Below are 55217 nucleotides of genomic sequence, written 5' to 3'. Positions count from 1 at the left end.
CCTTCTCCGCCATCCGATCCAGGATACCGTTGGCGGTGGAGGGCTTTACCTTCAAAAAGTCCGTCACCTGGCACTGGGGCGCCTGGCCGCCGTGGCGGAACAGATACAGCAGCACATGGGTCTGGACCGGAGTGACCTCGTACCGGCTGAGCCGGGCCTCCATCCCGGCCCGGGCCAGGTGGGCACACCGCCCCAGCGTGGGTCCCAGGGCGTTGGCATAAAACATGGAGACACCTCCCGTTTTTATTTAGTGTGCTAAATATTAGCACGCTAAATACTAGCACAGTGCAGCGCCCTTGTCAACGCGGAATCAGGCGGAACTTTTTGAACGATTTATGAACGAATTTTGACGAATTCTGCCGTTCTGTAAACAAATTGTGAAGCTTCACTCCAGCCTGTTGACTTTCCGTGGGCAGGCGGCTATGATGAATTCAACAAGCAGGAAGCTTGTGAACACACACACCATTTTCCCTCTCCTTTCTCTATATCATACAGGAAAGCGGGCAGTCCCAACGGGCTGCCCGCTTTCCTGTTTTTCCGGCCTCCGCGGATCGCTTGCCTCCTCCAAATTTATCGAAAAACAATAAATAATCGTTGACAAACAATAACATCCCGTGGTAGGATACAGCCAAAAGGAGGAGTGGCCATGGAGGGTTCCCACGTGCAGAAGATCGCCCGGGTGCTGAATGTCCTGGTAATCGCCGCCCTGGTGTGCAACATCATCATCTTATATCTGGTTCCGGTGGCCGTGGTGTCCCTGGAGCTGTCAGAGGGGTCCGGCCTGCTGGAGGGTGTCGCGGCCTATCTGCGGGACTTTCTCCATCCCGGACAGGACGACATCCTGACCGCCACCGCGGCTGCCAGCTTCCTGGCCTGGTTCTGGTGCTGGAAGAGTACCCGCGCTCTGGTGCTGACGCTGTTTCTGCTGGTGGCCGGTGTGTGCACGGCTCTGATCCTCTGGCAGGGGCGGCGGGTGCTGCGCACCATTCTGCGGGGCGCGCCCTTCTCGGCGGAAAACGCTGTCAGCCTGCGGCGGGCCGCGGTGTGTTCCTTCGTCGTCTCCGGCGCGGCTCTGGCGCGGCTGGTGTTCAGCGTGTGGTATTTCCGCTCGCCCCAGCCCCTGCTGTCCTACAACGCCCTGTTCGTCCCCATCTTCGCCATGGCGGGGCTTCTGTGCCTGGTCATGTCCGCCCTGTTCCGCCAGGCGGCGGAGATGAAGGCAGAAAACGACCTGACGATCTGAGGAGGTGGGCGGAATGATACGAACGCCTGCGCAGAAGATCGCCGACGCCCTGATCTGCCTGTCCATTCTGGCGCTGATCACAGAGGCCTTTCTGCTGCCCTGGATCAACGCGTTTGCCTACTTCCAGGCCAATGTGGCCGGTGGGCCCACGCTGGAGCATCTGATGGCGGTTTTTGCCTATGATTTTGACGACGGCCTGGGGAATCTCCTCCGGATCTCTCTGGAGAGCTGGGGCCATGCCCACTCCGCTGTCCTGGCCCTGTTTTTATGGCTGGTGTCCATCTGCGGCGCCGTCATTTTGATCCAGGGCATCCGTATCCTGGCCACGGTGGCGGACGGCACGCCCTTCTCTCCGAAAAACGCGGTTTCTCTCCGCCGCGCGGGCCAGGCCTGCTTTGTCATCGCCGCCGGAGCCCTGGGCCGGACCATGTTTACCCTCTTCCGGGAGGGTTCCGCCGCTCTGGCCTCCTATACCGCCCTGCTGGTCCCCCTGTTCGCCATGGCGGGGCTTCTGTGCCTGGTCATGTCCGCCCTGTTCCGCCAGGCGGCGGAGATCAAGGCGGAGAATGACCTGACGATTTGAGGTGAGTCTATGGCGATCGTAGTGAATTTGGACGTGATGATGGCCAGACGGAAGATGTCCCTGAGCCAGCTGTCGGAAAAGGTAGACATCACTCTGGCCAATCTGTCGATTCTGAAAAACAACAAGGCCAAGGCGGTGCGCTTTTCCACCCTGGAGGCCATCTGCGCCGCCCTGGACTGCCAGCCGGGGGACATCCTGGAATACGTGCCGGATCAGGGAAGCTAAATCCCTCTCCGCGCTTCCCTTCCCCTGCCTCTGGCGCCACAAACTATGTCCGCCTGCGGCGGACCCGATCATAAGGAGAATTGCATATGTCTGTTCCTGAAAACGCCCTCCCCGCGGGAGGGCCGGCGAAGCCTACCCAAAATCCCGGAAAACCCTACGCCGCCGACCGGCGGGACCGGCGGGCGCTGCTCCTGACGCCGGTTTGGTGTTTCCTGTTGGTGGACAGTTTCTTTTGGCACTGGCCCTGGGGCCTGGGGCTGACCGCCGCGGGCTTTCTGTGGTACGCCCTGGCGCTGGGCTATCTGGGCCGGGCGTGCCTGCGGCGGCGGGAGGACCGGGTGCTGCTGGTGATGAACCTGGCGCTGCTGGCCTCCTTTGCCCTGACCTCCAACAGCTGGTTCCGGTGGTGGAACCTGCTGGCGCTGCTGGTCCTGGTGCCGGTGCACCTGATGTCCCTGTCCGGGGCGGGACGCCTGCCCTGGCAGCAGCCGGTCATGCTGTGGGAGCGGCTGTGTCTGCTTTTGGTGGGCCTGTTCGGTCAGTTGGGCGCCTTGGGCGCGGTGCTGACCGCCTCCTCCGCCCCCCGGCGCCGGACCTGGGCGGCGGTGCTGGGCGCCGTGGGAGCCCTGGTGCTGCTGGCGGTGCTGGTGCCGGTGCTGGCCTCCGCCGACGCCCTCTTCGCCGCCGCCACGGCGGAGGTGCGGATCTTCCTCCGGGAGCACTTCACCTCCACGGTGTGGAAGCTGGTCTGGGCGCTGATCCTGACGCCCTTCGTATTCAGCCTGCTGTACTTCCTGCGGCGCCCCACTCCCCTGTCCCGGTCCGCGGAGCGGACGGGCCGGACCGTGGACGGTCTGGGCTTCGCCGTGGTGCTGGCGGCGGTGGCCGCCCTCTACGCCCTGTTCCTGGCGGTCCAGTCCGCCGGGCTCTTCGGCGGGGAGGCATACCTCGCCAGCCGGGGCCTTTCCTATGCCGAGTGGGCCCGCAGCGGCTTTTTCCAGATGGTGGGCGTCACGGCGGTGAACCTGACGGTGCTGCTGGTCTGCCTGACCTTCTCCCGCCGCGGCGGCGGCAGTTACGCGGCGGTGCGGCTGCTGGGGGCGGTGCTGACGGCGGAAAGCTTTTTGCTGCTGGCCTCCGCCGCCTGGCGGATGACGCTGTACGTGGAGGCCTACGGCCTGTCCTTCAAGCGCTGCATGACCTACTGGGGCATGGGGATGATGGCCCTGTTTTTCCTGGCGGCGGCGGTCAAGCTGGCGCGGCCGGACTTCGGCTTCTTCCGGGCGGCGGCGCCGGTGGCCCTGGCCGGGTGGCTGGTGATCAACTGCGTGCCGGTGGACTACCTGGTGGCAAAGGACCAGGTGGACCGCTGCCTCTCCGGCGAGAGCCAGACCATCGATGTGGAGTACCTGCTGTACAGCCTGTCCTACGACACCCTGTCCCAGCTGGAGCGGCTGGACGGGGACCTGATCTGCCAGACCTGGACGGACTGGGGGGACAGCTACGGGCAGACCCGATTGTCCACCCTGCTGGATGAGCGCCGGGCGGAGGCCCGGCGGGACTGCGCCGACTGGCGCAGCTGGGACCTGTCGGCGTGTCTGGCGGCCATGGGAGGGGACTGAGATGAGGCGAAAAATGGTCGGGATCTCTCTCCTTTTGCTGGTCCTTCTGGCGGCAGTTTTCGTTTCGCTGACGGTCCTTTTCTCCGGCGGCTATGAGCGGATCATCGGCCTCAACTGGGATCCGGACCTGCCCCGCAGCAGCGGCTGCCTTTACGAGACAGACAGCGGCACCAGCCCCCATGGGGACGGTTTGCGGTACCACGTGCTGGAATACGCCCCCGGCAGCGGACTGGCGGCGGCCCTGGAGGAACAGACGGAGGAATGCGCCCCGGCGGAGTGCGGAGCGGCGTTCATCTGGGACGGTCTGTCCGTTCCCGCGGACTGGCGGCCGGACCCGGCGCAGTGCTGCTGCTTCACCAAGGCCCACCCCTCGGACAGCCGCAATGAGCTGTGGCTGCTGCTCTCGGCCGACGGCACCTGGCTGTACGCGGCGGAGTCGTTCCTCTGAGCATCCCCGAAAAAGAAGCGGCGGCGGACACCTTTCGGTGTCCGCCGCTGTTTTTTCACGCTGTTCACCGGGACCGCTCACGGCGCCTTCCGCCGCAGGCCACATAGGGGGCAGTCCAGCCGCCGCTTCTCCTGACCGTCCACGGCGCCGCCTTCTCTCAGTCCCGCAGGCTGGTAGGGTAGATCCCCCGGGCATGGAGTTTTTTCAGTTCCTCCGCCACCAGGGCCCGGTCCTCCTGATAGGTCATGCCGAACCACTTGTCGGCGGAGTGGAGCACGGAGACCTCCAGAGCCCCCTTCTCCAGCTGCTCGCCCACCATCAGCGGCAGCAGGCACTCAGCCTTGATGTTGTCCCCGGCCTCGTGGCGCAGGAAGTTCTCAAAGTAGTCCTTCAGCGCCGGGAAAATGCTGGGGGCAAAGCCCCAGAAGTTCATGGACACCACCGTGTCCGGCGCCAGGGAGCGGTCCTCCGCCAGGTCCTTCAGGGACCCGTCGGGATACAGCTGGATCTTCAGCGCCTCCCGGATGGCGCGCAGCTTCCCGTCCTCCACGGCGCAGACGCCCCGGGACACGGTGCCGTGGAGGCTGGCGGTGTTCTTGAGGAGGTAGCCCACCATGGTGGCCCTGCCGCTTTCAGGCAGCTTCACCAGCTCGTCATATATGGTGCGGAAGGCGTCCACACCGTAATAGTCGTCGGCGTTGATGACGCAGCAGGGCTCATGGACCACGCCGGCGGCGCACAGCAGGGCGTGGACCGTGCCGAAGGGCTTGGTCCGCTCCGCCGGGATGTGATAGAAGTCCGGCACCGAGGTAAAGTCCTGGAAGGCGTAGGCCACCTCCACCGGCGAACCGTCGGCGGCGGTGCGGCGGGCCAGAGCGTCGCCGCACAGGCGGCGGACCATCTCCTCCATCTCCGGCTTGATGATGAACACCACTTTATTGAACCCGGCCCGGAGGGCGTCGTAGATGGAGTACTCCATCAGGATCTCCCCGTTGGGGCCGATGCCGTCCACCTGCTTGCTTCCGCCGTACCGGGAGCCCAGGCCCGCGGCCATGATCACCAAAGAGACTTTCATGGGATCCTCTCCTGCATTTCATTAAAATTGGATTTACGCAACCATGCGCAAATCCCGTATAACTCTACCATACCCTATTTGCCGGACTTTTGCAACCGCTCTTGACTTTTTTCTCCCGCTGTCTATAATACGAGAACGAGAATCATTTTCAAATTGAGGAGGGTGCGCCATGCCCTACACCACCAGACAGCGCCAGGCCATTTTGCAGTGCCTCCAGCGGCGGGGGGACGCCTCCGTCACCGCCGGGGAGCTGGCGGAGGACCTGCGCTCCGCCGGGTGTCCCGTGGGCCTCGCCACCGTCTACCGCCAGCTGGAGCGGCTGGAGGCGGCGGGCATCGTCCACAAGATCAACACCGAGGACGGCGCCTTTTACCAGTTCTGCGGCCGGGACGGCCACGGTCACCGGGACTGCTTTCTGCTCAGATGCGAGCGCTGCGGCCGCATCCGCCATGTGGACTGCGTCCAGCTCCAGGGGCTCTACGACCACCTGGAGCGGGAGCACCACTTCCGCATCAACCCCCGGGGCACGCTGCTCTCGGGGATCTGTGACCAGTGCGCCAAAGAGGAGGAAACGCGTGGAGAGCAATGAACTGATCGTCTGCCGGGACGTGTCTCTGGGCTATGAGGGTCAGAGCGTCCTGACTCATCTGGACCTGACGGTCCGGGCCGGGGACTACCTTTGCATCGTGGGGGACAACGGCTCCGGCAAGTCCACCCTGCTGCGGGGCCTGCTGGGCCTGATCGCCCCCCAGTCGGGCCAGATCCTCCGCTCGCCGGAGCTGGAGCGGGGGGCCATCGGATACCTGCCCCAGCAGACCCGGGCCCAGCGGGACTTCCCCGCCACGGTGTACGAGGTGGTCCTCTCCGGCTGCCTCAACCGCAAGGGGATGCGATTCTTCTACTCCGCCGCCCAGAAGTCCCAGGCGTTGATGAACATGGGCAAGCTGGGTATCCTGGAGCTCAAGGACAAGTGCTACCGGGACCTCTCCGGCGGCCAGCAGCAGCGGGCCCTGCTGGCCCGGGCCCTGTGCGCCGCCGGGCGGCTGCTGATCCTGGACGAGCCGGTGACGGGTCTGGACCCCGCCGCCGCCCAGGACCTGTATAAGCTGCTGTCCTACCTCAACCGCAAAGAGGGCATGGCGGTGGTCATGGTGACCCACGACCTCAAGGCCGCGCTGAAGGGCGCCCGCCGGGTGCTGCACATCGGCCACGACAGCGTCTTTCTGGGGACGGCGGCGGAGTATCTGGCCTCGCCCCAGGGGCGGCGGTTCCGGGAGGAGGACGTATGAATATTCTGGAAATGCTGACCTGGCCCTTCATGCAGCGGGCCCTGATCGCCGGCGTGCTGGTGAGCCTGTGCGCGGCGCTGCTGGGGGTGTCCCTGGTCCTCAAGCGCTACTCCATGATCGGCGACGGCCTCAGCCACGTGTCCTTCGGCGCATTGGCCATCGCCGTGGCGCTGGGGGTGACGCCCCTGTACTTCTCCATTCCGGTGGTGATCCTGGCAGCCTTCTTCCTGCTGCGCATGGCCAGCCATCCCCGGTGGAACAGCGACGCCGCCGTGGCGGTCATGAGCGCCTCGGCCCTGGCGGTGGGCGTCATCGTCATCTCCCGCACCACCGGCATGACCACCGACGTGGACAACTACATGTTCGGCAGCGTCCTGGCCATGACGGACCTGGACGTGCTGCTGGCGGCGGGGCTGAGCCTGGCGGTGCTGGTGCTGTTCGTGCTCTTTTACCACAAGCTCTTCGCCGTCACTTTCGACGAGAGCTTCTCCCGGGCCACGGGGCTGAAGGTGGACCGGTACAACACCCTTCTCGCGGTGCTGACGGCGCTGACCATCGTGCTGGGGATGCGGATGATGGGCGCCATGCTGATCTCTTCCCTGGTGATCTTCCCGGCCCTGACGGCCATGCGGCTGTTCAAGAGCTTCCGGGGCGTCATGATCTGCGCCGGGACCACCGCGGTGGTGTGCTTCTGCGCGGGGCTCACCGCCTCCTGGGTCTGGTCCACACCGGTGGGCGCGTCCGTGGTGGCGGCCAACCTCACGGTGTTCCTGCTCTCCTGCGGCGCCGCCTTTGCGCGCAGCCGCTGAGGGCGGCGGAGGGGGCGAAACCGGCGGTCCTGTCCTCCGTTCCGGCCTCCATTCCCGCCCCGCGGCGGACCGAGCCCGCTTTTCGGCCCGCCGCGGGGTTTTTCGCCCGGTTTTTTCCTGTAAATGCAGAGGAATATGAAAGAAAAGTCTTGCGCTTTGATGCCTCCTGTGCTATGATGCATATGTTAGAAGTGTAAGGTATGTGGAGTGGGCCGCCGGTCCGCTCTTTTTCTTGACTTTTTTCGGTCTGTCAAAATCTGCATATTCTGCGGAAGAAGGGAGTCCTTCCATGAAAAAAATCACGGAACTGACCGCCGAACTGGCGGCCCCCGCCATCGCCGAGCAGGGCTGCACCCTCTGGGACGTGGAGTACGTCAAGGAGGCCGGCACCTGGTATCTGCGCATCCTCCTGGACAAGGAGGGCGGCGTGGACATCCTGGACTGCGAGGCCGTCTCCCGAAAGGTCAGCGACCTGCTGGACGAGGCCGACCCCATCGAGGGCAGCTACACCCTGGAGGTGGGCTCCGCCGGAGCCGAGCGGGCCCTCAAGCGCCCCGGCGACTTCCAGCGGTATCTGGGCAGCCCGGTGCTGGTGAAGCTGTACCGGAACCTGGAGGGCCGCAAGGAGTTCCCCGGCGTGCTGAAGGCCTATGACGAGGCCAGCGGCGACGTGACCATCACCTTCGGGAACCGGGAGCTGACCTTCCCCAAAAAGGACATCGCCCTGGTCCGCCTGCGGGTGGAATTCTAAGACCCCAACCGTCCAAAAAGACGTATATTTTATAACTAAGGAGAATCAGCGATGAAAGGCAAAAAGCAAAAGGAACCCGTGGGCTTCAACCCTGCGGAGATCTTTGCCGCTCTGGCTCTGCTGGAAAAGGAGCGGGGCATCCCCCAGTCCTTCATGATGGAGAAGATCATCCAGGCCCTGACCACCGCCTACAAGCGGGACCACGTGGACGTGGAGAACGTGATCGTGGACGTGGATGAGGCCCACCAGGACCTGAAGATGTTCGTCCAGAAGAACGTGGTGGACGAGGAGGACTACGTGGACCCGGCCAACGAGATGACCGTGGAGGAGGCCAAGAAGCTCTCCGCCAAGTATGAGATCGGCGACATCGTCAACATCCCCGTGGACACCGTGGAGTTCGGCCGCATCGCCGCCGGCAACGGCAAGCAGGTCATCATCCAGGGTCTGCGGGAGGCCGAGCGGGGCATGGTGTACGACGAGTTCAACTCCAAGCAGCACGAGATCCTCACCGGTGTGGTGACCCGCATCGATCCCCGCACCGGCAGCGTCTCCCTGCGCATCGGCACCGGCGCCGAGTCCACCGAGGCGCTGCTGATGTCCGGCGAGCAGGTCCCCGGCGAGGAGCTCACCGAGGGCATGCACGTGAAGGTCTACGTGGTGGAGGTCCGCCGCAGCACCCGGGGTCCCCAGGTGCTGATCTCCCGGACGCACCCGGGCCTTGTCAAGCGTCTGTTCGAGCTGGAGGTGCCGGAGATCTACGACGGCACCGTGGAGGTCAAGTCCATCGCCCGGGAGGCCGGCAGTCGCACCAAGATGGCCGTGTGGTCCAACGACGAGAACGTGGATCCCATCGGCGCCTGCGTGGGCCCCAAGGGCCAGCGGGTGGCCGCCATCGTGGAGGAGCTGCGGGGCGAGAAGATCGACATCATCAAGTGGAGCGAGGACCCCGCCCAGTTTATCGCCGCCGCCCTGGCGCCCGCCGACGTGGTGGACGTGTGGATGGCCGACGAGGGCAAGGCCTGCCGCTGTGTGGTGCCGGACGATCAGCTGTCCCTGGCCATCGGCAAGGAGGGTCAGAACGCCCGCCTGGCCGCCCGCCTGACCGGCTACAAGATCGACATCAAGCCCGAGAGCTACCGCGACAGCGACGAGGCGGCCGAGGCCGCCGGAGAGGACGCGGCTGAAACCGCGCCCGCGGAGGAATAATATCAAAAAATCAACCAGAAAGGCGGCCTGACGGATGCCGAAAGTGAAAAAGATCCCCCAGCGGCAGTGTGTGGGCTGCCGGGAAATGAAAGACAAGAAGTCCCTGCTGCGGGTGGTGAAGTCCCCGGAGGGGACGGTCTCCCTGGACTTCGGGGGAAAGAAGCCCGGCCGCGGCGCCTATGTGTGCCACGATGTGGAGTGCCTGCGGCGGGCCCGGAAGTCCCGGGCCCTGGAGCGGGCCTTTGAGACGGCCATCCCGGCGGAGGTTTACGACGCCATGGAGGCGGAACTGCGAGGTGCGGATGAACAGCAATGACCGGATCCTCTCTCTGCTGGGCCTGAGCCTCCGGGGCGGAAATCTGGCGGTGGGCGAGGAGCCGGTGGACGCGGCCGCCCGGGCCAAGGACGCCCGGCTGCTGCTGCTGGCCGCCGACAGCGCCGACAATACCCGCCGCCGCTGCGAGCACATGGCCCTGGCAGGCAGCTGCCTGTGGGTCCGCCTGCCCTGCACCAAGGAGCAGATGGGCCGGGCCCTGGGGCGGAATTCCGTGGCCCTGGCAGCGGTGACCGATATCGGCCTGGCCTCCGCCCTGGCGAAGCTCCTGGCGGAGCTGGACGTCGCCCAGTACGGCGACACTGCGGCGCGGATGGCCGAGAAGGCCCGCCGGGCGGCGGAGCGGAAGGCCGAGCAGGCCGCCCATGAGAAAAATCTCCGCAAGGGGCGGCGAAAGCCCCCGGAGCCGGCTCCCCGGCCTCCGGAACCGGAGGCGCCCCGGAGTCCCGAGGCCCCCGGCCGTGCGCCGTCTCACAGACGGCCCGCCGGAGAACGTCCGCCGGACCGGCGGAGCGCCCAGGACCGTTCCCCCGGCCGGAAAGCCCGTGACGGGCAGACCCCGGACCGCCGCCCCTATGATCGGCGCGGCTCCGCAGACCAGGCCGGCCGCCAGATCCATGGCCGGCGGAGTGCGGAACAGCGGACCCCAGGCGGAGCCGCCGGACGCGGGGACGCCCCGGCATCCAAGCGGTATTCCCGTCCCAGCAGGGACAAACGCCCCAAGCCGAAGGGACAGGCGCGTCCCTATGCCAACAGCCGCCCGGTGAAAAAGGGCAAGGGCTCCTTCCGCAAGAAGGAGGGCTGACGGGCCGCGCCGCTGCCCCGGCGCAGGTCCGGGGCGGCAACTGCAAATAAATTTCCCAGCCCTCGGGTTGGAGCAAGACGAGGTGTTTTGATTGGGTATTGAAAAATACAGAGTGCATGAGGTGGCCAAGGACTTCGGCCTTCCCACCAAGACCATTACGGAGATCCTGACGAAGTACGCCCAGGCCCCCAAGAACCATATGCAGGTTCTCACGGACCACGAGCTGTCCCTGATCTTCGACTATCTGACCCAGCACAACCAGGTGTCCAGCATCCAGGCGATCTTCGCGGACACCTTCAAGGAAAAAGAGAAGGAGGCCCCCAAGGCCCCCAAGGCCCCCTCCGCCGAGAAGGCTGCTGCCCCCGTGCAGGACAGCAGCGCCGCCAAGCCCGCCCCCAAGCAGGCCGGCGCCGCGCCCGCGCAAAACGGCGGCAAGCCCCAGGCGGCCCCCCAGGGCGGCCAGCAGGCGGCGCAGCAGCCCCAGCAGCCCATGTCCCGGGTGCCCCAGAAGAAGATCGTGGACACCCGCAAGGGCGGCGATGTGAACCTGGCCAAGTATGACCAGCGGCTGGAGGAACTGGCTCCCGAGCGGGCCAACCGGATGCAGCAGCGCAGCGGCAAGGAGAAGATCCGCACCAACAGCCAGCGCCGGGGCGGCATGACCTTCTCCAACAAGCGCCGCCAGGACGAGGCCGAGAAGATGCGCCGCCTCCAGCTGGAGATCGCCAAGAAGGCCCCTGTGAAGGTCATGATCCCCGACGAGATCAGCGTGGGCGAGCTGGCCAGCCGCATGAAAAAGACCGGCGCCGAGGTGGTCAAGTGCCTGATGAAGAACGGCGTCATGGCCTCCCTCAGTCAGATCATCGACTTCGACACCGCCGCCATCATCGCCGAAGAGATGGGCTGCAAGGTGGAGAAGGAGATCACCGTCACCATCGAAGAGCGTCTGATCGACGACCACGAGGATAAGCCGGAGGACCTGGTGCCCCGGGCCCCCGTGGTGGTGGTCATGGGCCACGTCGACCACGGCAAGACCTCTTTGCTGGACACCATCCGCAACACCTCCGTGGCGGCCGGCGAGGCCGGCGGCATCACCCAGCACATCGGCGCCTACCAGGTCCAGGTGAACGGCAAGCCCATCACCTTCCTGGACACTCCGGGCCACGAGGCCTTCACCTCCATGCGTGCCCGCGGCGCCATGATCACCGACATCGCCATCTTGATGGTGGCGGCGGACGACGGCATCATGCCCCAGACCATCGAGTCCATCAACCACGCCAAGGCCGCCAATATCCCCATCATCGTGGCCATCAACAAGATCGACAAGGAAAACGCCAACCCCGACCGGGTGCTCCAGCAGCTGACCGAGCACGGCCTGGTGCCCGAGGACTGGGGCGGCGAGACCATCTGCTGCAAGGTCTCCGCCAAGAAGAACATCGGCATCGACAACCTGCTGGAGATGGTGACCCTCACCGCCGAGATGGCGGAGCTGAAGGCCAACCCCAACCGCGCTGGTCAGGGCACCGTCATCGAGGCCCGGCTTGACAAGGGCCGTGGTCCCGTGGCTACCCTCCTGGTCCAGAACGGCACCCTCAAGCAGGGCGACATCATCATCGCCGGCACCGCCGTGGGCCGCGTGCGCACCATGCTGGACTACAAGGGCAACCGCCTGACCGAGGCCGGTCCCTCCGTGCCCGTGGAGATCGCGGGCCTCAGCGAGGCCCCCGAGGCCGGCAGTCCCTTCTTCGCCGTGGCCGACGAGCGCATGGCCCGGGAGCTGGTGGAGCAGCGCAAGGCCGAGGCCCGGGCCAAGGCCGCCGCGCCGGTGCAGAAGGTCTCCCTGGAGAACCTGTTCGACCAGATCCAGGCCGGCGAGCGCAAGGAGCTGGCATTGATCGTCAAGGCCGACGTCCAGGGCAGCGTGGAGGCCGTGAAGGCCTCTCTGGAGAAGCTCAGCAACGACGAGGTCAACGTGAAGGTGATCCACGGCGGCGTGGGCGCCATCAACGAGTCCGACGTGATGCTGGCCGCCTCCTCCAACGCCATCATCGTGGGCTTCAACGTCCGGCCCGACGCTGCCGCCCGTGACGGCGCCATCCGCCAGAACGTGGATATGCGGATGTACCGGGTCATCTACGACTGCATCGACGAGATCACCGCCGCCATGAAGGGCATGCTGGCGCCCAAGTACCGGGAGGTGGTCCTGGGCCACGCGGAGGTCCGCCAGACCTACCGGGTGTCCAGCGTGGGCACCGTGGCCGGCTGCTACGTCCAGGACGGCAAGATCGTCCGTGCCTGCTCCGTGCGGGTGGTCCGGGACGGCATCGTGATCCACGAGGGCAGCCTCGCCTCCCTGAAGCGCTTCAAGGACGACGCCAAGGAGGTGGCCGAGAACTACGAGTGCGGCCTCACCGTGGAGAAGTTCAACGACATCAAGGAAGGCGACATCATCGAGGCCTTCACCATGGATGAGATTCCCAGATAAACAGGGGCATTTCCAACCCAATCACTGCGCACGATAGGGGCGGCGACCGCGTCGCCGCCCCTGTGTTTTTCCCCGGCGGGCCGGGAGGACGTACGGGCTTCCCGCGGGGGATCCGCCCCCATTTTCTTTTGTCGTGACAAAAGAAAACGGTCGCGGCCGGTCAAAAGAAAACCGCTAGGTGCCAAACCTTGCACCTGTAGTGCAAGGTTTGGAAAATACAGGGGTCGTGCGAATCGGTCCGGCGAAGATCGATGGCCCCGTCGTCCCTGTGTTTTACCATGGCACTTGAAGAGCCTGGTCCCCGCATAACAACTGCGGCGGAGAGACGTGGGTAGTCAACGAATCGACCAGCGTCTCTTTCCGCTGCCGCTCACCTGGTGCCAGCGGAGCACCTGGCGGCGGGCCGATATGGAATCGGCCCCTACGGAAGGCCCGGAAGACCCGGCATCGCCGTGCCCCGCGCCCCGGGCGGTGGTAGGGCGGGACCCGCGTGTCCCGCCGTCTCTGCCCGCACCCGCCGGGGCAGCACCTAGCGAAGCGGAAGGCGCGGAACGAGAAGCCGGGGCAAATGCGATTTTGCACCCCATCTGCCCGCCGCACGGTCTGTACGGCCCAAGGGTCTTTCGACCACCGGAGCAAGGCGCAAGGCAGACAGGGCTGTCGACACCCGCCGCACCGATTTACACGACCTCCACATTTGCCAAATCTTGCGCTCTCCGCGCGAGGTTTGGCACCCAGTGCCTTTTCTTTTGGACCGTGCACGGCCCGTTTGTCTCCGGCCCAAGAGCCGCCGCAAGCGGCGGTTGGCCTCCGACACGCGCCTGCGGACGCAGTCTTTTCGGCAAGACGAAAAGAAAATGGGGGGTGCATCCTCCGGGAACCTCCCGGCCTCCCCCACCGGTCCCGGTGGACATCCCCAACCCCTTCCACACCAAGGAGGTATCTTTTATGCCTAGCAATCGCATCGGCCGCATCAATGAAGAGATCCAGCGGGAGCTGGCGGACCAGCTGCGCCGCCTGAAGGACCCCCGGGTGGCCCAGGTGGGCATGGTCTCCATCACCCGGGTGGACACCACCGGCGACCTGCGCTACGCCCGGGTCTATATCTCCGTTCTGGACAAGACCCAGGAGAAGGACGTGCTCAAGGGCCTCAAGTCCGCCGCGGGCTTTTTGCGGCGGGAGCTGGGCCGGGCCTTGCAGCTGCGCTACACCCCGGAGCTCCAGTTCATCCCCGACGACTCCATCCTCCACGGCGCCCACATCCTGGAGGTGCTGCGGCAGGTGGAGGAGAAGGACGCGGCCCAGCAGGACGGCGCTCCCGCAGAGGAGGAGTGAGCCATGCTGACCGTGGAACAGACCGCGGCACTGCTGCGGACCTATGACAATGTGCTGATCCTGACCCACGTGCGCCCTGACGGGGACACCGTGGGCTGCGCGGCGGCGCTGTGCGCCGGGCTGCGGGCCCAGGGCAAGACCGCATACCTGCTGCCCAATCCGGAGCTGACCCGCACCACCGCCCCCTACTTCGCCCCCTACGCCGCGCCGGAGGGCTTTGAGCCCGCCTTCGTGGTCTCCACCGACGTGGCCACCGTCAGCCTGCTGCCAGAGAATGCCAAAGCCTATCTGGGGCGCATCGACCTGGCCATCGACCACCACCCCTCCTTCGAGCACTTCGGCAAAGCCAACATCGTCCGGCCCGAGGCCGCCGCCTGCGGCGAGCTGATCTACGACATCCTGGCCCGGCTGGGCCCCGTGACGGCGGAGATGGCGCTGCCCCTCTACGTGGCCGTGTCCACGGACACCGGCTGCTTTGCCTACGCCAACACCACCGCCTGCACCCACGCCGTGGCGGCGGCGCTGCTGCGGACCGGCATCGACTACCGGACCGTCAACAAGGTGTTCTTCCGCACCAAGAGCCGCAAGCGGATGCAGCTGGAGGGCGCCATGCTGAGCGGCTGCGAGTTCTATGACAACGACCGGGTGGCGCTGCTGTCCGTGCCCATGTCCCTGATGGAGCGGCTGGGTGCCGACGAGACCGACGCCGAGGACCTCAGCGCCCTGGGCGGCCAGATGGAGGGCGTGGACTGCGCCGTGACCATGCGGGAGCTGCGGCCGGACGTGTGGAAGATGTCCGTGCGCACCGGCGCGCGGGTCAACGCCACGGAGGTCTGCCGTCTGCTGGGCGGAGGCGGCCACGCCGCCGCCGCGGGCTGCACCGTGGAGGCCCCCTGGCCCCAGGCCAAGGCGGCCATTCTGGACGCCATCGCCCGGACCGTCCCCGACTATCAGGGCTGACACAGATCGGCCCGGAACAAGGCAGGTATCCCAATGCCCAACGGAATCCTCATCATTGACAAACCCGCCGGCTGGACCAGCATGGACGTGTGCGCCAAGGTCCGGGGCATCCTCCGCGAGAAGCGGGTGGGCCACGGCGGAACCCTGGACCCCATGGCCACCGGCGTGCTGCCGGTGTTCGTGGGGCAGGCCACCCGGGGCGTGGAGTTCGCGGAGAACGGCCGCAAAGAGTATGTGGCGGGTCTGCGCTTAGGGCTCGTCACCGACACCCAGGACACCACCGGCACCGCCCTGGAGACCCATCCGGTCACCGTCACGGCGGAGCAGGTCCGGCAGGTGCTGGAGCGGTTCCGGGGACCTCAGCAGCAGATTCCGCCCATGTACTCCGCCATCAAGATCGGCGGGCAGAAGCTCTACGACCTGGCCCGGAAGGGGCAGGAGGTGGAGCGCAAGCCCCGGTCCGTCACCTTTTACGAACTGGAGCTGCTGGAGCAGGTGAGCGAGACGGACTTCGTGCTGCGGTGCCTGTGCTCCAAGGGGACGTACATCCGGACATTGTGCCACGACATCGGCCAGGCCCTGGGCTGCGGCGGTGCCATGTACTCCCTGCGCCGCACCATGGCCGCCGCCTTCACGGCGGACCAGGCGGTGACGCTGGAGGACGTCCAGTCTCGGGGGGAAGAGCTGCTGCTGCCCACGGACAGCCTCTTTTCCGACCATCCCATACTGCTGCTGAAATCGGACAAGCTGGAAAAGCGGGTCCGCTGCGGCAATCCCATCACCCTGCCTGGCACCGCCGACGGCACCTACCGTGTCTACGGTCAGGGCCGGCAGTTCCTGTGCCTTTCCCGGGCGGAGGGCGGCGTCCTCACGTCCATCAAAAACTTTTTCGGAGCATAAGCATGAAAGAGAGAGTCATTGCCCTGGGCTTCTTTGACGGAGTCCACCTGGGCCACGCCGCTCTGCTGCGGCGCACCGCGGAGGAGGCCGCCCGCCGGGGCTGCACCCCGGCGGTGTTCACCTTCGACCGCCCGCCCAAGGAGGTGGTCACCGGCGTCCCCTGCCCCCTGATCAACTCGCCGGAGGACCGGCGGGACCTGATCCGGCGGCTGTACGGCATCCGGGACGTGCTGATGGTACCCTTTGATCAGGAGATGATGACCACCCCCTGGGAGCCCTACATCACGGAGATCCTGGTGGGACGGTATCACGCCGTCCACCTGGTGGCGGGCCACGACCACCACTTCGGCCACAAGAACGGGGGCAACCCGGAGCGGCTGGTGGAAAAGTGCCGGGAGCTGGGCCTTGGCTGCGACATCATCCCCAAGGTGGAGGTGGCGGGCATCACCGTCAGCTCCACCTACATCCGCCGTCTGGTGGAGCTGGGGCAGATCGACCGTGCCAACCGCTTCCTGGGCCACCCCCACACCCTGACGGGTATCGTCCGCCACGGCCGCGGCATCGGCTCCGCCCGGCTGTTCCCCACCGCCAACCTCACCATCCCGCCCCACGTGCTGGTGCCCAGCCACGGCGTCTACGTGACCCGGGCGTACCTGCCCGGCGGGGAGAGCTACGCCGCCGTCACCAACGTGGGCACCCGACCCACGGTGAACAACGGCACCGACGTGACGGTGGAGGCCTGCCTGCTGGATTTCGAGGGAGATCTGTACGGCCAGACCGTCCGCCTGGAGTTTTTCCAGCACCTGCGCGACGAGATGCGCTTCGACTCCCTGGACGCCCTGAAGGCCCGGATCGCCGCCGACGCGGAGACCACCCGGCGCTATTTTGAACACGCATAAAGCCGCAGGAGGCCGGTCCTTTCGGACCGGCCTCCTGTTTTTTGGTCTGTTCAGATCAGGGCCACCGTCAGCCACGCCAGGCCGATGCCGCCCGCGCCCAGCAGCGTGTACACCGCCGGGTTCAGCCGCCACAGGCGGCTGAACTTCCCGTGCTCGCCGCCCGCGTAGTTCCGGGCCACCCGCTTGGCCTCCTCCACCAGCTCCCGGGCGCTGACGCCCTCGCCGGCGGCGTCGTTGCGCACAATGAAGATCGCCTGTTCAAAATACCGCTGGTCCGGGGAGTCCAGCACCACGACCCGTCTGGAAATACCTTTCACCATCCGCTCTCAAGCCTCCTGTTTGCTCACAGTTTTGATGATTCCAGTTTGCCGCGGCGGCAGGAGAATTATACCGCTGTCACACCTTTTTTACAGCGCCCTCCTTCGCCCGGTACAGCACCTGGATGCCGCAGTCGTCCTGGAGGCCCTCCCGGCGGACGCTTTCGCTGAGGATCAGCCCAGCCAATACCTGGGGGTCCTCCCCTTCCCAGCCGGCCAGCAGGTCCATGAGCCACTCGTCCCGGCCCGGGTCCGCCACGCCGTCGCTGATGAGCACCGCAAAGCCGCCGGGCTCCAGTGTCGCCCGGGTCACGTCCGGCACCGCCGGTGATCCCCGCAGTCCCGCCGGCAGGGTGCCGCCGGTGACCCGACGGACCACGCCGCCCTTTTTCAGGTAGCTGGGGGCGGCGCCGTACTTGTAGAACACCGCCTCCCCGGTCTCCGGGCGGCAGGTGAGCAGGTCGATGGTGGTGAAGCTGCCGGTGTCCGCCCCCCGGAGGGCCATGGCGGAGTTGAGGGTCTTGAGGGCCGCCTCCGGCTCAATGCCCGCCTCCAGGAACTGCTCCACCAGGCGGCAGGTCAGGGCCGACTCCTTCCGGGCGGCCTCGCCGCTGCCCATGCCGTCGGCCAGCAGCAGGCACAAAAGGCCCGTCCCCGTGCGGAAGGACACCACCGTGTCCCCGCACACCAGCTCCCCCTCCTTGGGCCGCAGGGCCGCGCCGATACGGCAGGCGGCCTCCGCCTCGCCGGAGACAGGTACCTCCCCCAGTCCCGCGGCGGTGGCGGTCAGCAGCTCGCTGAGCTGGGCGTACTGGCCCCGGGCGCTGCGGCGGGTCTCCTCCAGCTGCCGCCGGTACTGCCGCCGCAGCAGAAAGGCCGTCAGCTCCCCGTTGACGGCGGTGAGAAAGTCCGGCAGGTGGACGCAGCGGTCGGCAAAGTAGCCGGGGAAGTCCTTGGGCAGGGCCCGTCCCCGCTCCAGAAGGAAGGGCGTGGCGTCGTTGAGGGCGTTGAAGGTGCCGGTGTACTCCCGCTGCCAGCACAGCTCGCACAGGGCACAGCCACGGCACACCTTCTCCGCCGCCCGGTCGAAGATGATGGCGGGGTTTTCCTCCGTGGAGACCGGGGTCCCCCGGCCCATGCTGTCGTACAGGTCCCGCAGCACCGCCGCCGTCCGGGTCAGCTGCTGCTTCATCCGCTCCAGAGGGGCCGGTCCCCCCTCCGCCGCCTCAGGCCGCTTGACCCGCTTGCCGCCGAACACCCGGCCCGGCAGCAGCAAAAAGAGCGCCGTGCCCACGGCGGACTCCAGCAGCAGCGGCACGGCCAGGGCGTCGTGCACCGGCAGCAGCGCCGCCAGCACCGCTCCCAGAAAGGCCAGGGCCGCCCCGCCCCGGCGATGTCCGGTCCGGCTGCCCGCCGCCATGCCCGCCAGGCCATAGGCCGCGCCGAAGAGGACGCTGCCGCCGCCGGAGAGGAAGTCCGCGGTGAGCCCTGCGCCCAGGCCCGCCGCCGCGCCGGCCAGGGTGCCCCGCTGGTAGGCGGTATACAGCAGCAGGGCGCACAGCAGCGCCCGGCCCACGGAGAGCCCCACCAGCTCCAGGTCCGTCAGGGCCAGCACCACGGACCCGGCCAGAAACAGCAGGCTGTCCGGCTCCAGCCGCTCCCGCCCCGGCCACAGCAGGGGCTGGTCGTACCACGCCGAAAGCCCCACCAGCACCGCTGCCGCCACGCAGGGGCTCAGGTCCTCCAGCGGCGCCAGGGACTGGAGCACATAGATGCCGCTGACCGACAAGAACAGCCCCGCCGCCGTCAGGGGCAAAAACCACTTTGTCTCCAGCAGCCTCAGGTCCCGGAAGGCGGTGGCGGCGGAGAGGATCAGCACCCCCGCCGCCAGGAACGGCAGCGCCTGGGCGAAGTCCATGAACAGTGCCGCCCCCACCACGCAGCCCACCAGTGCCGCGCCGCCCATGGATCCCGGCCCTGACGCAGCCACACAGCCCAGGGCGAAGGGGGCGTAGCCCCCCGGCGTCTGGCTGGCGCTCAGAGCCGCCGCCAGGAAAAACCGGATGCCCCAGGACAGCAGTCTGGCCGACTGCTCCCCCTCCAACTTGATCTGACCGTGCCGCACAGCAAATTCCTCCTGCCTTCGCCGCGTCACCGCGGCCTCCTTGGTTGTTTTCCATCATTTTACAGCCCTCGCCGGTAAAATCTCGTCGGGAAAGGAGGAAGGCCGGAATTTTTGCCAAAAGGGGCCGCAGGGATTCCTGTAGGTTTGTCAAACATATTGGACGGCGAACTCTAAGGGGGAACACCAGTTGAGGGGCCTCATGGGGAAGTTGTTGGAGCGGCGGTTGTGAACGGCGAGCTGCTTTGCGAAGTCATCCAGGGAATAAAAGCTGTGGCAGGAATAGAAGCGTTTCTGGTCCTCACGGTGGCTGCGCTCCACCTTGCCGTTGTGGCGTGGGGTATAGGGACGGATGAGCTTGTGGCGGATGCCAAGCTCGGCGGCAGTTTTCTCAAATAGGGAAGGGCTGTCTTGTCTACCTGTGAGGAAGCGGTTGGTAAACTCTGGGCCATTGTCGGTCTGGACGCATTCCACCCGGATGCCCCGGCGGGCATACCAGCGGACCAGCTTTCTTAGAAAATCAGCGGAGGAAAAGGTGGACTGCTCGGGATAGGCGGCCAGGAAGCGCAGACGGGTAAACTCGTCAATAGCGGTGTACTGGAACAGGCGCAGCTCCGGGTCGGCGACGCAGCGGCGGGGCACCACCTTCACATCCACCTGGACACGCTGGCCGGGATAGGTCATCTGCTGGTAGGGCTTTGGCTTGTATGCTTTCTTCTTCTCGGCCGCAGGAAACAACCCCAGCTTGCGCATGACACGGAACAGGCTCTCCGGGCGGCGGGTATAGCCCCGCTGCCGCAACCGGTGCCACAGCTCCACCATGCCAAGGTTGGGATTCCTGCGGCGCAGGTCCCGGATCAGCTTCAGCTCCGCCTGTGTGTGCTGGTTGGGATGGTGGTGGGGCCGCCGGGACTGGCAGGCCAGGGATCCCGGTGTACCATCCCAGCGGTTCTTCCAGAAGTAGATGTACGACCGGCTTTTGTTGTACTTCCGGCTGGCTTTAGCTACTCCATATTTCTCCGCGTACTTCATCAGGGATTGCCTGTATGCCATGTCCTGTGTTATACTCTTGCTCATGAAGGATATGGCCCCCTCTCGTTCAGTTGTTGTCTGCAACTCCAACTTTAACCGATGAGGCCTTATCCTTCATCCTTTTTTATTCACTTGTCCAATATGTATTGTAGTCCTACATTGCCAAAAGGGGCCGCAGGGATTCCCCTGTGGACTTTTTTTGCGGGATATGGTATAGTATATGGGCATTTCAGCGGAAAAGGAGGGACGCTTTTGCGGATTGGAAATGTTGAGATCGACTCCCGGCTGGTCCTGGCGCCCATGGCTGGCGTCACGGACACGGCCTTCCGCCAGATCTGTTCGGAGCTGGGAGCGGGCTACACCGTCACAGAGCTGATCTCCTCCAAAGCCCTGTGCTACCGCGATAAAAAGACCTTCTCCCTGCTGACCCAATTTCCCGGGGAGCACCCCGCCGCCGTGCAGATCTTCGGCAGCGACCCGGTGTGCATGGCAGAGGCCGCCCAGATCGCCCTGGAGGCCACCGGGGCCGACATCATCGACCTGAACATGGGCTGCCCCATGGGCAAGATCGTGAACAACGGCGACGGCGCCGCGCTGATGAAGGACCCGGAGAAGGCCGCCCGCATCGCTGAGGCGGTGGTGAAGGCGGTGTCCGTCCCCGTCACCGCCAAGTTCCGCCGGGGCTGGGATATGGGCAGCTGCAACTGCGTGGAGTTCGCCCGGGGTCTGGAGCAGGCCGGCGTCAGCGCCGTGGCGGTCCACGGCCGGACCCGGGCCCAGGTGTACAGCGGGCAGGCGGACTGGACCTGCATCCGGCAGGTAAAGGAGGCGGTGTCCATCCCGGTCATGGCCAACGGCGACATCTGGAAGCCGGAGGACGCCGTGCGCATCCTGCAGCACACCAAGGCGGATATGGCCATGATCGGCCGGGGGTGCTTCGGCAACCCCTGGCTGTTCCAGCAGGCGAAAGCGGCCCTGGAGGGGCTGCCCATCCCGCCGCTGCCGCCCCTTGCGGAGCGGTGCGACACCGCCGTGCGCCAGTTTGAGCTGGCGGCCCGGTACAAGGGCGAGCGGGTGGCGGTGCTGGAGGCCCGTCGCCACTACTGCTGGTATCTCAAGGGCGTGCCCCACTCCAATTACTACAAGGAACAGATCGTGCAGATGAGCACCCTGGAGGATGTGTACCGGGTGACCAAGGGCATCAAGAGGGATCTGACATGACGGATACGACACAAGAACAACGGCTGGTGGATGCCGCCCGGCAGGGGGACGAGGGGGCCTTCGAGTCCCTGGTGCGCCTGTATGAGAAGCGGGTGTTCGCCCTGGCCGTGCGGATGTGCGGCAACCAGGAGGACGCCGCCGAGGCCGCCCAGGAGGCCTTTCTCGCCGCCTGGCAGGGGCTGCGGTTCTTCCGGGGAGACTCCAGCTTCTCCACCTGGCTGTACCGGCTGACGTCCAACGCCTGCGTGGACCTTCTGCGGCGGGAGGGCCGCCACCGCGCCGCGGCGGGCCCCTCCCTGGACGACGAGGAGCTGGGCTGCGACGTGCCAGACGCCGCCCCCTCCCCCCAGGAGGAGGCGGAGCGCCGGGAGCTGCGCGCCCAGATCGAGGAGGGCCTCCGTGCGCTGTCGCCGGAGCACCGGCAGGTGCTGGTCCTGCGGGAGATGCACCAGCTCAGCTACGACGAGATCGCGGACACGCTGGATCTGGACGTGGGCACCGTGAAATCCCGGATCAGCCGGGGCCGGAAGCAGCTGCGAAACTTTTTGCTGCGCAGCGGGAACTTTTTGGCGGCGCCTCCGTCCAAAGAGACAGGAAAGGAGGGCTGCCAATGAAATACTGTGAGGACTACGCGGCCCTGCTGGACCCGTATATCGACGGAGAGCTGCCGCCGGAGGACACCGCCCGCGTCCGGGAGCACCTGACGGTGTGCGGCGGCTGCCGGGCCTACGTCCAGACGGCGCTGCTGCTGCGGGAGAATTTCCCGGAGATCGAAGAGACCGAAGTCCCCGATGGCTTTGCCGCGTCCGTGATGGGCGCCATCCGCTCCGGCGCAGCGCCGCGCAAAAAGCGCCGGACCCCCTGGGTCAAGGTGCTGGCGCCCCTGGCCGCCTGCTGCGCCATTGTGATCTTGGTAAAAAGCCTGCCCATGGACACAGCCACGGCAGACACCGCCTCCGCCGGTATCGTGGCAGAGGAAACTGTCCCGGAGACCGCACAGACCCGGGACGACACGGCCGCCGCCCGGAACTCCGAGCCGGAGGCAGCGGAGACAGAGGAAACCCCCGTGGCCGAGGCCAGCACTCCCGCCGCAGAAACCGCCGGAGAACCGCCGGAGATAGGGACGAAGACGGGGACGGCCGCAGACGCGGTCCAGCCCCACGCCTACACCGCCCAGACCAACGGGCAGGAGGACGCCGGAGCCATCGCCGAAGAGGACACCGGGGCCATTGCCCAGGAGGGTACTGAGGCCGTCACTGAGGGCGCCGGAGCGGCTGCGGAAGACGAGGCGGGCACAGAGAACGCCGGAGCCGCCGCCGAGGATGCCGCTCAGCCGGAGACGCCAAGCGAAAACAGCGTCGCTGCCGCCACCACCAGCGCGGCGGACAGCTGGGTGGAAAACGGCAACGTGGTGTTTTCCTTCACGGTATTTCTGTCGAAAGATACCGTGGCAGACGCTCTGGACGGTTACGAGGGCAAGCCTTATTCCAACGCCAATTTCCCTGACAAGGGCGTGATCGGAACAGGCTACGCCATGACGGTGGAGGAGGCGGAGCACATCCTCTACGACGTGCTGGACACGCCCCTTGGACCGGCGGAGAATCCGGAACGCACCACGGAACTCTGCTGTATCGTGGTGACGGAGGAGGAAATTTCCTCTTCCTCCATAGGCAAATAGTCCAAAAAAGCGGAAGCCGATGGCTTCCGCTTTTTCTTGCCTTTCCCTTGGACATATGATATACTGCTTTCCGACAGGTGCCATCTCCCTGTCCAAGCGCCCCGGCGGGGCGTTCGTTCGGCGGTTTCCCGGTCTGTCGGGCCCGTCGTTCTCTAAACAAAAAAATGGAGGCGGCGCGGGCCTGAATTCCCGCGTGTTTTCCTGCCCGCCGGCAGTCAACAGGCCTCCCACACTTCACAAGGAGGTCTTTTTTCATGTCCAACTCCCGCTTTACCGTCCGCCAGCTGACCACCGCCGCCGTCATCGCCGCCGTATACACGGTGCTGACCACCCTGCTGCCCATCCCCCAGTACGGGGCCATCCAGCTGCGGGTGGCCGAGGCCATGACCGTGCTGCCCTTCTTCTTCCCGGAGGCCATCCCCGGCCTGGCCGTGGGGTGCTTCCTCTCCAACGTACTGATGTCCCCCATCCCCCTGGACTGGATCTTCGGCACCGCCGCCACGCTGCTGGCGGCCCTGTGGACCCGCCGGATGCCCAACCTGGCACTGGCGCCGCTGCCGCCAGTGCTCTGCAACGCCGTCATCGTGGGCGCGGAGATCGCCTGGTTCTCCGTCCAGGACGGCGCGGCCTTCCTGCCGGCCTTTGGCTTCAACGCCCTGACCGTGGGCGCAGGCGAGGCCATCGCCTGCTACGTGCTGGGCTCTTTGCTGCTGCGGGTCCTGCCCAGGATCCCCGTCCTGCGCAAGCGGATGACCCTCCGCCATGAGGCGGCCTAAACGGCAAAAAAAGTCCCGCTCCGGTCGGAGCGGGACTTTTTCGTCTGCCGGGTCTTACTTCGCGGTGAACTCGTCCTTGCCGGCGCCGCACAGGGGGCACACCCAGTCAGCGGGCACGTCCTCCCACTTGGTGCCGGGGGCCACGCCGTTGTCGGGGTCGCCGGCGGCCTCGTCGTAGATATAACCGCAAAGATCGCACTCATACTGCTTCATGATCATTTACCTCCTGTTTTCCGCCTCTTCGGCGGTTCCTCTATTCTGCCCCGCTCCGCGGGGGGTGGTTTCTGTTAGGAAGCATACCACGGTGCCGTGTCAAAAGATGTTGTTTTTGCAACGAAACAGAATTTTTTCTTGTTCAGCGCAGCTTTTTCCGCAGCTTCTCCTTGATCTCCGGGGACAGCACCTTCCCGGCGGCCCGCACCGGCAGGGGCGGCAGCCGGAAAAAGCGCTTGCGGACCTGCTCGAAAGGCTCTGTTGCATAGGCGGCGAAGAAGGCCGCCCGCTCGGCGGGACGCCCGATGGGAGAGGCCAGCCGTGGATTGCCCGCCACGGCCCGCTCCGGCGGGAACACCTGCTTGCCCAGCAGCAGCTGGTCGAAGAGATGGCTGCCGTGGGGGGTGTTGACCATGAGGAGGCTGACGCCCTTCTCCTGCTGCTCCGGCAGCTCGTCGTCCCGCAGGCCCCAGAAGTCGCCCAAGGTCAGGTCGCCCACCCGGGCCATGGTGGTATAGGGGCAGGCGTAGCAGCTGGGCCGCAGGAACAGCGCCCGGCCAAAGGCTCGGCCGTACTCCGTGGAAAAGAGGGGCGCCGTGTCCACGGTGCCGTCGTCATAGACAGTGGTGAAGTGGCTGTCCTTCCAGCCGGTGACCTTGTTGCGGAAGCGCACCGCCTGGAGATCCTTGCGCCGGCGGCGCTCGATGGACCGGGCCATGTCCTCCCACACGCCGGGGGAGGGCACGCCGTGGCACACCAGGTCGCAGGTGGTGAGGTTCTCCGGCCGTCCGCCCAGGAAGCGGTACAGGCCCTCCACCTGACAGGGGGTACCGGAGAAGAGCACCTGCCGGGTCTCCAGGGCGATCTTGATCTCCCGGAAGGTCTGGCCCAGATCGCCCAGGTCGCTCTGGACGTACTTGGCCCCCCGCAGGCGCCACAGGTCCTCCTTGCGGAAGCAGGCGATGTGGCGCAGGTGCTGGTGGGCGTCAAAGGCGGCGCCGAACACCACGCCGCCCCCCTCCAGCACATACTCCGCCACCAGGGAGAACACGCCGCCGGAGGTGGAGTCCTTTCGGATGGCGTCGTCCTTGTTCCAGGCGGCGAACACCGCCGGGACGCCGCTGCGCTCCTTGGGGTTCAGGATGGGGCACACGGCGGTGCAGCGGCCGCAGCGGACGCAGCGCTCCGGGTCCACGGCCGGATAGGCAAAGCCCTCCTTGTCCCGCTTCATGGCGATGGCGTCTTTGGGGCAGACAGCAGCGCAGGCGGAGCAGCCGGTACAGCGGGTGCGGTCGGCCAGGACGGGACCGGCGGAGGCCGGCGGCTCCACGTGGGCGGGCGCCTCCTCCCGGGGGGCACCGGTCATGGCGGCCCACAGGTAGTCCAGGGAGGCCTGGCGCTCCGCCTCCAGCCGCTCCCCGGCGGCGGCCCAATCCACGGGGTCGCCGGGGCCGGCAGAGGTGCCGGTGCCGATGATCCGGTCCTGGAGGCCCAGGCGGCTCAAAAGGCTGAAGGTCCGGGAGCTCTCCGGCGCCGCCAGCTCCGCCGGGGACACGGCGGTGAAGAAGGGAACCTGGAACTGGAGGGAGAACACCGTGCCGTGGAAGGAATTGGTGCACACGGCGGCGGCGTTGGCAAAGAGGCTCAGGAATTCCGCCGGGCCCGCGTCCAGCACGCAGCGGGCCTTGGGGTGGACCTTCTGGCGGATGCCGCACAGCTGCACCACCGGCAGCCCGGTCTCGGCCGCCAGGCGCCGGATGTAGGGCTCCAGGGCGCCGGGGCGGCTGATGCAGTAGCAAAGGAGGTAGCCGCCCTTTGGCAGGGCGTTCCGGCCGGTGAACAGCGTGTCCGAGGCCATGGCCTTCCACTGCTCCGCCGTCAGCAGCAGCGTGGGATCCAGCACCACCTCCACCTCCCGGCCCGTCAGGTCCCGGACGATCCGCCGGCCCTGCCGCTCCCGGACGGAGAGGTGGGAGAACTGCTCCAGATAGCCCCGCAGCTCCTCCTCCATCTCCTCCGGGATCCGGGGGATGCCGAAGGAGGGGGCGTAGGCGATCTTCCGCCGGTCCGTGAAGGCGCCGAAGAACACCGGATCGAAATGTCCGTCCGGGAAGATCTTCGGGTTCCAGATCTGGTCGCTGCCGGAGAGGATCAGGTCGTAGGGCAGCTCCGCGGACCGCAGCTCCTCCAGGCTCTCAAAGCGGTGGGGGGAGATGCGCAGGTGCTGGCGGGCAAAGGCCTCGAACCGGCCATACCGGGCCTTGAGCGGCCCGTAGTGCAGGGCGGTATGGGCGTCGTGGGCGGCGCTGCCCAGGCCTTTGGGGGCCTGGAAGAGCGCGTTGTTCTGATTGACGTAGTAGTCGATGATCTCGCACTGGCCCCCCAGGGCCTCCACCGCCCGCTCCGTGGCGCAGGCCTGGAGCAGAGCGCCGTAATGGTGGATATGGTAAAAGGTCACAAGTCCGATCTTCAAACCGCAGGCTTCCTTTCTCTCACATCTGGTCCAGAATGGCATCCGGGTCCCGGGGTACCAGCAGGTCGTCCTCGTGGACCCACTGCTCCACGTCCACCACGTCGAACTCCGTGGGAGTCCGGCGGATCACCACCCGGGCCAGGCCCGCATTGATGACCAGGCGGCGGCACATGGGGCAGGAGGTGGCGTCGGAGAGCAGCTCTCCGGTGCGGGCGTCCCGGCCCACCAGATACAGCGTGCCGCCCACCATGTCCCGCCGGGCGGCGGAGATGATGGCGTTGGCCTCGGCGTGGACGCTGCGGCACAGCTCGTACCGCTCGCCCCGGGGCACCTTCTGGGCCTCCCGGGAGCAGTAGCCCATATCCACGCAGTTGGCCCGGCCCCGGGGAGCGCCGTTGTAGCCGGTGGCAATGATCTCATCGTTCTTCACAATGATGGCGCCGTACACCCGCCGCAGGCAGGTAGCCCGCTCCAGAACGGTCTGGGCGATGTCCAGGTAGTAGTTCTCCTTGCTGATGCGGTTCATAGGCTTCCCCTCCGTCGTGATGATCTGCCGGTCCGCCCGGCGGCCATTTTGTCAGGATTTATTGTAACATGGCCCCGGCCCCCAATGCAAGCAGACAGCCCTCCCAACGGGAGGGCTGTCGGGGAAATTTTCCCGCTTTTTCTCAAGGTTTCACGCCCGCCCGGACGGCGATCATCTCCGCCGCCACGGAAATGGCGATCTCCGCCGGGGTCTCCGCCCCGATGGCAAGGCCGATGGGGGCGTGGACGCAGGCGTATTCCGCCTCGGTAAAGCCGGCGGCGAGCAGCTTGTCCCGGCAAAGTGCCAGCTTCTTCCGGGAGCCGATGCACCCGATGTACCGGGCGCCGCTGCGCAGAACCTGAGTGAGCACCTCGTAGTCCGCCTGGTGGCCCCGGGTCATGATGACCACGCAGTCGTCCGGCGTCACCGTGACGTGCCTGGACAGCTCCAGGAAGCTGCCGCAGAGGGTCTGCTCCGCGCCGGGAAACAGGGCCGGGTCGGCAAACTCCGGCCGGTCGTCGTACACCACCGGGCGGAAGTCCAGCCCCGCCAGCACCGGCACCAGGGCCTGGGACACATGGCCGCCGCCGAAGATATAGGTCCGTCCGGCCTTCACCACCGGCACCGCGAACCACTGCCCGTCATAGACCGCCCGGGGACCCAGCAGGTCCGGCAAATTCTCCGGCGGGGCCTCCAGATGGCGTACCGCATCCCGCCCTGCGGTGCCCATGGCGGTGACGCGGCCGTCCTCGATCCGCCGCACCAGCCACAGGTCCGCACTGTGGGCGCAGGCCTCCTTCATCTCCCGCAGGACGGTGAGGACGGCCTCGTCCGCCGGGGACAGATACTGGAACTGGACCTCCACATCGCCGCCGCAGACCATGCCGAGACTGGCGGCCTCGCCCTGGATGAAGCGGAAGCGGCACAGGTCCTCCCCGCCAGCTTCCAGCAGGGCCGCGGCATGTTTCTGAGACTCGAACTCAGCGCTGCCGCCGCCCACGGTACCGACGGCGCGGCCATCGGGGAACACGGCCATCATGGCCCCGGCGCCCCGGGGGGTGGAGCCGCTGGCGCGGACCACGCTGACCAGCTCCACCGGCCGCCCAGCCTCCAGAGCGTGAAGGATCTCTCTGAAAAATTCCCGCATCTCAGCCAATGCCTCCCTTGATGGCGCCCATGACCAGAACGATCACCGTCACGCCGCAGAATGCGTATTTTGCCAGGGGGTAGAACCAGCTTCCCAGGGGCTTACGCCGGGCCAGGTTCACCTGGGACAGGCAGTCCGCCTTCCCCCAGACCCAGAAGAAGAACACGCCCGCCAGCAATGCCCCCACGGGGCAGGCGTAGATGGAGCACACGTCCATCCACGGGGACACGATCCCCTGGATGGCCAGGCTGGCCGCGAGGCCCACGGCACCCACCGCGCCCACGGCGGCCAGGCGGCTCAGGCGAAACTTCTCCTGGACCGTGGCGATGGGGGCCTCGAAGAGGTTGATGAGGGAGGTCATGCCGGCAAAGAGGGCCGCCACGAAAAATACCGCCATGATGACCGGCCCGCCGGGCATCTCCCGGAAGAGGTTGGGCAGGAAGATGAACAGGAGGCCCGGGCCGCTGCGGCTGAGGGTCTCCCCGGCGGTAGCCATGGCGGGGATGATGACCAGCGCCGCCAGCATGGCGGCCAGGGTGTCAAACAGGGCCACGGTCCGGGCGGAGGCGGGCACGTCCGCCTCCCGGGACAGATACGATCCGTAGATCAGCGTGCCGTTGCCAGCCACGGACAGTGAGAAAAAGGCCTGGCCCAGGGCATAGACCCACACCATGGGGTCCAGCAGCCCCGCCGGGTCCATGAGGAACATATAGCGGTAGCCCGCCCCGGCGCCGGGCAGGGTGGAGATGTACACCGCAAGGCCCAGGAAGAGGCAGAAGAACAGGGGCATCATCACCTTATTGGCCTTCTCGATGCCCCCGCCGATCCCCAGGGCCATGATGACCATGGCGATCACCACCGCCGCGGTCTGCCAGAGGTTGTTGCCCCAGGCGGAGGCGGCGGAGGAGAAGGCCGCGTCGAAGGCCTCCACGCCCCGGTTTTCCAGCCAGGCGCCGGTCAGGGCGTCGGCGGCGTATTTCAGCAGCCAGCCCACCACCACGGAGTAGCCGATGGCCATGGCCAGGGAGCCCGCCACCGGCACCAGGCCCAGGGCCTCGCCCCAGCGGCGGCTGCCGGTGCGGCGCCGGGCCGCCTCGCCGAAGGCCACGATGGGCCCGCCCCCGGCCGCCCGGCCGAAGGCCATCTCCCCGATGACGCCGGTGGAGGCGATCAGGGCCACGAACAGAATATAGGGCAGCAGGAACACCGCCCCGTAGGCCGACACCCGGGAGGGGAACATCCAGATGTTCCCCATGCCCACGGCGGAGCCGATGCAGGCCAGCTTGAAGCCCCAGCGGGAGCGGAAGGCGTCCCGCCCGCCGGAGGTCGGATGGTTTTTCATGTCAGGTCCTCCCGTCGTCGTTGTGAGGGATACGGCCCAGCCGCCCCAGCTCCTGGCCCAGCAGGCGCACCGCCTCGTCCAGATAGAACTGCATGGGCTGGACCGGGCCCACCGCCAGGCGGATACCGCAGCGCTGGGAGGGCAGCAGGATCTTCGCCGCGGCGCTCTCCCCCACGGCCTCCGCCATCCGGGGCGTCACCTCTCCCAACAGTCCGTTGGGAATGGCGATCCCCACGGGGCCCAGGATCACGTCCGCCCGGGCGGCATTCACCGCCACGGCGTTCTCGCCGGTGGCGCCGTCGTCGGCCCCGGCCCGCAGCATGGCGGCGGTGGCCAGGGCGTTGGTGCCCAGGGCCCGGACCCGCAGGTCCGGCCAGGCCCGCTTCACGGCCTCCACCAGTCCCCGGCCCATGCCGCCTCCCTGGCCGTCCACCACAGCCACCAGCACGTCCCGCTCCCCCACGGTCATCCCTCCTCTTCTTGTTTCTCCCAGAATACCCATCTTCCCGGCCCTTGTCAAGGTGCGCCTTGACGGCGGCGGAACGGCACGGTATAATGAATTTCTACGGGGGATCAGAAGGTCCCCGCCCGGCGCCCAGGGCGCCGATCCTCTCTGTCCGCTCCGCCGGAGGCGGAGCCTGTTCAGCGATGCCAGAAGGCATACCCCGCCGGGGTATGCCCTTTTTTGTTTCGGAGGTGACGGCGATGGATCTTCCATCCTTCTTTCAGCAGCATCCCAGAGGGCTCCTGGCCCTCTCCGGCGGCGTGGACTCCGCCCTGCTGGCCTGGGCGGCGGGCAAATACGGCGCCGGCTGGAGGGCCTGCTTTGTCCAGACACCCTTCCAGCCCGCCCATGAGCGGGCTGACGCCGAGACCCTGGCGGACCTGTGCGGTCTGCCCCTGACGGTGCTGGAGGCGGACGTGCTGGCGGACCCGCAGGTGGCCGCCAACCCGCCCCGGCGGTGCTACTTCTGCAAGCGGGCCCTGTTCCGGGCCATCCTGGAGCACGCGGCGGCAGAGGGCCTTCCCCTGGTGGCCGACGGCACCAACGCCTCCGACGACGCCGGCGACCGCCCCGGCATGGCGGCCCTGGCGGAGCTGGGAGTCCGGTCCCCCCTCCGGGAGTGCGGGCTGACCAAGGCCGACGTCCGGCGCCTGAGCCGGGAGGCAGGCCTCCCCACCTGGGACAAGCCCGCCTATGCCTGCCTCGCCACCCGGGTCCCCACCGGCACGCCCCTGACGGCGGCGGCGCTGGAAAAGGTGGAGCAGGGCGAGGCGGTGCTGGCGGCCCTGGGCTTCCGGGACTTCCGATTGCGGCTGCGGGGGGACGGCGCCCTGGTGCAGGTCACAGCCGCCCAGATGCCCCTGGCGCTGGAGCGGCGGGCGGAGATCCTGGCGGGTCTTGCGCCGCTGTTTGCCGCCGTCCATCTGGACCTCACGGCCCGAACGCCGTCGAATTGAAGGAGGTTGTCGCATATCATGTCTGTAAAGAACGATATTTTACACATTTTGCAGCAGGTCCAGGCCGGTGAACTGACCCCGGAGGGGGCGCTGCTGGAGCTGAAGCTGGCCCCCTTCCAGGACCTGGGCTACGCCAAGGTGGACCACCACCGCGCCCTGCGCCAGGGGTCCGCGGAGGTGATCTACGGCCAGTCCAAGACGCCGGAGCAGATCGCCGGGATCCTGGAGGCCATGGGCGGCCGGGGAGCGGAAAACGTCCTGGTGACCCGGATCGCCCCGGAGACGGCGGAGATCCTCCAGGCCCGGTTCCCCCTGCGCTACGATCCTCTGTCCCGCCTGGCGGTGGCCTTTCCCAAAGCGGTGACAGGCCGGGGCAGCGTGGTGGTGGCCACCGGCGGCACCAGCGACCTGCCTGTGGCGGAGGAGGCGGCCCTCACCGCCGAGGCCCTGGGCAGCGCCGTGACCCGGCTCTATGACGTGGGCGTGGCGGGGCTGCACCGGCTCCTTTCCAACCTGGAGCCTCTGATGAGCGCCCGGGCGGTGGTGGCTGTGGCGGGCATGGAGGGGGCCCTTGCCAGCGTAGTCGGGGGCCTGGTGGACTGCCCCGTCATCGCCGTGCCCACCAGCGTGGGCTACGGGGCCTCCTTCGGCGGGCTCAGCGCCCTGCTGTCCATGCTGAACGCCTGCGCCAGCGGCATCAGCGTGGTGAACATCGACAACGGCTTCGGCGCGGGATTTCTCGCCAGCCGCATCAATCTCATGGAGGGGATCCGGGAATGAAAACGCTGTATCTCGAGTGCAACATGGGCGCCGCAGGCGATATGCTGACGGCGGCCCTGTATGAGCTGTTGGACCGGCAGCAGAAGGAGGACTTCCTGCGCACCATGAACGGCCTCCTGCCCGGCGTGACCGTGGCGGCAGTCCCTGCCGTCACCTGCGGCATCGCCGGGACGCGGATGGGGGTGACGGTCCACAGCCAGGAGGAGGTCAGTCACGACCTGCCCCTGGGCGCCGCTCTAGCCGAGGTCCATGAGCACCCTCACGACCACGAGCATCCCCACGACCACGAGCATCCCCACGACCACGAGCATCCCCACGACCACGAGCATCCCCACGACCACGAGCATCCCCACGACCACGAGCACTCCCATGAGCACGGCCACCATCACCACGCGGCTCCGGCGGACATCGACCGCATTCTGGACCATCTGCCGGTGCCGGAGGCGGTGCGGGAGAACGCCAAAGCCGTCTACCGCCGCATCGCCGACGCCGAGGCCGCGGCCCACGGCGTTCCGGTGACAGAGGTCCATTTCCACGAGGTGGGCGCCCTGGACGCGGTGGCGGACGTGACCGGCGTGTGCCTGGCGCTGCACCTGCTGGGCGCGGAGCGGATCACGGCCTCCCCGGTCCATGTGGGCAGCGGTCAGGTCCGCTGCGCCCACGGCATTATGCCGGTGCCCGCCCCCGCCACCGCCTACCTGCTGCGGGGCGTCCCCTGCTACGGCGGCGAGATCCGGGGGGAACTGTGCACCCCCACCGGTGCGGCCCTGCTGGCCCACTTTGCCGCCTTCTTCGGCCCCCAGCCCCTGATGACCCTGGAGGCCACCGGCGTGGGCGTGGGCCGCAAGGAGTTCCCCGCCGCCAACTGCGTCCGCGCCCTGCTGGGCGAGAGCGGCCAGGCGGGCCGGGAGGAGATCACGGAGCTGGTCTGCCACATCGACGACTCCACGGCGGAGGCCCTGGCCTACGCCTGCGAGACCCTGATGGCCCAGGGGGCCCTGGACGTAACCACCGCCCCCATCGTCATGAAAAAGGGCCGTGCCGCCGCGGCGCTGACGGTGCTGTGCCGTCCCGCCGACGAGGAGCGCCTGGCCCGGGCCGTGCTGCGGGAGACCTCCACCCTGGGGGTCCGGGCCCGGCGGTGCACCCGCTATGTGCTCACCCCCTCCTGCCGCACGGTGGAGACGGCCTTTGGCCCCATCGCCATAAAGCGGGGCGAGGGCTTCGGCATCTGTAAGGAAAAGCCGGAGTACGGCGACGCGGCAGCCGCCGCCCGACGCTGCGGCGTCCCCTTTCAGACCGTCTGGGAGGCGGCGGTGAAGGCCGCGGCGGAACAGGAGGCACCCCGTGGATAAAGCCATCTGGGACAAGTGCGCGGCCTTCCACGGCCATACCTGCCCGGGCCTGGCCCTGGGCGTGCGTCTGTGCGAGTACGTCCGGGACCGGCTGGGCTGGGGCTTCTCCCCCGACGAGGAGCTGGTGTGCATCGCCGAGACCGACGCCTGCCCGGTGGACGCTGTCCAGGTGCTGCTGGGCTGCACCTTCGGCAAGGGCAATCTCCTTTACACCCCCACCGGCAAGAGCGCCTACACCTTTTACAGCCGGGCCACGGGAAAGGGCGTCCGGGTGGTGGCCCTGCGCAATCAGTCGGACATGACCCGGGAGGAGCGGATGCGGTGGATCCTGGAGGCCCCGCTGGAGGACCTCTTCACCACCACGGCTCCCAGAGTCCCCCTGCCGGAAAAGGCCCGGCTCTTCCGCACCTGCACCTGCGCGATCTGCGGGGAGACCATGGCGGAGCACATGGCCCGTCTCCAGGACGGGAAGGTGGTGTGCCTGCACTGCTTCCGCCCCTATGACCGCTGACCCCCATCAAGGAAAGGAACCTGCATGAGACGACTGTTTTCTCTGCTTTTGACCCTGCTGGCCCTGGCGGGCCTCACCGCCTGCGGCGGCGGGGCTGGCGGCGGTGATGATCCCGCCGCGGATACCGCTGTCCGCACCGTGACGGACAGCTACGGCCGGACCGTGGAGATCCCGGAGACCGTGGAGACGGTGGTGTGCACCGGCTCCGGCGCGCTGCGGATGGTGTGCTACCTCCAGTGCACCGACCGCCTCACAGGTGTGGAGGACACCGACAAAACCTACGGGACCTCCCCCCTCCGGGACTACGCCTATGTCTACCACGACCTGCTGGCGGGCCTGCCCTCCATCGGCAAGGGCGGCGGCACCGCCAACACCGCCTATGTGGAGGAGCTCATCGCCCTCCAGCCGGACGTGATCCTCTCCGGCTACACCCAGGAGGCCCTGGAGGATCTCCAGGCCGCCACCGGTATCCCCTGCGTGTCCGTCCGGGCCCAGAGCATCCACTTCATCGACGAGAGCTTCTACACCGCCATGACCGTGGCCGCCCAGGTGCTGGGGGCCCGGGAGCGGTGTGAGGCGGTTTTGGATTACATCGACGGCTGCAAGGCGGATCTGGCCGCCCGGACGGCGGACATTCCGGAATCGGACAAGCCCGCCTGCTACGCCGGGGCCGTCACCTTCTCCGGGGCCCACGGCTTCACCGGCACCTACTCCCGCTTCGGCCCCTTCCTGGCCATCGGCGCCCGGAACGTGGCCGACGAGGCGGGCCGGGAGGGCTACTACGACGCCGACCCGGAGAAGCTCCTCACCTGGGACCCGGACGTGATCTTTCTGGACCCGGGCAGCCTGGAGCTGGTCAACGGGGAATACGACGCCAACCCCGGCTTCTTCGACGCTCTGACGGCGGTGCGGCAGGGACAGGTCTACGCCTGCGTGTCCTACAACAACTACTCCACCAACGTGGGCTATGCCCTGGCCGACGCCTACTACGCCGGGTCCGTCCTGTATCCGGAGCGGTTTGCCGACGTGGATATGGCGGAAACGACCGACGAGATCCTGGAATTCCTGCTGGGCCGGGGCTACTATGCCGAGATGGCGGCGGAGGGCCTGGGCTTTGGTCCCCTGGTGATCGGCCATGGGACGTGAGCGGACCATGCCGGCGGCATACGGCCGCCTCCTCCGGCGCAGATGGCTGACCCTGGCGGTCCTGGCGCTGCTGGTGGGGGCTCTGGTCCTGGTCTCCCTGACCACCGGTTCCTCCGCCCTGACGGCGGGCGATCTGCTGGAGGCCCTGCTGGGCCGGGGCACCGACCAGACCCGGGCCATCCTCTTCCGGGTGCGGCTGCCCCGGACGGCGGCGGCCGCCGTGGTGGGCGCCGCCCTGGCCCTGTCCGGCTGCGTGATGCAGTGCGTGCTCCGCAATCCCCTGGCCTCTGCCTCCACACTGGGGGTATCTCAGGGGGCGGCCTTCGGTGCGGCGGCGGCCATCATCGGCCTGGACGCCGGGGTCCAGAACGCCGCCAACGCTGCTTCCGCCGTCACCATCTCCTCCCCCGCCGCCGTGACGGTGTGCGCCTTTTTAGGCGGTATGGCCACCACGGTATTCGTGCTGGCACTGTCCCGGCTGCGGGGCGCCGCGCCCTCCTCCATGATCCTGGCGGGGGTGGCATTGAGCTCCCTGTTCACCGGCGGCACCACCCTGCTGCAATACTTTGCCGACGACGTCCAGGTAGCCACGGTGGTCTACTGGACCTTCGGGGACCTGGGCCGGCCCGGCTGGAGCGAGATCGGCCTCATCGCCGCCTGCACGGCGGCGGCCCTGCTCTTTTTCCTGTGGAACCGCTGGAACTACAACGCCCTCTCCGGCGGCGGAGACACCGCACGAAGCCTGGGCGTCAACGTGGGCGTCCTGACCTGCGCCAGCATGGCGCTGTGTACCCTCATCGCCGCCGTCAGCGTGGCCTTCGTGGGGGTGGTCAGCTTTGTGGGGCTGGTGGCGCCCCACATGCTGCGCCGCTTCACCGGCGCCGACCACCGTTTTCTGATCCCCGCCTCCGCCCTGGGCGGCGCGGCGCTGCTGCTGCTGGGCGATCTGGCGGCCAGGGAACTGCTGTCTCCGGCGGTGCTGCCCATCGGGGCCATCACCTCCTTTTTGGGGGCGCCTATGTTTCTCTATCTGCTGTTTCGAAGGAGGGACCGCCTGTGCTGAATGTGGAATGTCTCTCCTTCTCCTATCCCTGCGGGCGGGAGATCCTGCGGGACATCTCCTTTTCCGTGGAACCGGGCTCCTTTCTGGCGGTCCTGGGCAACAACGGTGCCGGAAAGTCCACCCTGCTCAAATGCCTGGGCGGCATCCTGCGCCCCAGAGCCGGGCGGGCAATGCTGGACGGTACGGACCTCACGGCCCTCTCCCCCGGCGCGCTGGCCCGGCAGGCGGCCTTCGTGGCCCAGGAGAACACCGCCGCGGCGCTGACGGTTTACGATACGGTGCTGCTGGGCCGCAAGCCCTATCTGCGCTGGGGCGTTTCCGGTGAGGACCGGCGGGCAGTGGAGGCCGTCCTGCGCCGCCTGGACCTGGAGACGCTGGCGGACCGGGAGCTTGACCGGCTCTCCGGCGGCGAGCGGCAGAAGGTGCTGCTGGGCCGGGCCCTGGCCCAGCGGCCGAAGCTCCTGCTGCTGGACGAGCCCACCAGCAATCTGGACCTGCGCAACCAGTACGAGGTGCTGGATCTGGTGCGCCGGATCTGCCGGGAGGAACGGCTCACCGCCGTGGCGGTGCTCCACGACCTCACCCAGGCGCTGCGCTTCTGCGACCGCTTTTTGCTGCTCCGGGGCGGCGCCGTCCACGCCGCCGGGGACGCCTCCGTGGTGACGCCGGAGGCCCTGGCCGCGGTCTACGGAGTGGAGGCCGCCGTGACCCATGCCGCCGGAGAGCCGGCGGTGGTGGTCCGGGGCATCCGCCGGAACTGAGCGCTCTCTCCCCTGCCGGAGCCTGGCCGGGGAGAGAATTTTCATTTTTTTGAAGAAATCCGGGACGCTGTCTCGTATGATAAACGACGGAGCAAGAGAGGAGGCGGCGGCGCGGCGTGGCAGTCATGACAAGTGAGAGCTTTTCCCAGCTGGTACGGCAGTACGAGCGGCTGGTGTACACCATCTGCTTCCAGCTGGTCCGGGACGGCGCCGCGGCAGAGGATCTGACCCAGGAGACCTTCCTCTCCGCCTATCTTCACCGGGACACCATCCCTGCCGGCTACGAACGGCAGTGGCTGGGGCGGGTGGCGGCCAACAAGGCCAAGGACCACCTGCAAAGCGCCTGGAGCCGCCGCACGGTGCTGCCGGGGGAGGAGGAGCTTCCCCCGGGCCTGTCTCCCCCAGCGGAGGAGATCGCCCTGAGCCGGGCCTCCGCCGGAGAGATCGCGGATCTGGTGACGGCCCTGCGGGAGCCCTACCGCTCCGTGTGCAGGCTGTGCCTGCTGAAGGAGCGGACGCCGGAGGAGGCGGCCCTGGCCCTGGGCCGGCCGGTGAAAACCATTCATACACAGCTCTCCCGGGGCAAACGGCTGCTGCGGGAGGAATTGGAAAGGAGGCGGCGGAATGGAGATCTTTGACAGGCACGGACACCTGACGGATCAGGCCCTGGAGGCACTGACCGGCGGAGCCCCGCTGGACGAACTCCACCGGCTGGAGATCGCAGAGCACCTGGCCTTCTGCGACCGGTGCCTCCAGCGCTATACGGAGCGTCTGACCGATGAGACGCTGCTGGCTCCCACCCCGGCCTGCCGGGAGGGCCTGGGCCGCCGCATCCGGCGGAGGGTGATCCGGCTGGTCACCAGCCGTTACGCCACAGCGGCCGCCGCCGTGGCCCTGGCGCTGACGCTGCTGTGGGGCGGCATAAGCCCGGAGCGGCAGGACCGGCCCCGCCCCCTGGCGGAGGCGGGTACCGCCATGACGGAGTGGGCCGCCGCCTGGCCCCAAAATTTTCAGGACGCCTTTTCCGGCCTGGCCGGATGGTTCGACTCGCTCGGCGGTGAGCCGGGCACCACACAAGGAGGAACCCACCCATGAAACAACCACACGGATTTTTGCTCTTTCTCACCTCTTGCCTGTGCGGCTGCGGCCAGATGTACCAGGGGTACATGAAGCGAGGCCTCTCTCTGCTGCTGGGCGTTTTTACCCTGATCGCCGCGGCGGGCTTTCTGAGGCTGGGACCCCTGGCCTTCTTCGCGCCGGTGATCTGGCTGTATGCCTTCTTTGACAGCTACAACCTCCGCCGCCAGATCGACCAGGGCACCGCATCGGAGGACGCCTACCTCTTCGGCCTGTCGGATATGGATGCCCGTCAGATGACCGCCCTGCTGCAAAAGCGCCACAGCGTCATCGGCTGGGCACTGGTGATCGTGGGCATGTATCTGCTCTACGACACGCTGATCCGCCGTCTGGGCGGGATCCTCTGGGACTGGCTGTACTACTTCCTGTGCTACGACCTGCCCCGGGTGGTGATGACGGTGCTGGTGATCGCGCTGGGCCTGTGGTTCATCCGGGGCCCCAAGGTCCGGGCCGTGCCGGAGGACGACATCCCGCCCTTCACCCCGCCGGTCTCCGGGGGAGCAGAGCCGGAGGACAGCCCGGAGCCGGAGGCGGCGGAGCCTTTGGAAACGGAACAATCTGCGGAGTCGGAGAACGAGGAGGATATCCATGGAGAACCGTGAGCAGACACCGATGCGTCCTTCCCGGCGGGTGGGCACCTTCACCTTCGGCGTGACCCTGGTGGTTTTCGGCCTTTGGATGCTGGCCTCCCTCCTCCTGCCGGAGGCGGACCTGCTGTGGCTTTTGAAGCTAAGCCCCCTGGTGCTGGTGCTGCTGGGCGCAGAGGTGCTGCTGGCGGCCCGGAACAGCAGCGCGGTCAAATACGACTGGGTGGGGATGCTGCTATGCACCGTGATCGTCCTCACTGCCCTGTCGCTGTTCGCCGCCGCCTGGTGGGTGATGCATATGCCGGAGAGCGTGTTGGGCGCCGCGGCCTGGACCATGTGATCCGCCGCGGAGATCCGCGGGTCTGTCCCGAAAGCCCTCTGCTCCGGGCAGAGGGCACCGGCCCGGCAGCAGTTGGGTTCGGAGGCGGCCCTGCGTCTCCTTCCCGCTTTCATCTCCCGCCGGCAGGCGATGCTGAGAGCCCGACTCCCGTGGGGAGTCGGGCTCTTTTTCGAAGGGCCGGCCTTTGCACCTCCGGTTTTTTTGGTTTTCTTTTTCCGCCCGGTCCGGTATAATGGGAACAATCTACATACCACACAAGGGAGGCCCTCTCATGGCGGATACCTTTTCCATGCGGCCCATTGCCCGCATCCACAGCGAATTCGGCTCCAAGTTCGGCGTGCCCCGGCAGAGCGGTCTGGTGGAGGCCCTCTCCGCCACCGTGGTCTTTGAGCCGGAGTTCCGCAATCCCGACGCCCTGCGGGGCCTGGAGGGCTTTTCCCACATCTGGCTGATCTGGGCCTTTGACCAGTCCCTCCGGCAGGGCTGGTCCCCCACCGTACGGCCGCCGCGGCTGGGCGGCAACGCCAGAATGGGCGTGTTCGCCACCCGCTCCCCCTTCCGGCCCAATCCCATCGGCCTTTCCTGCGTGGCGCTGGAGGCCGTGGAGCCCACGGCCCATGACGGCACGGTGCTGCGCGTCCGGGGTGCGGACCTGATGGACGGGACCCCCATTCTGGACATCAAGCCCTACCTCCCCTACGGGGACTGCCGTCCGGAGGCCACCGGCGGCTTTGCCAGCGCCCCGGCGGCGCCGACGCTGACGGTGGACATCCCGCCCCATCTGCTGGAGCTGGTTCCGCCGGAGCGGCGGGAGGCCCTGACCGGTGTACTGGCCCTGGACCCCCGGCCCCACTACCAGGACGACCCGGAGCGGGTCTATGGCTTCGTGTTCGCCGGGCTGGAGGTCCGCTTCTCTGTGGCGGGCGACCGCCTGACGGTGCGAGAGATCGGTCCCGCGGCCCCTTAAACCCATCAGAAAAAACGGCCGTCCCATACGGGACGGCCGTTTTGCTTGTTCTCCGCAGAGCACTCAGGCAGCCAGCAGGCCGGGCAGCCAGGTGACCACAGGCGGGAAGACCGCGCACAGGGCGGTCACAATGCAGATGATGATGATAAAGGGAATGACGCCCTTGTAGACCTCCTGGATCTTGATGTTGTCCGGCAGGATGCCCTTGACATAGAACAGAGCGAAGCCGAAGGGCGGGGTCATGAAGCAGGTCTGCAGCAGCGTGGCGCTGACGGCCACCAGCCACAGGCGGTCGAAGCCGAACTGATCCATGATGGGCAGGAAGATGGGGAACACGATCATGACGATGCCCAGCCAGTCGATGAACATGCCCAGGATGAACATGATGATCATCATGATGGCAAAGGCGCCCCACTTGCCGATGCCCATGCCCAGCACCCAGTTGGAGATGATCTGGTCGCCGTCCAGAGACATGAACACGCCGGTGAAGGCGGCCGCGCCGAAGAGGATGATGAACACCATGGCGGTGGTCTTGGCGGTATCCATCAGGGACTCATAGAGCATCTTCCAGCTGAACTGCTTGTAGCAGATGGCCAGGATCAGGGCGAAGAAGGCGCCCACACCGGCAGCCTCCGTGGGGGTGGCAATGCCGCCGAAGATGGAGCCCAGCACGGCGATGATCAGCAGCAGCGGGGGGACCAGGTTCACCAGGGAGCCGGTGATGCGCTTCCGCAGGGGCATCTCCGCCAGCTCCTCAGCGCTCATGGCCGGGCCCCAGTCGGGGTGGATATGGCAGACCACCATCAGATAGATGATGTAGCACAGAGACAGGCACAGGCCGGGAACGATGGCGGCAAAGAAGATCTTGCCGACGGAGACCTCCGCGTAGGAGCCCATGGACACCAGCATGATGGAGGGCGGGATCAGAATGCCCAGAGAGCCGCCGGCGCACACCATGCCGCAGGCCAGAGAGGGCTTATAGCCGCTGCGCAGCAGCACGGGCAGGGACAGCATGCCCATGGTGACCACGGAGGCGCCCACGATACCGGTGGTGGCGGCGAACACAGTGGAAACCAGGATCACGGCCAGGCCCAGACCGCCCTTCAGGGGGCCCAGCAGGTAACGGATGGACTCGAACAGGCCGTCCGCCACCTTGGAGTAGGTCAGGAAATTGGCCATCAGCACGAACATGGGGATAGCCACCATGGAGTAGCTTTGCATCTGGTCATAGATCTTGGTCATGGCGATGGTGACGCCGGGATCACCCCAGGCCAGCCAGCCAACCAGCACGCCAACGCCGCCCAGAACGAAGGCCAGCTCCTGGCCCAGGACCAGGCCCACCAGCATCAAACCGAACAGCAGCGCGATCATGACAACGGCCAGGTCGCTGGCCACGATTCCGGAGGAGGCTACAAGCCCCTGTAAATAATCCATCAAAGCAGTCATTTCTGCGCCTCCTTCCCATCCTTGGGCAGTTTCTTAGCGGTGACATCCTCGATAATGCCGCGCACCTGCTTGAGGATCTCGGAAACAGACTGGACAGCCAGCAGCAGCAGGCCGAAGAACAGGCAGAACTTCACAGGCCAGGTAGGCGCGGCCCACACAGAGTAGGTCTGCTCGCCGGTGGTATAGGCCTTCAGGAAGAAGTTCCAGCTCACGGGCAGCATGGACACCACGAAGGGTACCAGGAAGATCAGATAGGTGACCGTGTGGAGGATGTGCTGGGCCAGCATGGGCAGCTGGGCAAACAGCACGTCCACCGCCACGAAGGCCTTCTTCTGAAAGCCGTAGGCGCAGATCAGGATGATATAGCTGGCAAACAGCATAACGATCAGATCCTGGGTCCAGATCTGGGGGCTGTTGAAGATGCGCCGCAGCACGACCTCACACAAAATGACGCCCAGAATGCCCAGAACCAGCAGGGAAAACACCTTGCCAAGGATGTCGTTCACCTTGTCGATGACCCCGCAGATAGCATCGATTACTTTCATTTTTACACCTCTCTCAAGATTTTCTCTTTTTCAAGAGGCGCTTTACGCTTCGCGGTTGAAGCCGAAGCCGTAGTCACCGGTCCAGTCGCGATAGTTGTCGGCGGTCGCGCGATACGCCTGCATGGAATCATAGACCATCTTGAAATTGGGGTTGATCTCGCACTCCTCCAGATAGGTCTCCAGGCAGGTCTGACGGATCAGCTCCATGTCCTCGTCGGACAGGTGGGTGACGGTGATGCCCTGCTCGTCGATCATCTGGTTGGTGACGGTCATGTCGTTGTAGATGTAGCGGGACAGCTGCTCGCCGCAGCACAGGCGGGCCGCGGTCTCAAAGGCCACCTGATACTCCTCGGGCAGCTTGTTCCAGGCGTCCAGGTTGACCATGACGCCGTTGACGCCGGCGGACTGATACCAGGCGGGAGCGCACCAGTAGGGAGCGACCTCCTGCAGCTTCAGGGAGTCGTCTGCCTTGGGGCCGGAGAACTCGCCGCCGTCGATCACGCCGCGCTGCAGGGACTCATACAGCTCGGAAGCGGCCACAGTGGTGATGTTGATGCCCAGCTTCTGAGCCGCCTTGCCGGCCATGACGCCGCCCAGACGGATCTTCATGTGCTGCATATCCTCAATGGAGGTAATGGGCTTCACGGAGCGGATGCCGGACTCAGAGGGGTTGGTGACCAGGGGGAAGTACTCCATGTTGTACTGGCCGTACATCTCCTTGTAGCACTCCATACCGCCGGCCTCATAGATCCAGGTGTAGTAATCCAGCGCGGTGAAGTCGTCCATGATGGTGGACAGCAGCTCGAAAGCGGTGTCCTTGCCGGACCAGTAGCCGCCCCAGTCGCCGCCGCACTCGATGGTGCCCTGGCTGACATAGTCGAACAGCTGGCTGGCGGAGCACAGCTCGCCGTCGGCGTAGTTGGTGACCGTGAAGCGGCCGCCGGTCAGCTGGCTGAGGATCTCGCTGAACCGCTGATCCACGGTGAAGTGGACGTTGCCGGCGCCCCAGGTGGAACCCATCTTCCAGGTGACCACCGGCAGGTCGCTGTTGCCGCCGGAGACGGCGTTGGCGTTGGCCTGGTCCATGACCCCGCTGTCAGCGGTTCCGCAGCCGCTTAACAGGCCCAGGGACATTGCGGCCGCCATCAGCAGCGCAAAAATTTTCTTCTTCATGTGTTTCTTTCTCCCTTCCAAAATAGCTTGCTGTTTATCAATCAGGCAAACCCGGTCCATCAGACAAAATTTGCCGTGATTTTTTTAACAAGTCAGCCCGCAACGGAGGTCCGGCGTTTCTTCTGGAAACGCCGGACCTCCGGCTGTTGTTTTTCGCTCAGCTCTGCGTTGCAGAGCAGCGGATTTCCCGGCAGTACCTTACTTGGCAGCCTTGGCGGCCTTGATGGCCTCGATCAGCATGGGAGTGACCTTGAACAGGTCGCCGCAGATGCCGTAGTCGGCGATCTCGAAGATGGGAGCGGTGTCGTTCTTGTTCACCGCGATGATGCACTCGGAGTCCTGCATGCCGGCCTTGTGCTGGATGGCGCCGGAAATGCCCAGAGCGATGTACACCTTCGGATGCACGGTCTTGCCGGTCTGGCCCACCTGATGGTCGGCGGACAGCCAGCCGGAGTCGATGGTGGCACGGGAGCCGCCAACGACGCCGCCCAGCACCTCAGCCAGCTCCTCAGCCAGCTTGATGCCGCCCTCGACATCCTTGCTGATGCCGCGGCCAACGGACACGATGTAGTCGGCGCCGATCAGGTCCACCAGCTTCTTGGCGGCCTTGACCACCTCGGTGACCTCGGTGTGGATGTCGGCCTCGGTCAGGGAGAAGGCGGGCTTGACGATCTCGCAGGCGTCGGCCTTGGCCTGATCGAAGGGGTTCTTCTTCATGACGCCCGGACGCACCGTCGCCATGCAGGGACGGAAGCGGGGGCAGATGATGGTGGCCATCAGGTGACCGCCGAAAGCGGGACGGGTCATCTTCAGGTTCCGGTCCTCCATGTCCCACTTGGTGTTGTCCACGTCCAGAGTGGAGGACTCACGCAGGAACTGGATGTAGTTGGCCACATCCACGTCCAGGTGGGTGCAGTCAGCGCACAGGCCGGTGTGCAGACGGGCGGCGCACCGGGGGCCCAGGTCACGGCCGATGTTGGTGGCGCCGATCAGGAAGGCCTCGGGCTTCATCTCCTCGATGACGTCGCAGATGACCTTGGCATAGGCGTCGGTGTTGTACACGGCCAGCAGCGGGCTCTCGCACACGATCACCTTGTCGGCGCCGTAGCCGCCCAGCTCCTTGGCAACGCTCTCGATCCCCTCGCCGCCCAGCAGCAGGCCGCACAGGTTCACGCCCAGCTCGTTGGCCAGGTCGCGGCCCTTGGAGATCAGCTCGAAATCGGTGGGCATCAGCTTGCCCTCGCGCTGCTCACAGAACACCCATACGTCCTTGAAAGCAGCGATATCCGCGCTATTGAAGTTAGACATAGTCGTATGTTCCCCTTTCTCAGATGATGTGCTTGTCGGCCAGAATACCGGCCAGCTTCTCGCAGGTCTCCTTGCCGTTGCCCTCCAGCATCATGCCGACGCCCTTGGCAGGCGGGGTGAAGCTCTTGAAGATGTTGGTGGGAGAGCCCTTGAGGCCGATGGTGGTGGCGTCGATCAGGGGATGATCCTTCAGCTTCTCATAGTCAAAGGTCTCCAGAGGCTTGTTGTAGGTGGCATAGATGCCGCCGATGCTCATGTAACGGGGCTGGTTGAGCTCCTTGATGCAGGTGATGAGGCAGGGGGTCTGGACCTTGATGGTCATGTAGCCGTCCTCCAGCATGCGCTTGACGGTGACGGTGTCGCCGTCCTTGGTGATGTCGGCGGCATAGGTCACCTGGGGCAGGTGCAGCTTCTCGGCGATCTGGGGACCGACCTGAGCGGTGTCGCCGTCGATGGCCTGCCGGCCGCACATGACGATATCGTCCTTCTCCACGCCGATGGTAGAGATGGCGGCGGCCAGGATCTGGGAGGTGGCGTAGGTATCGGAGCCGCCGAACTCGCGGGCGGACACCAGAACGCCCTCGTCGGCGCCCATGGCCATCAGCTCACGCAGCATGCCGGCTGCCGGCGGGGGACCCATGGTGATAACGATGACCTTGCAGCCGGTGGCGTCCTTCAGCTTCAGGGCAGCCTCCACGGCGTTCATGTCGTCGGGGTTGGTGATGGTCTGCATGGATGCACGGTTCAGGGTGCCGTCGGGATTGACAGCCACCTTGCCGGAGGTATCGGGTACCTGCTTGACGCAAACAATGATCTTCATAGTCGTTTCTTCCTCCTCTTACAGACCCATGTTGGCGGAGATGACGATGCGCTGGACCTCGGAGGTGCCCTCGTAGATCTCGGTGATCTTGGCGTCGCGCATCATGCGCTCCATGGGATAGTCCTTGGTATAGCCGTAGCCGCCGAACATCTGCAGCGCCTTGGTGGTGGTCTTCATGGCGTGCTCAGAGGTGAACAGCTTGGCCATGGCGGCCTCCTTGGTGTAGCGCTTGCCCTCGCCCTTGAGGATGGCGGCCTGATAGGTCAGCAGGCGGCCGGCCTCGCAGCCCAGCTCCATGTCGGCGAAGGTGAACTGGGTGTTCTGGAACTTGCTGATGGGCTTGCCGAACTGGACGCGGCCCTTGGTGTAGTTCTTGGCCTCCTCCAGGGCGCCCTCGGCGATGCCCAGGCCCTGGGCAGCGATGCCGATACGGCCGCCGTCGAGGGTCTGCATGGCGATGTTGAAGCCCTTGCCTTCCTTGCCCAGCAGGTTCTCCTTGGGAACGATGCAGTCGGTGAACACGATCTCAGCGGTGGGAGAGCCGTGCAGGCCCATCTTCACCTCGTGCTTGCCCACGGAGAAGCCGGGGAAGCTGCTCTCCACGATGAAGGCGGAGATGCCCTTGGTGCCCTTGGTCTTGTCGGTCATGGCGAACACCACGAACACGTCGGCCACATAGCCGTTGGTGATGAAGATCTTGGAGCCGTTCATCACATAGTGGTCGCCCTCCAGCTTGGCCTCGGTCTGGCCCTTGGAGGCGTCGGAACCGGCGTTGGGCTCGGTCAGGCAGAAGGCGCCGACCTTGTGGCCGGTGGTCAGCATGGGCAGGTACTTGGCCTTCTGCTCCTCGGTGCCGTGGGTCAGGATGGGATCGCAGCACAGGCCATTGTGGGTGGCGACGATGTCGCCGGTGGAGGCGCAGGCCTTGGACAGCTCCTCGATGCAGATGGCGCTGGCCAGAGGATCGGCGCCGGCGCCGCCGTACTCCTTGGGCACGCACATGCCCATGACGCCCAGGTCGAACAGCTTCTCGATGTTCTCCCGGGGGTACTCACTGTTGAGGTCGGTCTCGGCGGCGATGGGCTTGACTTCATTCTCGGTGAAGTCCGCCATCATCTTCCGGATCAGCTGGTGCTCACGGCTCAGATTGAAATCCATGATGTTGTCTCCTTATATCAAATTTTGGTCGCGCAATATTGAAGGGGGCCCCCTCCGTTCCGGGCAGGCTCTGCCTGTCCGGAACACCACTGCCCGCGCCATTGGGCGCGGCTCCTCCGCCGTGCGGAGGAGCGGGGGGTATCGAAGCCATTGTGCCGCCGCAGGCGGCGCGGTGACTTCGTATCCAGGGGGGACATCGTCCCCCCTGGACGGATTACTTGATGCCCGCGATGTCCTTAGCCAGCTGCTTCTTGCCCTGGATGTTGCCCTGGCGGGCGATCATGATGCGCTGGGCCTGGGGAGAGCCGGCGCCGTGCATGGACTCGGTGCGGTAGCCGACGGCGGCAGCGCCCAGGCACAGGTTCTCGATGAAGCGCATGATGCGCTGGCGGTCCTCAGTCTTGACACCCTCGCGGGCGGCGAAGAACTTGTTGCAGATCTCGCCGATGGTCTCGCCGTTGCGGCCCACCACGGTGTCGGAGTTGAAGTCGGTCTGAGAGGGCATGGTGACCACCAGGCCGCCGGCGATGTCCTCGGCCAGACGGACGATCTCATAGGGGAAGCGGGTGACGTTCTGCTTGCAGACGTTGGCCAGCAGCAGGTCGATCTGATAGTTGCCCGCCTTGGTCTTGAAGCCCTGGGCGGAGCAGGCGATGCCGCAGCAGAACAGGGTCTCGTTCAGGTGGGTCATCTCGATCAGCTTGTCCTTGACGGCGCTGGCCTTCTCCACGCCGTTGTACTCGGCGGCAAGGGCCGCAGCGCCGATCAGGGTGTCGCCCACGCCGACCTTGCAGCCGCCATAGCTCTGGCGGTGATAGCCGGCGAAGCGCTCCACGATCATGCCGGCGAACTCATACTCGCCGTTGAGGAAGATGTACTCGTTGGGGATGAACACGTGGTCCAGGACCACCAGGGCCTCCTGGCCGCCGAACTTGGCGTTGCCCACGTCGATGGAGGCGTTCTCCTCCAGCTTCCGGGTGTCGCAGGACTGACGGCCGTAGATCATGTACATGCCCTCGGCGTCGGTGGGGCAGGCGAAGCTCACAGCCCAGTCCTTGTCGGCCTCGCCCATGGAGATGGTGGGCATGAAGATGTGCCAGTGGGAGTTGATGGAGCCGGTCTGGTGGCACTTGGCGCCGCAGACCACGATGCCGTCGGGCCGGCGCTCCACGACATGGACATACATGTCGGGGTCGGCCTGCTGGCTGGGGGCCTTGGACCGGTCGCCCTTGGGGTCGGTCATGGCGCCGTCCACGGTCAGGTCGTTGTCCTGGACCATGGTCAGGAACTTCTTGAAGTTGTCGTGATAGTGGGTGCCGTACTTCTCGTCGATCTCATAGGTGGTGGAGAACACGGCGTTGAAGGCGTCCATGCCCACGCAGCGCTGGAAGCAGCTGGCGGTCTTCTGGCCCAGCAGGCGCTGCATCTTCACCTTGTTCATCAGGTCCTCGGTGGACTGATGCAGGTGGGTGAAGCGGTTGATGGTGTGGCCGGTCAGGCTGGACTTGACGGTCATGAGCTCCGCGTACTGGGGGTCCTGAGCCAGGGCGTAGGTCATGGCGACGCAGTTGATGGAGGGACGGATCATGGGGTGATCCACCCAGTTGTCGATCTTCTCGCCGAACATGTACACCCGGGTGTTCAGCTTGCGCAGGCTCTCAACGTATTCCTGTGCGGTCATTAAAGCCATTCTTTTTTCCTCCTCGATATGGTTGGGGGTTGCGTTAATCGTTGGCCAGGCCCATCAGCTCATCCTTGAAGATGCGCTCGTCCATGAGCTTGAGGTCCTCGGCGATCTTGGGCATGAACTCCATCTGATCCAGGACCTGGGTCTGGAGGTCGATGCCGGGGGCGATCTCGATCAGGGTCACACCCTCGGGCCGCAGCTCGAACACGGCGCGCTCGGTGATGTAGAGCACCGGCTGGTGGACCTTGTTGGCGTAGACGCCGGAGAAGGTGATGTGCTCGACCTGGTTGACGAACTTCTTCTTGGCGCCCTCCTGGGTGATGACCAGCTTGCCGTCCTGGCATTCGGTCTTGAGGCCCTTGGCGGTGAAGGTGCCGCAGTAGACCACCTTCTTGGCGTTCTGGGTGATGTCGATGAAGCCGCCGGCGCCGGCCAGGCGGGTGCCGAACTTGGACACGTTCAGGTCGCCGTTGGGCGCGGTCTCGGCCAGGCCCAGGAAGGCCACGTCCAGGCCGCCGCCCTGATAGAAGTCAAACTGGACGTTGTGGTCCAGAATGGCCATGGCGTTGGCGGAGGCGCCGAACTGGGTGCCGCCGTAAGGCACGCCGGCGATGCCGCCGGCCTCCACGGTCAGGGTCATCTTGTCGGAGATGCCCTCCTCGGCGGCCACATTGGCGATCTTCTCGGGAGCGCCGGTGCCCAGGTTCACGATGGCGTCCTGGGGCAGCTCCATGGCGGCCCGGCGGGCGATGATCTTCTTGGCGTCCAGGGGGATGGGGGGGATGGCGTCCACGGGGATGCGGAACTCGCCGGTCAGGGCGCCGTCATAGGGCATGCCCAGGCACTGCATGTTGTCCTCGATGGAGCCCACCACGATGGCGTCCACATAGATGCCGGGGATCTTCACCAGCTTGGGATCCAGAGAACCGCCCTGGACGATCTTCTCCACCTGGACAATGACCTTGCCGCCGGAGTTCTTGGTGGCCTGGGCCTGGGCGGTGACGTCCAGAGGGCCGATCTCGCGGTGGACGGTGACGTTGCCGTACTCATCGGCGTAGGAGCCCCGCAGGAAGCAGACGTTGATGGGGAAGCCCTTGTACAGCAGGCGCTCCTCGCCCTCGATCTCCACCAGCTTCACCAGGTCCTCCTTGGTGGCGGTGTTCAGCTTGCCGCCGCCGTTGCGGGGGTCGGCGAAGGTGTACAGACCCACGTGGGTGATGGTGCCGATGTTGTGGGCGGCGATGTCCCGGTACATGTGGGTGATGACGCCCTGGGGCAGGTTGTAGGCTTCGATCTTGTTGGCCAGAGCCAGGTCGCCCAGCTTGGGGGCGCGGTCCCAGTGGCCGCCCACCACGCGCTTGACCATGCCCTCATGGCCGTAGTGGTCGCCGCCGGTGCCGTCCCGGTGGCCCTGACCGGCTGCGAAGAACAGCGTCAGGTCACGGGGATGGCCGGTCTCCAGAAAGCGCTTTTCCAGCGCGATGGACAGCGCCTCGGGGCAGGCGCAGCTGACGAAGCCGCCGGTGGAAATGGTGTCGCCGTCCTGAACCAGCAGGGCCGCTTCCTCAGCGGTCAGTACGCGAACTTTCTTCATGTCGTTTTATCCCTCTTTTTTATATGTATCGGAATTCTCTTACTTGTTCTGGAAGTGCTTTTCCTTGCGCTTTTCCAGGAAGGCGCCCATGCCCTCCTTCTGGTCCTCGGTGGCAAAGCACATGGCGAACAGCTCGTTCTCCAGAGCGATGCCGTCGTCAATGTCCATCTGCATGCCGCGGTCGATGCAGGCCTTGGAGTACTTAACGGCGATGGGAGCGTTGGCGGTGAAGGACTTGGCCATGGCGACGGCGCCGGCCATCAGCTCCTCGGGGGCGTACACGGCGTTGACCAGGCCGATCTCCTTGGCCTCGGCGGCGCCGATGGTCTTGCCGGAGAAGATCAGCTCCTTGGCCTTGGCGATACCCACGCGGCGGGGCAGACGCTGGGTGCCGGAGAAGCCGGGGGTGATGCCCAGGCCCACCTCGGGCTGGCCGAACTTGGCGCCGCCCTTGCCCTCGGCGTTGGGACCGGCAGCCAGGATGATGTCGCAGGCCATGGCCAGCTCACAGCCGCCTCCCAGGGCGAAGCCGTTCACCGCGGCGATGGTGGGGATCTCCAGCTTCTCGATACGGCGGAAGAGGGCGCTGCCTCTCTGGCCCCACTTGCGGCCCTGGGCCACGTCCATGGGCTTCTGCTCACCGATATCGGCGCCGGCCACGAAGGAGCGGCCCTCGCCGGTGATGATGAAGGCGCCCAGCTCGGCGTCCTTTTCCACCTCGGCGATCAACTGCTCCAGCTCGGAGATAACCGTGGAGTTCAAAGCGTTCAGGGCTTCGGGACGATTGATGGTGGCAATACCGATGTTGCCGTTCTTCTCGTAACGAATGGTCTGATACATTGCAGATCTCCTCCTCATAATTTCATCGGGACGAGCCCGGTTTTTGCTGACTAAAATTATAGCAAAATCGATGCCAGTTTTTCAAGGGCATTTTCCCTGCCGCCGCTGCCGCTTTCTGTGCATCTTGGCAGAATTTCCGCAATCGCTTTTTGCAGTTTTGACGAAACGCCGTCGGGTTCGCCTTTCGTTCTATTCAATAATGAATAGATGCGGATGCGTGGCAGGCCGTCCGGACAAACAGATTTTTTTGTGCGGAGAGAATAATTTGACCGCTGTTTTCTGTAAAAACCGACAAGGAATTTCTGGAAATTTCCTCTTTCTATTCATTCTTGAATATGCTATACTCAAAAATGAATAGAGCGGCAGCAACCAGCCAGTTTTGTGGAAAGCAGGTGAAAAGTTTGGCGCAGAACACAAATTTTTCAGGCATTTTCGATGAAGATATCAACCTCAAAGGGCTTTTTGATATTCTGAACCCGGAGAACAACCTGGTGCTGGCGGACGACATGATGCTCTCCGACGCCAAAGGCACCATCCTGCGGGTCAGTGAGACCTACGAGCGGAATTTCGGCTTTGCCCACAACTCCATCGTGGGCAAGTCCGCCTTCGACCTGGAGGCCGACGGCACCTTCACCCCCTGCATCACAGCCGAGGTGATCCGCCAGAAGCGCAAGATCACCGCCACCCAGACCATCAACCACACCCACCGCAATGTCATGACCGTGGGCATCCCCCTGTTCGACGACAACGGGGAGCTGAAATACGCCGTGTGCTTCAACACCGTGTCCATGGAACAGATCAACACCATTCAGCGCAACTACCGCCATTTGCAGGACTCTCTGCAGCAGTACTCCCAGGAGATCGCGGAGCTGCGGACCCGGGCCACCTCCACCACCCTGGTATTCAAGAGCCACTCCATGCAGCGGCTGTGGACGCTGATCCAGAATACCGCCAACACCAAGGCCAACATCCTCATCACCGGTGAGACCGGCGTGGGCAAGAGCGCTGTGGCCAAGGCCATCCACGCCATGAGCAACCGCTCGGAGGGCCCCTTCATCGAGGTCAACTGCGCGGTGCTCCACGAGAACCTCATTGAGTCGGAGCTCTTCGGCTATGAAAAGGGCGCCTTCACCGGCGCCGCCTCCGGCGGCAAGATCGGCAAGATCGAGCTGGCCAACCACGGCACGCTGTTTCTCGACGAGATCGGCGAACTGCCGCCCCACATCCAGTCCAAACTCCTGCAGCTGATTCAGGAAAAGACCATTGAGCGCCTCTCCGGAACCCGGAAGATCGAGTTGGATTTCCGTCTGATCGTGGCCACCAACCGCAATCTGGAGGAGGAGGTCCAGCGGGGACTGTTCCGCTCCGACCTCTTCTACCGGCTCAATGTCATCCGCATCCACATCCCGCCCCTGCGGCAGCGCAAGGAGGACATCTTTCCCCTGTCCCACCAGTTCCTGGCCCGGTTCTGCGGGGAGTACGGGAAGAACCTCACCTTCAGTCCCCGCTTTCTGAACTTCCTGGAGCGCTATGAGTGGCCCGGCAACGTGCGCCAGCTGGAAAACCTCATCGAGCGGCTGGTCATCATCGTCCAGGATCCCATCATCGACGTGACCGCCCTGCCCCAGGAGTACACCGGCCAGGAGGAGCCCCTGCCCGCCGTTTTGCCGGAGCGGTCCGGCACGCTGGCAGAGCGGATGGACGCCTATGAGCGCCAGATCATCCGGGAGTCCTACCGCCGCTGCGGCACCACCGTGGCAGTGGCAAGGGACCTGGGCATCTCCCAGGCCACCGCCGCCCGGAAGATCGCCAAGTATGTCAGCGCCGCGGAGAGAGGAGGCGTCTCATGAGCCTGGTCACGCTGAAAGCGGAGCTGCGGCAGGAGCTGAAGCTGACGCCGCAGCTGCTCCAGTCCATGGAGATTTTGCAGATGAACTCCCAGGAGCTGCTGGAGTACCTGGGCAAAATCAGTGAGGAAAATCCTTTGGTGGAACAGGAGGATGCCTCGTCCCTGCGCAGCGCCTACGAGGAACTGCGCCAGAAGGCCAGCTGGATCGACGGCGGCCTCCACGGCGGCACCTTTGTCCATGAGGACACAGCCGCCCCGGAGCGGGGCGCTCTGGACCGGGAGACGGAGAGCCTTTCCGCCTTCCTCCGGGACCAGCTGGACCGGCGGCGGCTTTCCAAGCCCCTGCTGGCTCTGTGCCGGTATCTGGCGGAGCTGGTGGACGAGGACGGATATCTGGCCCAGGAGGACCTGGACGGACTGGAGAACATGAAGGTGCCCCGCCCTCTGCTGGACAAGGCCCTGGCCACCATCCAGAGTCTGGACCCGGCGGGCGTGGGCGCCCGGAACCTGTCGGAGTGCCTGCTGCTGCAGCTGTCCCGGCAGAAGCATCCCTCCCCGGCGGTCATGGACATCGTGGCCCGGTTCCTGCCGGAGCTGGGCCGGAAGCACTACGGGCCCATTGCCCGGGAGCTGGGCCTGACTACGGCGGAGATCCAGGCAGCGGAAAAGGCCATCGCCGCCCTGGAACCCCACCCCGGCCGGGCCTTCCAGCCGGCAGAGCCCACGGTGTACGTCCGGCCGGACGTGTTCATCGTGGAGCTGGACGGGGAGCTCCAGGTGGTGCTGAACGAGTACTATCTGCCCCGGGTCACCATCAGCGACTACTATGCCCGGCTCCTGAAGGAGTCCGACGAAAAGGAGACCCGGGCCTACTTACAGCAGAAGATGCAGCAGGCCAAGTGGCTGCTGAACAGTCTGGAGCGGCGGGGCGGCACCCTGCGCCGCTGCGCCGAGGCCATCCTGGAGGCCCAGCGCCCCTTCTTCTCCGGAAAGACCGGCGAGCTGGCCCCCATGAGCCTGCTGACCCTGGCGGAGCAGCTGGAGGTCCACCCCTCCACCGTATCCCGGGCAGTCCGGGGCAAGTACCTCCAGTGCCGCCAGGGAACCTATCCCCTGCGCTATTTCTTCAGCCATGCCGTGGGTCAGGCCGGCCCCTCTCAGCAGGCGGTAAAGCGGCGGATGCTGGAGCTGGTGCGCCAGGAGGACCCGGCCCATCCCCTCAGCGACCAGACGCTGGTGGAGCTGCTGTCCGGGGAGGGCGTCCGTCTGGCCCGGCGGACCGTAGCCAAGTACCGCATGGAGCTGGGTCTCCCCTCCTCCACCGGCCGCCGGCACCGGAGCTAGCGCACCCGTGGCGGCCGCATTGACAGGGGCCGCCACCCCGGGTATAATGAGGGCCATACGGATACCTCTTACGGTATGGAGGGATGTTTATGAGGCAGTGCATGGACGCGGAGAACCTGCACCGCAGGCTGAAAAAGATCATCGGGCAGGTCCAGGCCATCGACCGGATGGTGGACGAGGACGTGCCCTGCGAGGATATCCTGGCCCAGATCAACGCGGCCAAGTCCGCCCTGCACGGCTGCGGCAAGGTGGTGCTGGAGGGGCATATCAAACACTGCGTCCGGGACGGCATCCAGCACGGCGACGCCGACAAGACCATCGAGAGTTTCACCAAGGCGGTGGAGCGGTTCTCCAATATGGGATAAGTGCAAAAAGCAGCCGGGACCGGCTGCTTTTTCCCTTGACAGAATATACCCCCATGGGTATAATTTACCCATACCCCCTACGGTATGGAAGAGAGGCTGTTTTATGAACGCACGGATGGAACGACTGGAGCATCTGCTGGAGCTGGGCGGGATCAAAAAGGACGTGACGCTGCTGGTTCTCTCGGGGGCGGCGGTACTGGCCAGCCTGCTGGACTTCCGGCCCCTCCCCTTCGACATGGCCTGGGCGGCCATCGTGCTGTGCGGTGTGCCCATCATTCTGGAAGCCCTCATCGGCCTGGTCACCGCCTTCGATATCAAGGCAGACGTGCTGGTGTCCCTGGCGCTGATCGCGTCGGTGTGCATCGGAGAGTACTTCGCCGCCGGCGAGGTGGCCTTCATCATGCAGCTGGGCGCCCTGCTGGAAGAGCTGACCGTAGCCAAGGCCCGGGCCGGCATCGAAAAGCTGGTGCACCTGACGCCCCGGACCGCCCGGCGTCTGACGGCGGAGGGCGAGGAGGTCGTGGCGGCGGAGGCGGTCCGGGTGGGCGAGCATCTGCGGGTGCTGCCGGGAGAGACGGTGCCGGTGGACGGGGTCATCCTCTCCGGCCGGACCTCCGTCAACCAGGCGGTCATGACCGGCGAGTCCCTGCCGGTGGACAAGGGGCCGGGGGACGCCGTGTCCTCCGGCACGGTGAACCATTTCGGCGCCTTTGAGATGGAGGCCGCCCGGGTGGGCGAGGACAGCTCCATCCAGCGGATGATTCGGCTGGTCCAGTCCGCCGACGCGGGCAAGGCGAAGATCGTGGGGCTGGCGGACCGGTGGGCCACCTGGATCGTGGTGGTCGCCCTCAGCGCCGCCGCGCTGACCTGGCTCATCACCGGCGAGATCATCCGGGCAGTCACCATCCTGGTGGTGTTCTGCCCCTGTGCTCTGGTGCTGGCCACCCCCACCGCCATCATGGCGGCCATCGGCAACGCCACCCGCCACGGCTTCCTGGTCCGCCAGGGCGACGCCCTGGAACGGCTGGCCCAGGTGCAGGTGGTCACCTTTGACAAAACCGGCACCCTGACCTGCGGCACGCCCCAGGTGGTAGAGGCTGGCAGCGTCCTCCCGGACCTGGACGAGCGGAGCCTCCGGCGTCTGGCGGCGGCGGCCGAGCAGCT

The 55217-nt window shown here is 66.0% G+C and carries 57 protein-coding genes (2 of these 57 running past the window's edge); 37 read left to right on the top strand and 20 right to left on the bottom strand.

Annotated features, from left to right (window positions below; all coding sequences use genetic code 11):
- Positions 1-226 carry the 5' portion of a MarR family winged helix-turn-helix transcriptional regulator gene (locus tag ACVDHE_RS08280; protein ID WP_213037579.1) on the bottom strand. The gene continues 212 nt to the left of window position 1, outside the view, so the window shows 226 of its 438 coding nt (coding positions 1-226); its start codon is at positions 224-226; its stop codon lies off the left edge, out of view.
- 420 nt (positions 227-646) lie between these two features.
- Between ACVDHE_RS08280 and ACVDHE_RS08275 the strand changes: the two genes are divergently transcribed.
- The 5 genes from ACVDHE_RS08275 (at position 647) to ACVDHE_RS08255 (ending at position 4121) form a co-directional block, all read left to right on the top strand.
- Complete coding sequence (locus ACVDHE_RS08275; protein WP_325226287.1) at positions 647-1243, top strand: DUF2975 domain-containing protein; 597 nt, start codon at positions 647-649, stop codon at positions 1241-1243.
- A 13-nt stretch (positions 1244-1256) separates the two neighbouring features.
- Positions 1257-1826, top strand: coding sequence for a DUF2975 domain-containing protein (locus tag ACVDHE_RS08270; protein ID WP_418724784.1), 570 nt, complete (start codon positions 1257-1259; stop codon positions 1824-1826).
- Positions 1827-1835: 9 nt separating this feature from the next.
- Complete coding sequence (locus tag ACVDHE_RS08265) at positions 1836-2051, top strand: helix-turn-helix domain-containing protein (RefSeq protein ID WP_213037576.1); 216 nt, start codon at positions 1836-1838, stop codon at positions 2049-2051.
- 86 nt (positions 2052-2137) lie between these two features.
- Positions 2138-3673, top strand: coding sequence for a DUF4153 domain-containing protein (locus tag ACVDHE_RS08260; protein WP_458884282.1), 1536 nt, complete (start codon positions 2138-2140; stop codon positions 3671-3673).
- Position 3674: 1 nt separating this feature from the next.
- The gene (locus ACVDHE_RS08255) at positions 3675-4121 is read left to right on the top strand and encodes a hypothetical protein (protein ID WP_458884281.1); all 447 of its coding nucleotides are present in this window, start codon (positions 3675-3677) and stop codon (positions 4119-4121) included.
- Between the two features lie 157 nt (positions 4122-4278).
- Here the strand turns inward: ACVDHE_RS08255 and ACVDHE_RS08250 are convergent, their stop codons facing one another.
- Entirely contained in the window at positions 4279-5196 is a 918-nt protein-coding gene (locus ACVDHE_RS08250) for a sugar phosphate nucleotidyltransferase (RefSeq protein ID WP_458884280.1), read from the bottom strand.
- A gap of 169 nt (positions 5197-5365) precedes the next feature.
- Here ACVDHE_RS08250 and ACVDHE_RS08245 point away from each other — a divergent pair, with 169 nt between their 5' ends.
- The 12 genes from ACVDHE_RS08245 to ribF all read left to right on the top strand — a co-directional run bounded on the left by ACVDHE_RS08245 (position 5366) and on the right by ribF (position 16969).
- On the top strand, positions 5366-5785 hold the full coding sequence (locus ACVDHE_RS08245) for a Fur family transcriptional regulator (protein ID WP_213037572.1): 420 nt from the start codon (positions 5366-5368) through the stop codon (positions 5783-5785).
- Positions 5772-6485, top strand: coding sequence for a metal ABC transporter ATP-binding protein (locus tag ACVDHE_RS08240; RefSeq protein ID WP_325226300.1), 714 nt, complete (start codon positions 5772-5774; stop codon positions 6483-6485). The genes ACVDHE_RS08245 and ACVDHE_RS08240 overlap by 14 nt, the downstream gene beginning before the upstream one ends.
- Complete coding sequence (locus ACVDHE_RS08235; RefSeq protein ID WP_213037570.1) at positions 6482-7294, top strand: metal ABC transporter permease; 813 nt, start codon at positions 6482-6484, stop codon at positions 7292-7294. The genes ACVDHE_RS08240 and ACVDHE_RS08235 overlap by 4 nt, the downstream gene beginning before the upstream one ends.
- Before the next feature lie 289 nt (positions 7295-7583).
- Complete coding sequence (locus ACVDHE_RS08230; RefSeq protein ID WP_418724779.1) at positions 7584-8045, top strand: ribosome maturation factor RimP; 462 nt, start codon at positions 7584-7586, stop codon at positions 8043-8045.
- A gap of 51 nt (positions 8046-8096) precedes the next feature.
- The gene (gene nusA / locus ACVDHE_RS08225; RefSeq protein WP_458884279.1) at positions 8097-9251 is read left to right on the top strand and encodes a transcription termination factor NusA; all 1155 of its coding nucleotides are present in this window, start codon (positions 8097-8099) and stop codon (positions 9249-9251) included.
- Between the two features lie 34 nt (positions 9252-9285).
- Positions 9286-9567 carry an RNase P modulator RnpM gene (gene rnpM / locus ACVDHE_RS08220; RefSeq protein WP_213037567.1) on the top strand — a complete coding sequence of 94 codons (282 nt, stop codon included), beginning with the start codon at positions 9286-9288 and terminating at the stop codon, positions 9565-9567.
- Complete coding sequence (locus ACVDHE_RS08215; protein WP_458884278.1) at positions 9554-10390, top strand: hypothetical protein; 837 nt, start codon at positions 9554-9556, stop codon at positions 10388-10390. The genes rnpM and ACVDHE_RS08215 overlap by 14 nt, the downstream gene beginning before the upstream one ends.
- Positions 10391-10481: 91 nt before the next feature.
- Positions 10482-12875 carry a translation initiation factor IF-2 gene (gene infB / locus ACVDHE_RS08210; RefSeq protein WP_458884277.1) on the top strand — a complete coding sequence of 798 codons (2394 nt, stop codon included), beginning with the start codon at positions 10482-10484 and terminating at the stop codon, positions 12873-12875.
- Positions 12876-13823: 948 nt separating this feature from the next.
- Positions 13824-14210, top strand: coding sequence for a 30S ribosome-binding factor RbfA (gene rbfA, locus ACVDHE_RS08205; RefSeq protein WP_213037564.1), 387 nt, complete (start codon positions 13824-13826; stop codon positions 14208-14210).
- Between the two features lie 3 nt (positions 14211-14213).
- A complete protein-coding gene (locus tag ACVDHE_RS08200; RefSeq protein WP_458884276.1) occupies positions 14214-15170 on the top strand; it encodes a DHH family phosphoesterase in 957 nt (318 codons plus the stop codon).
- 33 nt (positions 15171-15203) lie between these two features.
- Positions 15204-16070, top strand: a complete 867-nt coding sequence (gene truB / locus ACVDHE_RS08195; protein WP_458884275.1) for a tRNA pseudouridine(55) synthase TruB — start codon at positions 15204-15206, stop codon at positions 16068-16070.
- 2 nt (positions 16071-16072) lie between these two features.
- A complete protein-coding gene (gene ribF / locus ACVDHE_RS08190) occupies positions 16073-16969 on the top strand; it encodes a riboflavin biosynthesis protein RibF (RefSeq protein ID WP_418725362.1) in 897 nt (298 codons plus the stop codon).
- A gap of 50 nt (positions 16970-17019) precedes the next feature.
- Here ribF and ACVDHE_RS08185 read toward each other — a convergent pair whose 3' ends face one another.
- The 3 genes from ACVDHE_RS08185 to ACVDHE_RS08175 form a co-directional block, all read right to left on the bottom strand.
- The gene (locus ACVDHE_RS08185; protein ID WP_213037561.1) at positions 17020-17289 is read right to left on the bottom strand and encodes a hypothetical protein; all 270 of its coding nucleotides are present in this window, start codon (positions 17287-17289) and stop codon (positions 17020-17022) included.
- 76 nt (positions 17290-17365) lie between these two features.
- Positions 17366-19411: a SpoIIE family protein phosphatase gene (locus ACVDHE_RS08180; protein WP_458884274.1), complete on the bottom strand. Its 2046-nt coding sequence runs from the start codon at positions 19409-19411 to the stop codon at positions 17366-17368.
- Positions 19412-19558: 147 nt separating this feature from the next.
- The gene (locus tag ACVDHE_RS08175; RefSeq protein ID WP_418724639.1) at positions 19559-20485 is read right to left on the bottom strand and encodes a DDE-type integrase/transposase/recombinase; all 927 of its coding nucleotides are present in this window, start codon (positions 20483-20485) and stop codon (positions 19559-19561) included.
- 255 nt (positions 20486-20740) lie between these two features.
- Here ACVDHE_RS08175 and dusB point away from each other — a divergent pair, with 255 nt between their 5' ends.
- From dusB to ACVDHE_RS08155, 4 genes are all read left to right on the top strand, one after another.
- Positions 20741-21661 (top strand): tRNA dihydrouridine synthase DusB, encoded by a 921-nt coding sequence (dusB, locus tag ACVDHE_RS08170; protein ID WP_418725366.1) that lies wholly within the window; start codon positions 20741-20743, stop codon positions 21659-21661.
- Positions 21658-22275, top strand: a complete 618-nt coding sequence (locus tag ACVDHE_RS08165; protein WP_458884273.1) for an RNA polymerase sigma factor — start codon at positions 21658-21660, stop codon at positions 22273-22275. The genes dusB and ACVDHE_RS08165 overlap by 4 nt, the downstream gene beginning before the upstream one ends.
- Positions 22272-23339, top strand: coding sequence for an anti-sigma factor family protein (locus ACVDHE_RS08160; RefSeq protein ID WP_458884272.1), 1068 nt, complete (start codon positions 22272-22274; stop codon positions 23337-23339). The genes ACVDHE_RS08165 and ACVDHE_RS08160 overlap by 4 nt, the downstream gene beginning before the upstream one ends.
- 254 nt (positions 23340-23593) lie before the next feature.
- The gene (locus ACVDHE_RS08155) at positions 23594-24115 is read left to right on the top strand and encodes a QueT transporter family protein (protein WP_213037556.1); all 522 of its coding nucleotides are present in this window, start codon (positions 23594-23596) and stop codon (positions 24113-24115) included.
- Positions 24116-24169: 54 nt separating this feature from the next.
- On the opposite strand, the gene rd is transcribed toward ACVDHE_RS08155, so the two are convergent.
- The 6 genes from rd to ACVDHE_RS08125 form a co-directional block, all read right to left on the bottom strand.
- Positions 24170-24328 (bottom strand): rubredoxin, encoded by a 159-nt coding sequence (gene rd / locus ACVDHE_RS08150; protein ID WP_325226325.1) that lies wholly within the window; start codon positions 24326-24328, stop codon positions 24170-24172.
- 142 nt (positions 24329-24470) lie between these two features.
- The gene (locus ACVDHE_RS08145) at positions 24471-26801 is read right to left on the bottom strand and encodes a polysaccharide pyruvyl transferase family protein (protein ID WP_213037554.1); all 2331 of its coding nucleotides are present in this window, start codon (positions 26799-26801) and stop codon (positions 24471-24473) included.
- 19 nt (positions 26802-26820) lie between these two features.
- Positions 26821-27327: a deoxycytidylate deaminase gene (locus ACVDHE_RS08140; RefSeq protein ID WP_213037553.1), complete on the bottom strand. Its 507-nt coding sequence runs from the start codon at positions 27325-27327 to the stop codon at positions 26821-26823.
- Positions 27328-27469: 142 nt separating this feature from the next.
- Positions 27470-28474, bottom strand: a complete 1005-nt coding sequence (locus ACVDHE_RS08135; protein ID WP_325226329.1) for an XdhC family protein — start codon at positions 28472-28474, stop codon at positions 27470-27472.
- 1 nt (position 28475) lies between these two features.
- On the bottom strand, positions 28476-29816 hold the full coding sequence (locus ACVDHE_RS08130) for a sodium-dependent transporter (RefSeq protein WP_458884271.1): 1341 nt from the start codon (positions 29814-29816) through the stop codon (positions 28476-28478).
- 1 nt (position 29817) lies between these two features.
- Positions 29818-30279 carry a DUF3842 family protein gene (locus tag ACVDHE_RS08125; RefSeq protein WP_418725355.1) on the bottom strand — a complete coding sequence of 154 codons (462 nt, stop codon included), beginning with the start codon at positions 30277-30279 and terminating at the stop codon, positions 29818-29820.
- A 212-nt stretch (positions 30280-30491) separates the two neighbouring features.
- Here ACVDHE_RS08125 and larE point away from each other — a divergent pair, with 212 nt between their 5' ends.
- The 12 genes from larE (at position 30492) to tsaA (ending at position 39924) form a co-directional block, all read left to right on the top strand.
- Positions 30492-31277 (top strand): ATP-dependent sacrificial sulfur transferase LarE, encoded by a 786-nt coding sequence (larE, locus tag ACVDHE_RS08120; protein ID WP_458884270.1) that lies wholly within the window; start codon positions 30492-30494, stop codon positions 31275-31277.
- Positions 31278-31295: 18 nt separating this feature from the next.
- Positions 31296-32057 carry a nickel pincer cofactor biosynthesis protein LarB gene (gene larB, locus ACVDHE_RS08115; RefSeq protein WP_458884269.1) on the top strand — a complete coding sequence of 254 codons (762 nt, stop codon included), beginning with the start codon at positions 31296-31298 and terminating at the stop codon, positions 32055-32057.
- Positions 32054-33412 (top strand): nickel pincer cofactor biosynthesis protein LarC, encoded by a 1359-nt coding sequence (larC, locus tag ACVDHE_RS08110; RefSeq protein WP_458884268.1) that lies wholly within the window; start codon positions 32054-32056, stop codon positions 33410-33412. The genes larB and larC overlap by 4 nt, the downstream gene beginning before the upstream one ends.
- Positions 33405-33923, top strand: a complete 519-nt coding sequence (locus tag ACVDHE_RS08105; RefSeq protein ID WP_418725351.1) for an FmdE family protein — start codon at positions 33405-33407, stop codon at positions 33921-33923. Before larC ends, ACVDHE_RS08105 begins: the two co-directional genes overlap by 8 nt.
- Positions 33924-33947: 24 nt before the next feature.
- Complete coding sequence (locus ACVDHE_RS08100; protein WP_458884267.1) at positions 33948-35069, top strand: iron ABC transporter substrate-binding protein; 1122 nt, start codon at positions 33948-33950, stop codon at positions 35067-35069.
- A complete protein-coding gene (locus ACVDHE_RS08095) occupies positions 35059-36132 on the top strand; it encodes a FecCD family ABC transporter permease (protein WP_458884266.1) in 1074 nt (357 codons plus the stop codon). Before ACVDHE_RS08100 ends, ACVDHE_RS08095 begins: the two co-directional genes overlap by 11 nt.
- Positions 36126-36893 (top strand): ABC transporter ATP-binding protein, encoded by a 768-nt coding sequence (locus ACVDHE_RS08090; RefSeq protein WP_213037544.1) that lies wholly within the window; start codon positions 36126-36128, stop codon positions 36891-36893. The genes ACVDHE_RS08095 and ACVDHE_RS08090 overlap by 7 nt, the downstream gene beginning before the upstream one ends.
- A 125-nt stretch (positions 36894-37018) precedes the next feature.
- A complete protein-coding gene (locus ACVDHE_RS08085; protein ID WP_418725365.1) occupies positions 37019-37531 on the top strand; it encodes an RNA polymerase sigma factor in 513 nt (170 codons plus the stop codon).
- On the top strand, positions 37518-37988 hold the full coding sequence (locus ACVDHE_RS08080; RefSeq protein WP_325225229.1) for a hypothetical protein: 471 nt from the start codon (positions 37518-37520) through the stop codon (positions 37986-37988). Before ACVDHE_RS08085 ends, ACVDHE_RS08080 begins: the two co-directional genes overlap by 14 nt.
- Positions 37985-38632 carry a hypothetical protein gene (locus ACVDHE_RS08075; protein ID WP_458884265.1) on the top strand — a complete coding sequence of 216 codons (648 nt, stop codon included), beginning with the start codon at positions 37985-37987 and terminating at the stop codon, positions 38630-38632. Before ACVDHE_RS08080 ends, ACVDHE_RS08075 begins: the two co-directional genes overlap by 4 nt.
- Positions 38619-38957 carry a hypothetical protein gene (locus ACVDHE_RS08070; protein ID WP_458884264.1) on the top strand — a complete coding sequence of 113 codons (339 nt, stop codon included), beginning with the start codon at positions 38619-38621 and terminating at the stop codon, positions 38955-38957. The genes ACVDHE_RS08075 and ACVDHE_RS08070 overlap by 14 nt, the downstream gene beginning before the upstream one ends.
- Positions 38958-39228: 271 nt before the next feature.
- Positions 39229-39924 carry a tRNA (N6-threonylcarbamoyladenosine(37)-N6)-methyltransferase TrmO gene (gene tsaA, locus ACVDHE_RS08065; protein WP_325225221.1) on the top strand — a complete coding sequence of 232 codons (696 nt, stop codon included), beginning with the start codon at positions 39229-39231 and terminating at the stop codon, positions 39922-39924.
- A gap of 63 nt (positions 39925-39987) precedes the next feature.
- Here tsaA and ACVDHE_RS08060 read toward each other — a convergent pair whose 3' ends face one another.
- The 9 genes from ACVDHE_RS08060 to ACVDHE_RS08020 all read right to left on the bottom strand — a co-directional run bounded on the left by ACVDHE_RS08060 (position 39988) and on the right by ACVDHE_RS08020 (position 50495).
- Positions 39988-41370, bottom strand: a complete 1383-nt coding sequence (locus ACVDHE_RS08060; RefSeq protein WP_458884263.1) for a TRAP transporter large permease — start codon at positions 41368-41370, stop codon at positions 39988-39990.
- On the bottom strand, positions 41367-41915 hold the full coding sequence (locus ACVDHE_RS08055; protein ID WP_213037539.1) for a TRAP transporter small permease subunit: 549 nt from the start codon (positions 41913-41915) through the stop codon (positions 41367-41369). Before ACVDHE_RS08055 ends, ACVDHE_RS08060 begins: the two co-directional genes overlap by 4 nt.
- A gap of 42 nt (positions 41916-41957) precedes the next feature.
- Complete coding sequence (locus ACVDHE_RS08050) at positions 41958-43088, bottom strand: TRAP transporter substrate-binding protein (protein WP_213037538.1); 1131 nt, start codon at positions 43086-43088, stop codon at positions 41958-41960.
- 198 nt (positions 43089-43286) lie between these two features.
- On the bottom strand, positions 43287-44396 hold the full coding sequence (acrA, locus tag ACVDHE_RS08045) for an acryloyl-CoA reductase electron transfer subunit beta (protein WP_213038281.1): 1110 nt from the start codon (positions 44394-44396) through the stop codon (positions 43287-43289).
- 19 nt (positions 44397-44415) lie between these two features.
- Positions 44416-45216 (bottom strand): acryloyl-CoA reductase electron transfer subunit gamma, encoded by an 801-nt coding sequence (gene acrB / locus ACVDHE_RS08040; RefSeq protein WP_213037536.1) that lies wholly within the window; start codon positions 45214-45216, stop codon positions 44416-44418.
- A gap of 18 nt (positions 45217-45234) precedes the next feature.
- Positions 45235-46374 (bottom strand): acyl-CoA dehydrogenase, encoded by a 1140-nt coding sequence (locus ACVDHE_RS08035; RefSeq protein ID WP_213037535.1) that lies wholly within the window; start codon positions 46372-46374, stop codon positions 45235-45237.
- A 214-nt stretch (positions 46375-46588) separates the two neighbouring features.
- Complete coding sequence (locus tag ACVDHE_RS08030; RefSeq protein WP_213037534.1) at positions 46589-48064, bottom strand: 4-hydroxyphenylacetate 3-hydroxylase family protein; 1476 nt, start codon at positions 48062-48064, stop codon at positions 46589-46591.
- 34 nt (positions 48065-48098) lie between these two features.
- Entirely contained in the window at positions 48099-49655 is a 1557-nt protein-coding gene (locus tag ACVDHE_RS08025) for an acyl CoA:acetate/3-ketoacid CoA transferase (RefSeq protein WP_213037533.1), read from the bottom strand.
- Positions 49656-49694: 39 nt separating this feature from the next.
- Positions 49695-50495: an enoyl-CoA hydratase-related protein gene (locus tag ACVDHE_RS08020; RefSeq protein WP_458884262.1), complete on the bottom strand. Its 801-nt coding sequence runs from the start codon at positions 50493-50495 to the stop codon at positions 49695-49697.
- A gap of 401 nt (positions 50496-50896) precedes the next feature.
- Between ACVDHE_RS08020 and ACVDHE_RS08015 the strand changes: the two genes are divergently transcribed.
- The 4 genes from ACVDHE_RS08015 to ACVDHE_RS08000 form a co-directional block, all read left to right on the top strand.
- Complete coding sequence (locus ACVDHE_RS08015; RefSeq protein ID WP_458884261.1) at positions 50897-52345, top strand: sigma-54 interaction domain-containing protein; 1449 nt, start codon at positions 50897-50899, stop codon at positions 52343-52345.
- Positions 52342-53688: an RNA polymerase factor sigma-54 gene (gene rpoN, locus ACVDHE_RS08010; RefSeq protein ID WP_458884260.1), complete on the top strand. Its 1347-nt coding sequence runs from the start codon at positions 52342-52344 to the stop codon at positions 53686-53688. Before ACVDHE_RS08015 ends, rpoN begins: the two co-directional genes overlap by 4 nt.
- A gap of 89 nt (positions 53689-53777) precedes the next feature.
- Positions 53778-54053: a metal-sensing transcriptional repressor gene (locus ACVDHE_RS08005; protein WP_213037528.1), complete on the top strand. Its 276-nt coding sequence runs from the start codon at positions 53778-53780 to the stop codon at positions 54051-54053.
- A gap of 103 nt (positions 54054-54156) precedes the next feature.
- Positions 54157-55217, top strand: the 5' portion of a protein-coding gene (locus ACVDHE_RS08000) for a heavy metal translocating P-type ATPase (RefSeq protein ID WP_458884259.1). Its footprint extends 814 nt past the window's final position; only the first 1061 of its 1875 coding nucleotides appear in the window; its start codon is at positions 54157-54159; its stop codon lies off the right edge, out of view.

This window comes from Dysosmobacter sp. Phy (genome assembly GCF_054476235.1).
Note: the sequence above shows the minus strand (reverse complement) of the source record. Positions and strands in the feature narration are given on the sequence as shown.

Coding starts and splice junctions, on each gene's coding strand:
- ACVDHE_RS08275 (WP_325226287.1), top strand. CDS start 647: ATGGAGGGTTCCCACGTGCAGAAGATCGCCCGGGTGCTGAATGTCCTG.
- ACVDHE_RS08270 (WP_418724784.1), top strand. CDS start 1,257: ATGATACGAACGCCTGCGCAGAAGATCGCCGACGCCCTGATCTGCCTG.
- ACVDHE_RS08265 (WP_213037576.1), top strand. CDS start 1,836: ATGGCGATCGTAGTGAATTTGGACGTGATGATGGCCAGACGGAAGATG.
- ACVDHE_RS08260 (WP_458884282.1), top strand. CDS start 2,138: ATGTCTGTTCCTGAAAACGCCCTCCCCGCGGGAGGGCCGGCGAAGCCT.
- ACVDHE_RS08255 (WP_458884281.1), top strand. CDS start 3,675: ATGAGGCGAAAAATGGTCGGGATCTCTCTCCTTTTGCTGGTCCTTCTG.
- ACVDHE_RS08250 (WP_458884280.1), bottom strand. CDS start 5,196: ATGAAAGTCTCTTTGGTGATCATGGCCGCGGGCCTGGGCTCCCGGTAC.
- ACVDHE_RS08245 (WP_213037572.1), top strand. CDS start 5,366: ATGCCCTACACCACCAGACAGCGCCAGGCCATTTTGCAGTGCCTCCAG.
- ACVDHE_RS08235 (WP_213037570.1), top strand. CDS start 6,482: ATGAATATTCTGGAAATGCTGACCTGGCCCTTCATGCAGCGGGCCCTG.
- ACVDHE_RS08230 (WP_418724779.1), top strand. CDS start 7,584: ATGAAAAAAATCACGGAACTGACCGCCGAACTGGCGGCCCCCGCCATC.
- nusA (WP_458884279.1), top strand. CDS start 8,097: ATGAAAGGCAAAAAGCAAAAGGAACCCGTGGGCTTCAACCCTGCGGAG.
- rnpM (WP_213037567.1), top strand. CDS start 9,286: ATGCCGAAAGTGAAAAAGATCCCCCAGCGGCAGTGTGTGGGCTGCCGG.
- ACVDHE_RS08215 (WP_458884278.1), top strand. CDS start 9,554: ATGAACAGCAATGACCGGATCCTCTCTCTGCTGGGCCTGAGCCTCCGG.
- rbfA (WP_213037564.1), top strand. CDS start 13,824: ATGCCTAGCAATCGCATCGGCCGCATCAATGAAGAGATCCAGCGGGAG.
- ACVDHE_RS08200 (WP_458884276.1), top strand. CDS start 14,214: ATGCTGACCGTGGAACAGACCGCGGCACTGCTGCGGACCTATGACAAT.
- truB (WP_458884275.1), top strand. CDS start 15,204: ATGCCCAACGGAATCCTCATCATTGACAAACCCGCCGGCTGGACCAGC.
- ribF (WP_418725362.1), top strand. CDS start 16,073: ATGAAAGAGAGAGTCATTGCCCTGGGCTTCTTTGACGGAGTCCACCTG.
- ACVDHE_RS08185 (WP_213037561.1), bottom strand. CDS start 17,289: ATGGTGAAAGGTATTTCCAGACGGGTCGTGGTGCTGGACTCCCCGGAC.
- ACVDHE_RS08175 (WP_418724639.1), bottom strand. CDS start 20,485: ATGAGCAAGAGTATAACACAGGACATGGCATACAGGCAATCCCTGATG.
- dusB (WP_418725366.1), top strand. CDS start 20,741: ATGGCTGGCGTCACGGACACGGCCTTCCGCCAGATCTGTTCGGAGCTG.
- ACVDHE_RS08165 (WP_458884273.1), top strand. CDS start 21,658: ATGACGGATACGACACAAGAACAACGGCTGGTGGATGCCGCCCGGCAG.
- ACVDHE_RS08160 (WP_458884272.1), top strand. CDS start 22,272: ATGAAATACTGTGAGGACTACGCGGCCCTGCTGGACCCGTATATCGAC.
- ACVDHE_RS08155 (WP_213037556.1), top strand. CDS start 23,594: ATGTCCAACTCCCGCTTTACCGTCCGCCAGCTGACCACCGCCGCCGTC.
- rd (WP_325226325.1), bottom strand. CDS start 24,328: ATGAAGCAGTATGAGTGCGATCTTTGCGGTTATATCTACGACGAGGCC.
- ACVDHE_RS08140 (WP_213037553.1), bottom strand. CDS start 27,327: ATGAACCGCATCAGCAAGGAGAACTACTACCTGGACATCGCCCAGACC.
- ACVDHE_RS08135 (WP_325226329.1), bottom strand. CDS start 28,474: ATGCGGGAATTTTTCAGAGAGATCCTTCACGCTCTGGAGGCTGGGCGG.
- ACVDHE_RS08130 (WP_458884271.1), bottom strand. CDS start 29,816: ATGAAAAACCATCCGACCTCCGGCGGGCGGGACGCCTTCCGCTCCCGC.
- larE (WP_458884270.1), top strand. CDS start 30,492: ATGCCCTTTTTTGTTTCGGAGGTGACGGCGATGGATCTTCCATCCTTC.
- larB (WP_458884269.1), top strand. CDS start 31,296: ATGTCTGTAAAGAACGATATTTTACACATTTTGCAGCAGGTCCAGGCC.
- larC (WP_458884268.1), top strand. CDS start 32,054: ATGAAAACGCTGTATCTCGAGTGCAACATGGGCGCCGCAGGCGATATG.
- ACVDHE_RS08100 (WP_458884267.1), top strand. CDS start 33,948: ATGAGACGACTGTTTTCTCTGCTTTTGACCCTGCTGGCCCTGGCGGGC.
- ACVDHE_RS08095 (WP_458884266.1), top strand. CDS start 35,059: ATGGGACGTGAGCGGACCATGCCGGCGGCATACGGCCGCCTCCTCCGG.
- ACVDHE_RS08085 (WP_418725365.1), top strand. CDS start 37,019: ATGACAAGTGAGAGCTTTTCCCAGCTGGTACGGCAGTACGAGCGGCTG.
- ACVDHE_RS08080 (WP_325225229.1), top strand. CDS start 37,518: ATGGAGATCTTTGACAGGCACGGACACCTGACGGATCAGGCCCTGGAG.
- ACVDHE_RS08075 (WP_458884265.1), top strand. CDS start 37,985: ATGAAACAACCACACGGATTTTTGCTCTTTCTCACCTCTTGCCTGTGC.
- ACVDHE_RS08070 (WP_458884264.1), top strand. CDS start 38,619: ATGGAGAACCGTGAGCAGACACCGATGCGTCCTTCCCGGCGGGTGGGC.
- tsaA (WP_325225221.1), top strand. CDS start 39,229: ATGGCGGATACCTTTTCCATGCGGCCCATTGCCCGCATCCACAGCGAA.
- ACVDHE_RS08060 (WP_458884263.1), bottom strand. CDS start 41,370: ATGACTGCTTTGATGGATTATTTACAGGGGCTTGTAGCCTCCTCCGGA.
- ACVDHE_RS08055 (WP_213037539.1), bottom strand. CDS start 41,915: ATGAAAGTAATCGATGCTATCTGCGGGGTCATCGACAAGGTGAACGAC.
- ACVDHE_RS08050 (WP_213037538.1), bottom strand. CDS start 43,088: ATGAAGAAGAAAATTTTTGCGCTGCTGATGGCGGCCGCAATGTCCCTG.
- acrA (WP_213038281.1), bottom strand. CDS start 44,396: ATGTCTAACTTCAATAGCGCGGATATCGCTGCTTTCAAGGACGTATGG.
- acrB (WP_213037536.1), bottom strand. CDS start 45,216: ATGAAGATCATTGTTTGCGTCAAGCAGGTACCCGATACCTCCGGCAAG.
- ACVDHE_RS08035 (WP_213037535.1), bottom strand. CDS start 46,374: ATGGATTTCAATCTGAGCCGTGAGCACCAGCTGATCCGGAAGATGATG.
- ACVDHE_RS08030 (WP_213037534.1), bottom strand. CDS start 48,064: ATGGCTTTAATGACCGCACAGGAATACGTTGAGAGCCTGCGCAAGCTG.
- ACVDHE_RS08025 (WP_213037533.1), bottom strand. CDS start 49,655: ATGAAGAAAGTTCGCGTACTGACCGCTGAGGAAGCGGCCCTGCTGGTT.
- ACVDHE_RS08020 (WP_458884262.1), bottom strand. CDS start 50,495: ATGTATCAGACCATTCGTTACGAGAAGAACGGCAACATCGGTATTGCC.
- rpoN (WP_458884260.1), top strand. CDS start 52,342: ATGAGCCTGGTCACGCTGAAAGCGGAGCTGCGGCAGGAGCTGAAGCTG.
- ACVDHE_RS08005 (WP_213037528.1), top strand. CDS start 53,778: ATGAGGCAGTGCATGGACGCGGAGAACCTGCACCGCAGGCTGAAAAAG.